Origin of the sequence: Brevibacillus choshinensis, from assembly GCF_016811915.1 — a bacterium.
Classification (GTDB): domain Bacteria; phylum Bacillota; class Bacilli; order Brevibacillales; family Brevibacillaceae; genus Brevibacillus; species Brevibacillus choshinensis_A.
Window position 1 is genome coordinate 30,001 of sequence record NZ_CP069127.1, and the last position, 56,066, is coordinate 86,066.

The 56,066-nt window shown below is 47.3% G+C and carries 60 protein-coding genes, 2 tRNA genes, 1 pseudogene and 1 other annotated feature (2 of these 64 only partly in view); of the genes and pseudogenes, 40 read left to right on the top strand and 23 right to left on the bottom strand.

The window, feature by feature from the left end; translation table 11 throughout:
* Positions 1-889, bottom strand: the 5' portion of a protein-coding gene (locus tag JNE38_RS00220) for a YaaC family protein (RefSeq protein ID WP_203354754.1). Its footprint begins 161 nt before the window's first position; 889 of the gene's 1,050 nt are visible here — the first part of the coding sequence; it begins with the start codon at positions 887-889; its stop codon lies off the left edge, out of view.
* Positions 890-1,056: 167 nt separating this feature from the next.
* Between JNE38_RS00220 and guaB the strand changes: the two genes are divergently transcribed.
* The 10 genes from guaB (at position 1,057) to JNE38_RS00270 (ending at position 12,496) form a co-directional block, all read left to right on the top strand.
* On the top strand, positions 1,057-2,517 hold the full coding sequence (gene guaB, locus JNE38_RS00225) for an IMP dehydrogenase (protein ID WP_203354755.1): 1,461 nt from the start codon (positions 1,057-1,059) through the stop codon (positions 2,515-2,517).
* Positions 2,518-2,707: 190 nt separating this feature from the next.
* The gene (locus JNE38_RS00230) at positions 2,708-4,015 is read left to right on the top strand and encodes a D-alanyl-D-alanine carboxypeptidase family protein (RefSeq protein ID WP_203354756.1); all 1,308 of its coding nucleotides are present in this window, start codon (positions 2,708-2,710) and stop codon (positions 4,013-4,015) included.
* A 171-nt stretch (positions 4,016-4,186) separates the two neighbouring features.
* Positions 4,187-5,071, top strand: a complete 885-nt coding sequence (pdxS, locus tag JNE38_RS00235; protein WP_203354757.1) for a pyridoxal 5'-phosphate synthase lyase subunit PdxS — start codon at positions 4,187-4,189, stop codon at positions 5,069-5,071.
* A 10-nt stretch (positions 5,072-5,081) separates the two neighbouring features.
* Positions 5,082-5,657, top strand: coding sequence for a pyridoxal 5'-phosphate synthase glutaminase subunit PdxT (gene pdxT, locus JNE38_RS00240; protein ID WP_203354758.1), 576 nt, complete (start codon positions 5,082-5,084; stop codon positions 5,655-5,657).
* 154 nt (positions 5,658-5,811) lie between these two features.
* Positions 5,812-6,032 (top strand) — a binding site (T-box leader).
* Positions 6,033-6,083: 51 nt separating this feature from the next.
* Positions 6,084-7,364 carry a serine--tRNA ligase gene (gene serS, locus JNE38_RS00245; RefSeq protein ID WP_203354759.1) on the top strand — a complete coding sequence of 427 codons (1,281 nt, stop codon included), beginning with the start codon at positions 6,084-6,086 and terminating at the stop codon, positions 7,362-7,364.
* A gap of 420 nt (positions 7,365-7,784) precedes the next feature.
* Positions 7,785-9,395: a malate synthase A gene (gene aceB / locus JNE38_RS00250; RefSeq protein WP_203354760.1), complete on the top strand. Its 1,611-nt coding sequence runs from the start codon at positions 7,785-7,787 to the stop codon at positions 9,393-9,395.
* A 54-nt stretch (positions 9,396-9,449) separates the two neighbouring features.
* The gene (aceA, locus tag JNE38_RS00255) at positions 9,450-10,742 is read left to right on the top strand and encodes an isocitrate lyase (RefSeq protein WP_203354761.1); all 1,293 of its coding nucleotides are present in this window, start codon (positions 9,450-9,452) and stop codon (positions 10,740-10,742) included.
* A gap of 163 nt (positions 10,743-10,905) precedes the next feature.
* Positions 10,906-10,982: transfer RNA gene (locus JNE38_RS00260), tRNA-Arg, on the top strand.
* Positions 10,983-11,113: 131 nt separating this feature from the next.
* Complete coding sequence (locus JNE38_RS00265) at positions 11,114-11,392, top strand: hypothetical protein (protein ID WP_203354762.1); 279 nt, start codon at positions 11,114-11,116, stop codon at positions 11,390-11,392.
* 81 nt (positions 11,393-11,473) lie between these two features.
* Entirely contained in the window at positions 11,474-12,496 is a 1,023-nt protein-coding gene (locus JNE38_RS00270; RefSeq protein ID WP_203354763.1) for a DNA cytosine methyltransferase, read from the top strand.
* On the opposite strand, the gene JNE38_RS00275 is transcribed toward JNE38_RS00270, so the two are convergent.
* The 3 genes from JNE38_RS00275 to JNE38_RS00285 all read right to left on the bottom strand — a co-directional run bounded on the left by JNE38_RS00275 (position 12,479) and on the right by JNE38_RS00285 (position 14,474).
* On the bottom strand, positions 12,479-13,225 hold the full coding sequence (locus tag JNE38_RS00275; RefSeq protein ID WP_203354764.1) for an HNH endonuclease: 747 nt from the start codon (positions 13,223-13,225) through the stop codon (positions 12,479-12,481). The two genes, JNE38_RS00270 and JNE38_RS00275, sit on opposite strands and share 18 nt — an antisense overlap.
* A gap of 207 nt (positions 13,226-13,432) precedes the next feature.
* Positions 13,433-13,753 (bottom strand): tyrosine-type recombinase/integrase, encoded by a 321-nt coding sequence (locus tag JNE38_RS31115; RefSeq protein ID WP_203354765.1) that lies wholly within the window; start codon positions 13,751-13,753, stop codon positions 13,433-13,435.
* Complete coding sequence (locus tag JNE38_RS00285; protein ID WP_203354766.1) at positions 13,722-14,474, bottom strand: tyrosine-type recombinase/integrase; 753 nt, start codon at positions 14,472-14,474, stop codon at positions 13,722-13,724. Before JNE38_RS00285 ends, JNE38_RS31115 begins: the two co-directional genes overlap by 32 nt.
* 2,017 nt (positions 14,475-16,491) lie before the next feature.
* On the opposite strand from JNE38_RS00285, the gene JNE38_RS31120 reads away from it, so the two are divergent.
* From JNE38_RS31120 to JNE38_RS00300, 4 genes are all read left to right on the top strand, one after another.
* Entirely contained in the window at positions 16,492-16,677 is a 186-nt protein-coding gene (locus tag JNE38_RS31120; RefSeq protein WP_428993685.1) for a helix-turn-helix transcriptional regulator, read from the top strand.
* 315 nt (positions 16,678-16,992) lie between these two features.
* Positions 16,993-19,065 carry a DUF927 domain-containing protein gene (locus JNE38_RS00290; RefSeq protein WP_203354767.1) on the top strand — a complete coding sequence of 691 codons (2,073 nt, stop codon included), beginning with the start codon at positions 16,993-16,995 and terminating at the stop codon, positions 19,063-19,065.
* 109 nt (positions 19,066-19,174) lie between these two features.
* Positions 19,175-19,561: a hypothetical protein gene (locus JNE38_RS00295; RefSeq protein WP_203354768.1), complete on the top strand. Its 387-nt coding sequence runs from the start codon at positions 19,175-19,177 to the stop codon at positions 19,559-19,561.
* Positions 19,562-19,689: 128 nt separating this feature from the next.
* Positions 19,690-20,127, top strand: coding sequence for a hypothetical protein (locus tag JNE38_RS00300; RefSeq protein ID WP_203354769.1), 438 nt, complete (start codon positions 19,690-19,692; stop codon positions 20,125-20,127).
* A gap of 336 nt (positions 20,128-20,463) precedes the next feature.
* Here JNE38_RS00300 and JNE38_RS00305 read toward each other — a convergent pair whose 3' ends face one another.
* From JNE38_RS00305 to JNE38_RS00315, 3 genes are all read right to left on the bottom strand, one after another.
* Complete coding sequence (locus JNE38_RS00305; RefSeq protein WP_203354770.1) at positions 20,464-20,763, bottom strand: hypothetical protein; 300 nt, start codon at positions 20,761-20,763, stop codon at positions 20,464-20,466.
* Positions 20,763-21,035 carry a hypothetical protein gene (locus JNE38_RS00310; protein ID WP_203354771.1) on the bottom strand — a complete coding sequence of 91 codons (273 nt, stop codon included), beginning with the start codon at positions 21,033-21,035 and terminating at the stop codon, positions 20,763-20,765. The genes JNE38_RS00305 and JNE38_RS00310 overlap by 1 nt, the downstream gene beginning before the upstream one ends.
* 378 nt (positions 21,036-21,413) lie before the next feature.
* On the bottom strand, positions 21,414-22,154 hold the full coding sequence (locus tag JNE38_RS00315) for a Crp/Fnr family transcriptional regulator (protein WP_203354772.1): 741 nt from the start codon (positions 22,152-22,154) through the stop codon (positions 21,414-21,416).
* A 161-nt stretch (positions 22,155-22,315) separates the two neighbouring features.
* Here JNE38_RS00315 and JNE38_RS00320 point away from each other — a divergent pair, with 161 nt between their 5' ends.
* Positions 22,316-23,002 (top strand): NPCBM/NEW2 domain-containing protein, encoded by a 687-nt coding sequence (locus JNE38_RS00320; RefSeq protein WP_203354773.1) that lies wholly within the window; start codon positions 22,316-22,318, stop codon positions 23,000-23,002.
* Between the two features lie 101 nt (positions 23,003-23,103).
* A complete protein-coding gene (locus tag JNE38_RS00325) occupies positions 23,104-24,444 on the top strand; it encodes an S-layer homology domain-containing protein (RefSeq protein WP_203354774.1) in 1,341 nt (446 codons plus the stop codon).
* Positions 24,445-25,396: 952 nt separating this feature from the next.
* Here JNE38_RS00325 and JNE38_RS00330 read toward each other — a convergent pair.
* Positions 25,397-25,867: a CPBP family glutamic-type intramembrane protease gene (locus JNE38_RS00330; RefSeq protein WP_203354775.1), complete on the bottom strand. Its 471-nt coding sequence runs from the start codon at positions 25,865-25,867 to the stop codon at positions 25,397-25,399.
* 286 nt (positions 25,868-26,153) lie between these two features.
* On the opposite strand from JNE38_RS00330, the gene JNE38_RS00335 reads away from it, so the two are divergent.
* From JNE38_RS00335 to JNE38_RS00365, 7 genes and pseudogenes are all read left to right on the top strand, one after another.
* Positions 26,154-26,357, top strand: coding sequence for a hypothetical protein (locus JNE38_RS00335; RefSeq protein ID WP_203354776.1), 204 nt, complete (start codon positions 26,154-26,156; stop codon positions 26,355-26,357).
* A gap of 640 nt (positions 26,358-26,997) precedes the next feature.
* Positions 26,998-28,731 carry a stage II sporulation protein P gene (gene spoIIP, locus JNE38_RS00340; RefSeq protein ID WP_428993686.1) on the top strand — a complete coding sequence of 578 codons (1,734 nt, stop codon included), beginning with the start codon at positions 26,998-27,000 and terminating at the stop codon, positions 28,729-28,731.
* Between the two features lie 78 nt (positions 28,732-28,809).
* Positions 28,810-29,665 (top strand): annotated as a pseudogene (locus JNE38_RS00345) (pentapeptide repeat-containing protein).
* Between the two features lie 88 nt (positions 29,666-29,753).
* The gene (locus tag JNE38_RS00350) at positions 29,754-30,080 is read left to right on the top strand and encodes a helix-turn-helix domain-containing protein (protein WP_203354637.1); all 327 of its coding nucleotides are present in this window, start codon (positions 29,754-29,756) and stop codon (positions 30,078-30,080) included.
* Positions 30,020-30,904: an IS3 family transposase gene (locus JNE38_RS00355; RefSeq protein ID WP_203354636.1), complete on the top strand. Its 885-nt coding sequence runs from the start codon at positions 30,020-30,022 to the stop codon at positions 30,902-30,904. Before JNE38_RS00350 ends, JNE38_RS00355 begins: the two co-directional genes overlap by 61 nt.
* Positions 30,905-31,078: 174 nt before the next feature.
* Positions 31,079-31,504, top strand: a complete 426-nt coding sequence (locus JNE38_RS00360) for a MarR family winged helix-turn-helix transcriptional regulator (protein WP_203354778.1) — start codon at positions 31,079-31,081, stop codon at positions 31,502-31,504.
* Between the two features lie 34 nt (positions 31,505-31,538).
* Positions 31,539-32,747, top strand: a complete 1,209-nt coding sequence (locus JNE38_RS00365; protein ID WP_428993687.1) for an MFS transporter — start codon at positions 31,539-31,541, stop codon at positions 32,745-32,747.
* A 97-nt stretch (positions 32,748-32,844) separates the two neighbouring features.
* Here the strand turns inward: JNE38_RS00365 and JNE38_RS00370 are convergent, their stop codons facing one another.
* The gene (locus JNE38_RS00370) at positions 32,845-33,255 is read right to left on the bottom strand and encodes a DoxX family protein (protein WP_203354779.1); all 411 of its coding nucleotides are present in this window, start codon (positions 33,253-33,255) and stop codon (positions 32,845-32,847) included.
* A 181-nt stretch (positions 33,256-33,436) separates the two neighbouring features.
* Between JNE38_RS00370 and JNE38_RS00375 the strand changes: the two genes are divergently transcribed.
* Entirely contained in the window at positions 33,437-33,799 is a 363-nt protein-coding gene (locus JNE38_RS00375) for a winged helix-turn-helix transcriptional regulator (protein ID WP_203354780.1), read from the top strand.
* A gap of 85 nt (positions 33,800-33,884) precedes the next feature.
* Here JNE38_RS00375 and nagE read toward each other — a convergent pair whose 3' ends face one another.
* From nagE to JNE38_RS00405, 6 genes are all read right to left on the bottom strand, one after another.
* Positions 33,885-35,324 (bottom strand): N-acetylglucosamine-specific PTS transporter subunit IIBC, encoded by a 1,440-nt coding sequence (gene nagE / locus JNE38_RS00380; RefSeq protein WP_203354781.1) that lies wholly within the window; start codon positions 35,322-35,324, stop codon positions 33,885-33,887.
* A 162-nt stretch (positions 35,325-35,486) separates the two neighbouring features.
* Entirely contained in the window at positions 35,487-37,199 is a 1,713-nt protein-coding gene (ptsP, locus tag JNE38_RS00385) for a phosphoenolpyruvate--protein phosphotransferase (RefSeq protein ID WP_203354782.1), read from the bottom strand.
* Positions 37,200-37,232: 33 nt separating this feature from the next.
* Positions 37,233-37,496, bottom strand: a complete 264-nt coding sequence (locus JNE38_RS00390; protein ID WP_203354783.1) for an HPr family phosphocarrier protein — start codon at positions 37,494-37,496, stop codon at positions 37,233-37,235.
* A 22-nt stretch (positions 37,497-37,518) separates the two neighbouring features.
* Complete coding sequence (locus JNE38_RS00395) at positions 37,519-38,013, bottom strand: PTS sugar transporter subunit IIA (RefSeq protein ID WP_203354784.1); 495 nt, start codon at positions 38,011-38,013, stop codon at positions 37,519-37,521.
* A 127-nt stretch (positions 38,014-38,140) separates the two neighbouring features.
* Positions 38,141-38,995: a glucose PTS transporter transcription antiterminator GlcT gene (gene glcT, locus JNE38_RS00400; protein ID WP_203354785.1), complete on the bottom strand. Its 855-nt coding sequence runs from the start codon at positions 38,993-38,995 to the stop codon at positions 38,141-38,143.
* A gap of 330 nt (positions 38,996-39,325) precedes the next feature.
* Entirely contained in the window at positions 39,326-39,823 is a 498-nt protein-coding gene (locus JNE38_RS00405) for a ribonuclease H-like YkuK family protein (protein ID WP_203354786.1), read from the bottom strand.
* 330 nt (positions 39,824-40,153) lie between these two features.
* Here JNE38_RS00405 and JNE38_RS00410 point away from each other — a divergent pair, with 330 nt between their 5' ends.
* Both JNE38_RS00410 and tadA read left to right on the top strand, forming a co-directional pair.
* Entirely contained in the window at positions 40,154-40,753 is a 600-nt protein-coding gene (locus JNE38_RS00410; protein ID WP_203354787.1) for a nitroreductase family protein, read from the top strand.
* Positions 40,753-41,238: a tRNA adenosine(34) deaminase TadA gene (gene tadA, locus JNE38_RS00415; RefSeq protein WP_428993708.1), complete on the top strand. Its 486-nt coding sequence runs from the start codon at positions 40,753-40,755 to the stop codon at positions 41,236-41,238. Before JNE38_RS00410 ends, tadA begins: the two co-directional genes overlap by 1 nt.
* 81 nt (positions 41,239-41,319) lie before the next feature.
* Here tadA and JNE38_RS00420 read toward each other — a convergent pair whose 3' ends face one another.
* A complete protein-coding gene (locus tag JNE38_RS00420) occupies positions 41,320-42,036 on the bottom strand; it encodes a pseudouridine synthase (protein WP_203354789.1) in 717 nt (238 codons plus the stop codon).
* 175 nt (positions 42,037-42,211) lie between these two features.
* On the opposite strand from JNE38_RS00420, the gene JNE38_RS00425 reads away from it, so the two are divergent.
* Positions 42,212-42,300 (top strand) — tRNA-Ser (locus JNE38_RS00425).
* Between the two features lie 311 nt (positions 42,301-42,611).
* Here JNE38_RS00425 and JNE38_RS00430 read toward each other — a convergent pair.
* The 3 genes from JNE38_RS00430 to JNE38_RS00440 are packed head-to-tail and all read right to left on the bottom strand — an operon-like array spanning position 42,612 to position 45,853.
* A complete protein-coding gene (locus JNE38_RS00430; protein ID WP_203354790.1) occupies positions 42,612-43,133 on the bottom strand; it encodes a GNAT family N-acetyltransferase in 522 nt (173 codons plus the stop codon).
* A 12-nt stretch (positions 43,134-43,145) separates the two neighbouring features.
* On the bottom strand, positions 43,146-45,308 hold the full coding sequence (locus JNE38_RS00435) for an ABC transporter transmembrane domain-containing protein (protein ID WP_203354791.1): 2,163 nt from the start codon (positions 45,306-45,308) through the stop codon (positions 43,146-43,148).
* A gap of 17 nt (positions 45,309-45,325) precedes the next feature.
* A complete protein-coding gene (locus tag JNE38_RS00440; protein ID WP_203354792.1) occupies positions 45,326-45,853 on the bottom strand; it encodes a hypothetical protein in 528 nt (175 codons plus the stop codon).
* Between the two features lie 232 nt (positions 45,854-46,085).
* Here JNE38_RS00440 and JNE38_RS00445 point away from each other — a divergent pair, with 232 nt between their 5' ends.
* From JNE38_RS00445 to JNE38_RS00460, 4 genes are read left to right on the top strand one after another with little or no spacing between them, the layout of a single operon-like run.
* Positions 46,086-46,403, top strand: a complete 318-nt coding sequence (locus JNE38_RS00445) for a rhodanese-like domain-containing protein (protein WP_203354793.1) — start codon at positions 46,086-46,088, stop codon at positions 46,401-46,403.
* 16 nt (positions 46,404-46,419) lie between these two features.
* Positions 46,420-47,001 carry a sulfurtransferase TusA family protein gene (locus JNE38_RS00450; protein ID WP_203354794.1) on the top strand — a complete coding sequence of 194 codons (582 nt, stop codon included), beginning with the start codon at positions 46,420-46,422 and terminating at the stop codon, positions 46,999-47,001.
* Between the two features lie 48 nt (positions 47,002-47,049).
* Positions 47,050-48,171: an MBL fold metallo-hydrolase gene (locus JNE38_RS00455; protein ID WP_428993709.1), complete on the top strand. Its 1,122-nt coding sequence runs from the start codon at positions 47,050-47,052 to the stop codon at positions 48,169-48,171.
* Positions 48,172-48,221: 50 nt separating this feature from the next.
* A complete protein-coding gene (locus JNE38_RS00460; RefSeq protein ID WP_203354796.1) occupies positions 48,222-48,446 on the top strand; it encodes a sulfurtransferase TusA family protein in 225 nt (74 codons plus the stop codon).
* Positions 48,447-48,484: 38 nt separating this feature from the next.
* Here JNE38_RS00460 and JNE38_RS00465 read toward each other — a convergent pair whose 3' ends face one another.
* A complete protein-coding gene (locus JNE38_RS00465; RefSeq protein WP_203354797.1) occupies positions 48,485-48,655 on the bottom strand; it encodes a hypothetical protein in 171 nt (56 codons plus the stop codon).
* A 114-nt stretch (positions 48,656-48,769) separates the two neighbouring features.
* On the opposite strand from JNE38_RS00465, the gene JNE38_RS00470 reads away from it, so the two are divergent.
* The 5 genes from JNE38_RS00470 to JNE38_RS00490 all read left to right on the top strand — a co-directional run bounded on the left by JNE38_RS00470 (position 48,770) and on the right by JNE38_RS00490 (position 51,743).
* The gene (locus tag JNE38_RS00470) at positions 48,770-49,561 is read left to right on the top strand and encodes a sulfite exporter TauE/SafE family protein (RefSeq protein WP_203354798.1); all 792 of its coding nucleotides are present in this window, start codon (positions 48,770-48,772) and stop codon (positions 49,559-49,561) included.
* Positions 49,562-49,651: 90 nt separating this feature from the next.
* Positions 49,652-50,134: a DsrE/DsrF/DrsH-like family protein gene (locus JNE38_RS00475; RefSeq protein ID WP_203354799.1), complete on the top strand. Its 483-nt coding sequence runs from the start codon at positions 49,652-49,654 to the stop codon at positions 50,132-50,134.
* A gap of 52 nt (positions 50,135-50,186) precedes the next feature.
* Positions 50,187-50,453 (top strand): metal-sensitive transcriptional regulator, encoded by a 267-nt coding sequence (locus tag JNE38_RS00480; RefSeq protein WP_203354800.1) that lies wholly within the window; start codon positions 50,187-50,189, stop codon positions 50,451-50,453.
* 17 nt (positions 50,454-50,470) lie between these two features.
* A complete protein-coding gene (locus tag JNE38_RS00485; RefSeq protein ID WP_203354801.1) occupies positions 50,471-50,860 on the top strand; it encodes a rhodanese-like domain-containing protein in 390 nt (129 codons plus the stop codon).
* A gap of 247 nt (positions 50,861-51,107) precedes the next feature.
* On the top strand, positions 51,108-51,743 hold the full coding sequence (locus tag JNE38_RS00490; RefSeq protein WP_203354802.1) for an NAD(P)-dependent oxidoreductase: 636 nt from the start codon (positions 51,108-51,110) through the stop codon (positions 51,741-51,743).
* Positions 51,744-51,806: 63 nt separating this feature from the next.
* On the opposite strand, the gene JNE38_RS00495 is transcribed toward JNE38_RS00490, so the two are convergent.
* Complete coding sequence (locus JNE38_RS00495) at positions 51,807-52,115, bottom strand: DUF4870 domain-containing protein (RefSeq protein WP_203354803.1); 309 nt, start codon at positions 52,113-52,115, stop codon at positions 51,807-51,809.
* Between the two features lie 234 nt (positions 52,116-52,349).
* Between JNE38_RS00495 and JNE38_RS00500 the strand changes: the two genes are divergently transcribed.
* Complete coding sequence (locus tag JNE38_RS00500; RefSeq protein ID WP_203357369.1) at positions 52,350-52,937, top strand: class I SAM-dependent methyltransferase; 588 nt, start codon at positions 52,350-52,352, stop codon at positions 52,935-52,937.
* 21 nt (positions 52,938-52,958) lie between these two features.
* A complete protein-coding gene (locus tag JNE38_RS00505) occupies positions 52,959-53,597 on the top strand; it encodes a DedA family protein (protein WP_203354804.1) in 639 nt (212 codons plus the stop codon).
* 31 nt (positions 53,598-53,628) lie between these two features.
* Here JNE38_RS00505 and JNE38_RS00510 read toward each other — a convergent pair whose 3' ends face one another.
* The gene (locus JNE38_RS00510; protein WP_203354805.1) at positions 53,629-54,162 is read right to left on the bottom strand and encodes a hypothetical protein; all 534 of its coding nucleotides are present in this window, start codon (positions 54,160-54,162) and stop codon (positions 53,629-53,631) included.
* Between the two features lie 72 nt (positions 54,163-54,234).
* Positions 54,235-55,137 (bottom strand): EamA family transporter, encoded by a 903-nt coding sequence (locus JNE38_RS00515; RefSeq protein ID WP_203354806.1) that lies wholly within the window; start codon positions 55,135-55,137, stop codon positions 54,235-54,237.
* 272 nt (positions 55,138-55,409) lie between these two features.
* On the opposite strand from JNE38_RS00515, the gene JNE38_RS31035 reads away from it, so the two are divergent.
* Both JNE38_RS31035 and JNE38_RS00525 read left to right on the top strand, forming a co-directional pair.
* Positions 55,410-55,691 carry a hypothetical protein gene (locus JNE38_RS31035; protein ID WP_203354807.1) on the top strand — a complete coding sequence of 94 codons (282 nt, stop codon included), beginning with the start codon at positions 55,410-55,412 and terminating at the stop codon, positions 55,689-55,691.
* On the top strand, positions 55,688-56,066 hold the 5' portion of the coding sequence (locus JNE38_RS00525; RefSeq protein WP_203354808.1) for an HD-GYP domain-containing protein. 761 nt of this gene lie beyond the right edge of the window; 379 of the gene's 1,140 nt are visible here — the first part of the coding sequence; its start codon is at positions 55,688-55,690; its stop codon lies off the right edge, out of view. The genes JNE38_RS31035 and JNE38_RS00525 overlap by 4 nt, the downstream gene beginning before the upstream one ends.

The window sequence follows — 56,066 nt, forward strand, 5'->3', positions numbered from 1 at the left end:
GCATGCTCAGGAGATACAAAAGAAGGTAATGACTAGCCCATTCAGGTAAAGGAAGCGATGTCGAAGGACCATTCCAGAAATAGAGATTCTGACCTTGCAACCGAAATAAAGGGTGTTGTTCCAGAGCTCCGAGGGCAACGTAAGGGAGAAGCAGCTCTTTGCCAGATCCATTTCCACTTTTCCATCGGTAGTGCTCTGCTTGTTCCCGCGACGGGGACAATCGACGTATGTAGTGGGTAAAAGTCTCCGGAGAAAAAGCTAACGAGCCATCCTGCTTATCGGGAAAGAGGACCGAAACCCATGATTCAAGCGAATACGCGGCACTCGATTCAGCCGTTGGATCTGCATGCGTGATGGGGACTGTCGCTCGATTCCAATCCAGGCGCTTCCAGAGAGGCTGGGTATCGCTGAACACGGCATAGGCATCACTGACATCGGGTATGGAAGCGAGCAGCTCGTGTACGACATAACGATCCTGCAGGGGAGATTGACCAAACAAATGAGCGAGATGAGCAAAAAACCCTTCCTTTTGGGGACGGATCTCATCCTCTGTAAAGGAATAGGCACTTCGTTTCAGTTTTCGTGTCGTGACTCCATGCTGGAGCACCCGACTATTTTGCGGATAAGCGGGATCACGGGTCAGGAGCATACCTTTCAATAAATGGGTGCACCCGTAAAACAGCAGTAGTGGTTGAACAGATAGCTCTGCGTCCTCTGCGGTCGTGTAAAAATGCCTCGCCTGTTTCCACAAATAAAGGAAACGATTGCTTTGCTGAAAGGCTAGGCGATCAGGATGATCCTGCCCCAGCTTTTCATAACAGGAGGCCAAAAACTTCCGGGAAGTGGGTTCAGTCTCTAAATAACGAAAGCTTTTCCAAGCATTATCCATTCCCATCCACCTTCAATAATTTTCGTAATACGATTCATTTATATTGGTTATTTTTTTGATTTATCTGGATTATTCGTTGTATAACCGAACATTGAATGCATTTCTTGACAGTAAATTAAGCCATTTGCTAAACTGTCTAAAACTATCACCGAGAGGAGCTTTTTACTGTGCGGGAAGACAAATTCGTAAAAGAGGGTTTAACGTTTGATGACGTCCTGCTCATTCCGGCAAAATCGGAAGTTTTGCCAAGGGATGTAGACTTAAAAACGAAATTGAGCGATTCGGTTACCTTGAACATTCCTCTGATCAGTGCAGGAATGGATACCGTGACAGAGTCTGCACTTGCGATTGCCATGGCTCGCCAAGGTGGGATCGGAATTGTCCATAAAAATATGACCATTGAGCAGCAAGCGAGTGAGGTGGACCGCGTAAAACGCTCGGAAAGCGGCGTTATCACCAATCCATTCTCCTTGTCGCAGGATCATACCGTAGCAGACGCGGATGCGCTCATGGGCAAATACCGAATTTCTGGTGTGCCGATCGTAGACGATGACAAGCATTTGATCGGGATTTTGACCAACCGCGACCTCCGTTTCGTGCACGATTTCACAACCCCGATTCGTGATGTGATGACAAAGGATGGACTTGTGACGGCACCAGTCGGAACCACCTTGCAACAGGCTGAAGAAATCCTGCAAAAGCACAAGATTGAAAAGCTTCCATTGGTGGACGAGCATAACATCCTAAAGGGACTTATCACCATCAAGGATATCGAGAAAGCGATCCAGTACCCGAATGCCGCAAAAGATCCGCAGGGCCGCTTATTGTGCGGCGCGGCTGTAGGAGTTTCTGGCGATACATTCGAGCGTGCAGCGGCTCTGGTGAAGTCTGGTGTGGATGTGCTCGTAGTAGATACGGCCCATGGCCACTCCAAAGGCGTAATTGAAACGGTAAAAGAAATTCGAAAAGCATATCCTACCCTTACCATCGTCGCAGGAAACGTGGCTACTGGCGAGGCGACTCGCGAATTGATTGAAGCAGGTGCTTCCGTAGTTAAAGTAGGGATTGGACCAGGCTCGATTTGCACGACCCGTGTCGTCGCAGGTATCGGGGTGCCGCAGATTACAGCGATCTACGATTGTGCCCGAGTAGCGCGGGAATACAATATTCCAATTATTGCCGACGGGGGCATTAAATACTCCGGTGATTTGCCAAAAGCCATCGGCGCAGGCGCTTCTGCGATCATGATCGGTAGCCTGTTCGCTGGAACGGAAGAAAGCCCAGGGGAATTTGAAATTTACCAAGGCCGTCGCTTCAAGGTTTATCGCGGTATGGGTTCCATCGGTGCGATGAAAGCGGGAAGCAAAGATCGGTATTTCCAGGAAAATGAACAAAAGCTGGTTCCAGAAGGCATCGAAGGCCGTGTTCCTTACAAAGGCCCATTGGCAGACGTCACGTTCCAAATGATCGGCGGTCTGCGTGCCGGAATGGGGTATTGCGGAGCGAAAACCATCAACGATTTGATCGAAAATGCTCAGTTCGTTCGAATCACAGGCGCTGGCTTGCGTGAGAGCCATCCACATGACGTGCAAATCACGAAAGAGGCTCCAAACTACTCAATTTCCTAGGAAACAATATAGTTCAGAGGACCTAAAACCCCCTTTCCTTCTAGTGAAAGGGGGTTTTTTCTAAGGTTTGCCATGAATTACAGTCCGAAACAAGCTTCAAGCCTGCCTATAAACTATGGTAAACTGAAAATGGTGTGTGCGCTTAGCAGGAAGACTAGTATCGACAGAAATGGGAGAGTGAGAGAATCTAATGAAACGAAAGACATGGACAAAGCGTTTGACAGGTCTGTTCCTTTCTGTCGCTGTATTCGCTACAGCAATGGGAGGAGCTGCGACAAAGGCCAATGCAGCACCTGCAGCCGATCTACAACTGGCAGCCAAATCTGCCATTCTCTTAGAAGCATCAACAGGTAAAATCCTGTATAGCGTCAATCCTGACGTTCCACTGCCACCTGCCAGCATGAGTAAAATGATGTCGGAGTACCTGGTGCAAGAGGCGGTTAAGCAAAAGAAAATCAAATGGGACGAGCAAGTACCCGTGAGTGAATACGCGTTTTATGTGGCGAAAATTTCTGACGCATCTGGCGTTTATCTGAACGCTGGGGAATCGTTTACCGTACGTGAACTGTACCAGGCAATGGCTGTTGTTTCAGCAAACGATGCTACGGTTCTGTTGGCAGAAAAAGTAGCCGGCAGCGAGCCAAACTTTGTGCAAATGATGAACAAAAAAGCAAAAGAATTGGGAATGACCAATACGTCTTTTGTAACATCTACGGGTCTGCCCGCAAATGAACTGGGTCCATACTCCGTTCAAACCGATCAAGTGGAAAACCTGATGTCTGCTCGTGACTCCGCGATCTTGGCCCGTGCCTTGATTCGTGATTTCCCGGAAGCGGTAGAGGTATCCAAAATCCCTCGCTTTACGTTCCGTGCAGGGAAACCGGATGAGTTGAAAAAAGCAAACTACAACTGGATGCTGCCTGACCTGAATAACTACTATCCAGGAGCAGACGGTCTGAAAACAGGATATACCCAAGCGGCAGGATACTGCTTCACTGGTACGGCTACACGGGACAACATGCGCCTGATTTCCGTTGTGATGGGTACCGGCAGTGAAACCAAACGCTTTGTAGAAACCAAAAAGCTGTTTGACTATGGCTTTAGCAACTTCAAACTGACAAAGCAAATGGACAAAGGAGCGGCAATCAAAGGCTTCGAGACTGCGCCGGTGAAAAACGGTGTGGAGCTGGAGGTCAGCGCTCAGGCAGGCAGTGAGGTAAACGTGCTGACCAAAATTGGTTCGGAAGCAAAATTCACCCCGACCGTAACCTTCCAAGAGCTGACCGCACCCATCAAGCAAGGCCAAATAATCGGTAAGCTTGTCTTGAAAGAAGAAGGTGCCAAGGACAGCGATTATTTGCAGGCAGAAGATGCAGCAAAATCCGGAATTGACGTCGTGGCTAGCCAGGAAGTCGAAGAAGGCAGCTGGATTCGACTGTTCTTCCGGAGCATCATTCAGTTCTTCAGCAACCTGTTTAGCAGCGCAACAGGCAAGTAAAATAGAACCAGTCCCCATCTCCATGCGAGGTGGGGATTTTTTTGCATTTTTATGGCTGTGAGAAATAAGGGTTGTTTTTTTCAGTATGTTTCGTTTACAATGACCTTATCAACGAACCATAACACCACAGAACAGTTCGACATCTAACTTCATGATATAGGGGGAAACGAAATGGTACAGGTAGGAACATCCCGCGTGAAAAAAGGTATGGCTGAAATGCAAAAAGGCGGCGTCATCATGGACGTGATCAATGCTGAGCAAGCGAAAATTGCCGAGGCTGCTGGTGCGGTGGCAGTCATGGCACTGGAGCGCGTGCCTTCTGACATTCGTGCAGCAGGCGGCGTAGCGCGTATGGCTGATCTGGGCATCGTAGAGGAAGTATTGAACGCTGTATCGATTCCTGTTATGGCAAAAGCGCGTATCGGTCATTTCGTGGAAGCGCGTGTTCTGGAATCCATGGGGGTAGATTACCTCGATGAGAGCGAAGTACTGACTCCTGCGGATGATTTGTACCATATCAATAAAAAAGAGTTCACTGTACCGTTCGTATGTGGTGCGCGTGATCTGGGTGAAGCACTGCGCCGTATCGGCGAAGGCGCATCCATGATCCGCACAAAAGGGGAGCCAGGGACCGGAAACATTGTGGAAGCAGTTCGTCATATGCGCACAATGATGGCTCAAATTCGCAAGGTTCAGGCGATGTCTTACGACGAATTGATGGCGGAAGCAAAAAATCTGGGTGCTCCTTACGAGCTGCTGGAACAAGTACACAAGACAGGCAAGCTGCCAGTCGTTAACTTCGCAGCAGGCGGGGTAGCGACTCCTGCAGATGCGGCTCTGATGATGCAGCTTGGTTCCGACGGCGTGTTCGTAGGGTCCGGTATCTTCAAATCCGAAAATCCGGAGAAATTTGCTCGCGCGATTGTGGAAGCAACCACTCACTATGATGATTACGAGCTGATCGCTCGCGTATCCAAAGGATTGGGCAGCGCCATGACAGGCATTGAAATCTCCAAAATTCGTGAAGCGGACCGTATGCAAGACCGCGGCTGGTAAGGTGAACGCTATGAAAATCGGTGTATTGGCCCTTCAGGGTGCAGTAGCGGAACACGTTCGAATGCTGGAGGAGGCAGGGGCAACAGCTGTTTCCGTGAAGAAAGTGGAAGAGCTGGATGACCTGGACGGCTTGGTCATTCCGGGCGGAGAAAGCACGACGATCAGCAAGCTCATGCACAAATACGGGTTCATGGAAGCGGTACGCGATTTTGGGAAAGCGAAAAAACCGATCTTTGGCACTTGCGCAGGGGCGATCCTGCTGGCGAATCGGATCAACGGCCAAGAGGATGTTCACCTCGGTTTGATGGACATCAAGGTCGAACGAAATGCTTTTGGCCGTCAGAAGGAAAGCTTTGAAGTCGAAATGCCGATTGCGGGTGTCGCTGCTGATTATCCGGCTGTTTTCATCCGAGCTCCTTATATCATGGAGGTAGGGGAAAACGGTCAGGTACTCGCGAAGTACGAGGACAAAATCGTAGTCGCAAGAGATGGCCATTACTTGGCCGCCGCGTTCCATCCTGAATTGACAGAAGACAATCGCTTGCACCGGTACTTCCTCGATATGGTGAAGGAGTATCGCAGCTAATTCATCTGTTAGCGAAAACAGGACCTGCATCGAAATGGTGCGGGTCTTTCTTGTAGAGTCCCCTCTTGGAAAAAACGGGTAACTGCCAGACAGCCGCCCTTTACACAGGTATAGAACCTGTAGTACAGTAAACAATAGAATCATGAGTGAATGAGAGAATGCGATGATGAGAACAAGTACTTCGTAAGTGCCTGGCTTAGAGAGTCGGTGGATGGTGCAAACCGAACCGGTGTACGAAGGAATCCATCTCGGAGTGGCAAAGGATCAACTTTGTCCGGCACCGTCCCGTTATGACGGAAGAGTGGACCGATGCGAGCAGTAAGACGCATTTGTCAACGAGGGTGGCAACGCGGGTATACAACACTCGTCCCTTACCAGGGGACGGGTGTTTTTTATTTTCGAAAATCGATTCGGAGGGGTTCTCACATGTTGGACGTAAAAGTACTGCGCCAGGACCTGGAGGAAGTAAGACGCCGCTTGGAACATCGGAATGAAGATATTTCGGCGCTGGATCAATTTGCAGAAGTAGATGAAAAAAGACGCCAGGTGATTCAAGAAGCCGATGCGTTGAAAAACAAGCGCAACAATGTATCCGAGCAAGTAGCGGTGATGAAGCGCAACAAGGAAAATGCCGATCATCTGATCGCGGAAATGAAAGAAGTAAACGAGCGCATCAAAGTGCTCGATGAGGAATTGCGTCAGCTGGATGAGCAACAGGAAATGATTTTGCTCAGCTTGCCTAACCTCCCGCACGAAAGCACTCCGATCGGGACATCGGAAGACGACAATGTGGTTGCCTGGACATGGGGTGAGCCTCGCAGCTTCGAGTTTGAGGCAAAACCACACTGGGATCTCGCCAGCCAAGCCGGTATCCTCGATTTTGAAACAGCGGCAAAGGTAACAGGAAGCCGATTCGTGTTCTACAAAGGTTTGGGTGCTCGTCTGGAGCGCGCTTTGATGAACTTCATGATGGATCTGCATGCCAACGAGCACGGCTATGAAGAAGTGATCCCGCCATATATCGTCAACCGTACGAGCATGACAGGAACCGGTCAATTGCCGAAGTTTGAAGAAGACGCGTTTAAACTGGAAGGACCTGATTACTTCCTGATTCCGACCGCTGAGGTGCCAGTGACCAACATGCACCGCGACGAAATCATGGACGGAGCAGACCTCCCTCGTTATTATGCGGCATTCAGTGCTTGTTTCCGCTCGGAGGCAGGTTCGGCAGGTCGTGATACACGCGGGTTGATTCGCCAGCACCAATTTAACAAAGTCGAGCTCGTGAAATTCGCCAAGCCGGAAGATTCGTATGATGAGCTGGATAAACTGGTGAAAAATGCAGAGAAAGTCTTGCAGCTCTTGGGCTTGCCGTACCGTGTCCTGAGCATGTGCACTGGCGATCTGGGCTTTACAGCTGCCAAAAAATTTGACCTCGAAGTATGGATTCCGAGCAACAACACGTATCGCGAAATCTCGTCGTGCTCGAACTTCGAAGACTTCCAGGCTCGTCGTGCAAACATTCGCTTCCGCCGCGATACCAAATCGAAGCCTGAATTCGTGCATACTCTGAATGGATCGGGCCTTGCGATTGGCCGTACCGTTGCTGCGATCTTGGAAAATTACCAAGAAGCAGACGGAACGATCATCATTCCAGATGTGCTGCGTCCGTATATGGGCGGAGTGGAAAAAATCTCTCCGAAATAAGAAGTGAATTTGACGTGCAGAACAGCTCTTGATCCATCGGGATTAGGGCTGTTTTTGTGTTGTAATACAGAAGGAAAAATTTAAAAATTGTGTGTTGCACTGTACCAATCCCTGTTATATAATAAAAACAAATCTTAAGAATATTGTTTTAATACAGAATGTGGAGGGAATGGAATATGGACTGCTACCGTTGCGAGGGAAACGGCGAACAAAGTTGCACAAGATGTGGAGGAGTAGGTCACGATGAAAATGGGGCGGCTTGCCACTATTGTCTGGGCGATGGGCATGTCACCTGCAGCCATTGCAGCGGAAGCGGGTATCAGGAGTAACACCATTTTTTTTGCACCTTCTGTACTATAATACAAAGTTAATTATGAATCTGTATCATAATAACGTTTCTCTGATGGAGGAGGAGCTATCTTGACCACGATTCCGACTAATCCTTACCCCCTGGAGCTCGGCATTACAGGAGAATGGCATGACGGCTATCGCGACATTCTCACGCCGGAAGCCATCCAGTTCATCACCCGGCTGGAAAAGACGTTTGGAGACAGAAGACAGCGATTGCTTGCGCAAAGACAGGAGCGGCAACTGAGAATCGATGCGGGAGAGCTGCCAGATTTTCTGCCAGAGACGGCGGAGATTCGAAAAGGAGATTGGACAGTAGCTCCACTGCCAGCCGATTTGATGGATCGGCGTGTAGAAATTACTGGGCCAGCCGGTGACAGGAAAATGGTCATCAATGCCTTGAACTCTGGAGCGCGCCTCTTCATGGCAGATTTCGAAGATGCGAACTCTCCGACTTGGGAAAATACGATTCAAGGCCAAATCAACATGAAGGATGCGGTACGCCGCAATATCTCCTACACTAGTCCGGAGGGAAAACGGTACGCGCTGAATGAAAAGACAGCTGTGCTCATCGTTCGCCCACGCGGCTGGCATTTGGAAGAGAAGCATATCACCCTTGATAACAAGCCGATCTCAGGCAGCCTGCTGGATTTCGGACTCTACTTTTACCACAATGTTCAGGCGCTGATGGCCAACGACACGGCACCCTATTTCTATCTACCCAAGCTGGAAAGCCATTTGGAAGCCCGCCTCTGGAATGATGTGTTCCTGTTCGCTCAGGATGAGCTCCATATCCCGCGTGGCACGATCCGGGCAACTGTACTCATCGAAACCATATTGGCAGCCTTTGAAATGGACGAAATTTTGTACGAGCTGCGTGAGCACAGCGCTGGTCTCAACTGTGGTCGATGGGATTATATCTTTAGCTACATTAAAAAGCTTCGTAATCAGCCTGAAGTAATAACACCTGACCGTGCACAGGTCACGATGACAGTACCGTTTATGAAGGCGTACACTTCGTTGGCTGTGAAAACGTGCCATAAACGTCAAGCGCCATGCATCGGCGGGATGGCTGCACAGATCCCGGTCAAGAACGACCCAGTCAAAAATGAAGAAGCGATCGCCAAAGTACGAGCAGATAAAGAGCGGGAGGCGTACGACGGACACGATGGAACGTGGGTAGCTCACCCTGGCCTGGTTCCCGTTGCCATGGAAGTGTTTAATCGTCTGATGAGAGAGCCCAACCAGATCTGGTACAAACGGGAGGACGTACAAGTGACGGCCAGCGATTTGTTGGCTGTACCAACAGGTGTCATCACAGAGGAAGGCGTCCGCACGAATATCAGTGTCGGTATCCAATACGTCGAGGCATGGCTTCGCGGCTTTGGCGCTGTTCCCATCCATAATCTGATGGAAGACGCAGCGACTGCCGAAATTTCTCGGGCACAGGTCTGGCAGTGGATCCGTCATCCACAGGGAGTGTTGCAGGATGGACGCAAAGTCACAGAGGGATTGGTGAAACAGTGGCTGACGGAGGAGCTGCAAGCGTTGAAAACAGCTATGGGACAGGAGCGTTACGAGGAAAGCAAGTTTCCGTTGGCGGGTCAGCTCTTTCTGCGGCTGGTCACGGAGGATGAATTCGAGGACTTCCTGACGGTTCCCGGCTACAACTATCTTTCCTAGGCTTAGGCATTTCTACTTTTTCATAAAAAATAAAAGTGAGTGGGGGAAATGAAAATGGGCACAAACAACCAAAAGCAAGAAGCGATTCAACAGGTGGAGCAAAGCTGGAAATCCGAGCGTTTCCAAGGAATTACCCGTACTTATACCGCAGAGGATGTAGTTCGTCTGCGGGGATCTGTCCAAATCGAACATACTTTGGCTCGAATGGGTGCAGAACGACTGTGGAATTTACTCCATACCGAGCATCACGTCAAGGCACTGGGTGCTTTGACCGGGAATCAGGCGATTCAACAAGTAAAAGCGGGGCTGAAGGCGATTTATCTGAGCGGCTGGCAGGTAGCCGCTGACGCCAACCTCTCTGGACAAATGTATCCGGACCAAAGCCTCTACCCTGCAAACAGCGTTCCTCATGTAGTGAAGCGCATCAACCAGGCGCTCCAGCGCGCAGATCAGATCGATCAATCCGAAGGGGGTACCGACACGCATTGGTTCGCACCGATCGTAGCGGATGCGGAAGCTGGCTTCGGAGGTCCATTGAATGTATTCGAGCTGATGAAAGGCATGATTGAGGCGGGAGCAGCAGGGGTTCACTTTGAGGATCAGCTCGCGTCTGAGAAAAAATGCGGCCACATGGGCGGAAAGGTGCTCATCCCGACACAGGCGGCTGTTCGCAATCTGATTTCCGCCCGACTCGCAGCCGATGTAATGGGAGTACCGACGATTATCGTGGCTCGCACGGATGCCAACGGTGCTTTCCTCATCACGAGTGACATCGATGAGCAGGATCAGCCATTCTTGACCGGTGAGCGCACTCCAGAAGGTTTCTTCCGACTGCGTGGCGGCCTGGATGCAGCCATTGCCCGCGGCCTCGCGTATGCACCGTATGCAGACCTGATCTGGTGCGAAACGTCTGAGCCGAATCTGGAAGAAGCACGTCGCTTTGCAGAGGCCATCCATGAAAAATTCCCTGGAAAGCTGCTTGCTTACAACTGCTCGCCATCCTTTAACTGGAAGAAAAAGCTGGATGAAGAGTCGATTGCACGCTTCCAGGATGAGCTGGGCGAGATGGGCTACAAGTTCCAGTTCGTGACTTTGGCCGGTTTCCATTCTCTGAACTACGGCATGTTTGAACTGGCGAGAGGCTATCGTGATCGCGGCATGGCTGCTTATTCTGAGCTGCAGCAAGCGGAGTTCGGCAGCGAGATCCATGGCTATACGGCCACTCGCCACCAGCGCGAGGTAGGTACCGGTTACTTTGATGAAATCGCTCAAGTCATCGCAGGGGGAACATCCTCTACGACTGCACTTAGCGGATCTACCGAGGAAGAACAGTTCGCTCATCAGTGATGGGTCAACACGATAGAAGCGACAAAGGACTAGGAGATAGGCTCCTAGTCCTTCTCGTATTTCTGCTCGCGGGGCCTGTTTGTTTGCCAAAAAGAGGGGAACGGCATATAATAAAGGATGTAGCGGGCAGCAGATGTACGGTGCTGGCCCCGATTGTCTCCATGTCCCCGTAGCTCAGCAGGATAGAGCGTCAGTTTCCTAAACTGTAGGTCGGAGGTTCGAATCCTCTCGGGGACGCCATACAGCTTCAAAACCTTTATACGACGCGGCTCTCTGGATATCGGAGAGCCGTGTTTTCATTTATCATGGAAGCAACCAGTTTAGACCATGTAGACCACTACCCCTCCCCAAAATATACAGGAGGGAAACAAATGGACAGACGCAAAGGCAAAACTTTGGTACGTAAGCGGCCCAGTGTAGACTTACATGGTCAAGATTATACGCTAGACCAACTGTTTGAGCGATTCTACAGCTTCAAAACGTCCCAAGGGCTTCGTGATCGTACACTGAGTGAACACCAGAAGCTGTATACCTACTTTCGTGGCTGGCTACAACAAAAAATCCCCAATCCGAAGGTTGGGGACATTTCACGGGATACTGTACAGGCATACATTACCTACATGGCGCAGGAGCGTGTACAATTCGTTTAATAATAGAATAGAACTTTCAATACCAATTTACCAATGCCAATGCTTCTCTAACACGCTATAATAGTTTAAGGAGTTGATACAATGAGAACTATTACTTTTGCAGATCTATGTGCAGGCATAGGTGGATTTCGCTATGGTTTGGAGAAAATCGGATGGAAATGTGTTTATTCTTGTGAAGTTGACGACAACTGTGAAGCAACATATAAATTAAACTATAAAGATGCATTTAATAAAAAGGATATTGCAGACATCAATCCGCTAGAATTATACGGTGTGGATGTCTTTTGCTCTGGTTTTCCATGCCAGCCATTCTCAATAGCAGGAAAACAGCTTGGATTTGAGGATCCAAGGGGCGAAGTATTCAATCATATTCTTAGGCTTGTTGATGGAGCAAGGCCCGCTGTTGTTTTCCTCGAAAATGTAGCAAATTTAGTTAGGCACAATAATGGTGAGACATTCTCTTTGATGGTAAACTCCTTAAAAGATCTAAATTACAACGTATTTTATAAAATACTGGATAGCTCTTATTTCGGAGTTCCTCAAAGGCGTTCTAGAGTATATATCGTAGCTTTTAGAAATGATTGTAATATTAATGATTTTATTTTTACAGAAAAAAGAACAGAGGAAACTCATTTTAGAAGATTTATTAAGCATGGAGACAATTCCATACCTATAACAAGTAAATGGCAAGAATATATCGATTTGTATACTGGGAATATTACAATCAACGAAATGAGTTTTAACGTACCAAAAACTCGCCAGACTCTCGAACGAATTAGTCCTAAGGCAAATTTAAATGATTGTATATTTCAGATACGATCTAGTGGAATTAGGGCTATATCGCTGGACGAACCACTTCCCACTTTTGCTGTAAGCCATAGTGGAGGGGGAGCCATGATTCCTGTTTACAGTGGAGAACGGAGACACATAAATATTACTGAAATGAAAAGAATTATGGGGTTTCCCGATAATTTTAAATTTAATGTGTCTCGAACCCACGTTGTAAAACAATTAGCCAATGCTGTGTGTCCACCAGTAATTGAATCGATAGGCTTAGATATTAGAAACAAACTTATTCAGGAATCTTTATCTTCTGCGATATAATCTATCCGAAATATCTTCATTAGTTGGTGAAATTACAGTGTGTGATTCCGGTTTAACTAGTGCGCAGTTAGGATCACATGTTTCAAGATGACACAGATTACAAATTTGCCATTTATACTTATTACAGGAAAAACATAAAGCTTGATAATTATCTAAATTACTATCTCCACCTTTTTCAACCGGTATTCTATGGTCAAAAACTTGTCTTACTCTATCCTTTGCAAAGGTAGAGATAGTAATACTTTTTTTCTCCAATAATCTAGACCCGCAGAAGTTACAAAGTCCCTCCTGCCTTTTTGAGATTTCTTCCTTTTCTTGCTTTTTTGGTGCCGTTCTAAATGCTTTTTTTACGGCCGTGAATAACTTTTCATGATCATCTACTTTTAATACATACTGTTGATTTCCCTTTAATTTTTCTTCTGCAGGATGAATCCAGCTAAAGCCTTCTTCGTTCCATAATTCGCTAAAGGGTTTATTTGCGTCAGCATACCCATCTAATATCCATTCTTCTGGACATTTGTTTGCCAAGATAGACTTTACTTCCTGTATTCTTATAGAGCCTCTGGCTAAGTCTGCCTCAGATGACGCCCCATATTTTATCAACATAAGTAAAGAAATAATTGTTCTTCTTTTTGTTAACCAAATAATTCTCCCATCATCAAAAACTATTTCAAATCCCCTGTCGTCATCTTTTTCCCTAATTTCTATAATGTCTTCGACTCTTAACATATTAACCTCCAAGTATAGGAAAACATGATTAAATTATCCTATAGTTAGAAGTCCTTTTCTACTAGTAAATTAGAAAGATTTAATAAATAGCTGTTTGTTAGTAATAGTAGGATGCTTATCTGAATATCAAACCACCCATGTTTGTACATTATTACTCTTTTTAAATAGCAAAAGGGTTGCCTTAAAAAGTACTAGGCAACCCCATTTTTATCTATTTAATCTTTTTAGTGGACTAAATTTATTATGCTGTATTTTTACATCCTCGCTGTACATCTGTACGTATTTTCGTACCATATCCATTGTCGAATGACCCAAGATGTTTTGCAGGGAGAATGGGTCACCGCCGTTCAAAATGTAATATTTAGCGAAGGTATGACGAAATGTGTGTGGAGAAACACGTATTCCGGAAATCTTGCCCTTCATTGCATACTGTTTTAGGCGACGGCTAAAGATGTTTGGGGTAAGCGGATCACCAAACGCTGTCAAAAAGATGTATTCAGGCAGACCGGAGTAAAAAAAAGTGTCCATTTTCCTGTTGAAGTTGTTTGAGTAACTTTGCCGTCTCCTGAGAGATCGGTACCTGTCGGAGCTTCCGGTTTTTTGTGACTTTACCCGACAATGTAATCAAACGGGTATTACAATCCACCATTTCATTCGTGATACTGAGTGCCTCACTAATGCGTAGCCCTGTATCCAGTAGAAGCGTCATCAACGTGTGATCACGGAAGCCAGCATATGTTTTTTTGTTGCAAGCTTTTAAGAGCTTTTGCACCTGCTGCTCTGTAAATGCTCCAATTTCATCCTCATCAGTCTTGAATAATCTGATATCGGCAATAGGATTCTCTTCAAAATATCCGTTGTCATAGCCGTATTTGAGGAAACACTTCAGCGCACGTACCCGGATATTGATTGTCATTGGGTTTAGTCCCACTTTGGTCTCGGGGGCGTACTTAGCTGGGTTAAACGTATGTCCTTCGAATTGTACACGCTCCTGCGCCATGTAGGTAATGTATGCCTGTACAGTATCCCGTGAAATGTCCCCAACCTTCGGATTGGGGATTTTTTGTTGTAGCCAGCCACGAAAGTAGGTATACAGCTTCTGGTGTTCACTCAGTGTACGATCACGAAGCCCTTGGGACGTTTTGAAGCTGTAGAATCGCTCAAACAGTTGGTCTAGCGTATAATCTTGACCATGTAAGTCTACACTGGGCCGCTTACGTACCAAAGTTTTGCCTTTGCGTCTGTCCATTTGTTTCCCTCCTGTATATTTTGGGGAGGGGTAGTGGTCTACATGGTCTAAACTGGTTGCTTCCATGATAAATGAAAACACGGCTCTCCGATATCCAGAGAGCCGCGTCGTATAAAGGTTTTGAAGCTGTATGGCGTCCCCGAGAGGATTCGAACCTCCGACCTACAGTTTAGGAAACCACTACCCCTATTCAAAAATGTACAACTTGCTGATGTTACTTGTGGTAAGAGTCTTTTTCTGACGGTATCCCTCCCCACGTTAAACAGTACTTGGACTGCTTGCAGACAAATACAGCGGTCTACTCTGACCTACAGCGGTCTACCCCCAGTAAAACATTTGTTGAATTTTGGGGACAAGTATATGACCATATACAGCGGTCATTTTCCGCTCCCGGACCTCGTGAGTCTCACGTGTTCACTTGGAGGGCAAGTGTGGGGTCCGATTTGCATGGACTATACTCGGAAATCATGTAAATGCCTTGCTTTTGGCCGTGTATCCTACACGCTGTAGGTCTGCTGGTCCGGGTATAAAAATATACAGGGTGTAGGCGGGCAGCCAACGCTTGGGTGTAGTCTCACTCTCCTCACTTCCTCTCATAGGGGGTGAGAATGACCTAAAACCTTATGGGAACGGGAACGAGAATACTTCTTCTCACTTTCTCACTTATTAATTATTTCAAAACGAACATTTTGCCTTATGACTGTACTACCTTATTAAGATTACTGTATGTAAAAAACGATACATGGGAAAACGTGAGTGGTGAGAAGAGGGGCCACGCGGCCCTTACCGGTAAGGGATTCGTGGGCTTCTCACCCTAGTGAGAAGAATGAGAGAACTGGTGTTACAAAGCTCTGGACTACAGGCCACACGCTGTATATTGGCTACACTCAGGAACTCTGTACGTACACGGTCATTAGGTTGCGTTGTGTATGGCACGCAAACTGGGATGGTTTGTCCATCAGTTTACCTAATTAATTTTTGAACAGCATAAACTCTCTACAACAGATGGAGTTAATAGTTGAAAACTGGCTGCAACAAAAGGGGCAGTCTATGACTTTCTTTTCTTTGCCTAGTTTGCCACTTTTAATTAGTGATCGGATTTTATAAATCCACATGTTATAATTATCCAAAAAGGTGGTCAATACTAATGAGTTGCCCATATGTAAGCAGACAGACTATTAAGCCATCGGGACTAATGAGCAGTGAAGAATATGCGATTCTCTGTCGTAGTCAACAAAATCCTGGATTTCGATTGGAAAAGAGCTTTGCCATTGTCAATCATGTACGAAGCAGCCGTACGGTTGAAGGTAGTTTGGAGCATAGTAGAGACTATTGTTACGGTAATAAATATACAGAATGCCCTTTCTACCCAAGGAATACTCAACAAAATATTGCCATATCCCAAGTTGCTGTTGGTCTAAACTGCTGTAGTCAAATGCCTGCACAGTTTAGCTACTGTGGTATTTGCGGGAGAAGGATTCGATAAGATACGTTACATACTTAAATGACTCAACACTGGCCCTCTAAGTCGGAGTTGAGTCATTTTTGATGTTAAGAGTGACATGACCTGTTCACTTAATAAAATTTTTGGGTTGGGAGTGTCATCGATAGCAGCCCCGCCTGTACATTTACACACAACATTCACCGTTGTGCCTGTCTCCTGATCCCCCTAAGGCGCTACACGCAGCTTTTAAAACTCAACATTATCTCTTGGCATATACTCAACGGACTCACTGTATACCTACCATATTTGTCATGTAGATCTGAATATATATTTAGCGCATAGCTGTTAAACCGTGTTTAACAGCGTTTAACTGTTACTGCTAGGTTAAACTCGGTTTAACCAGCTTGTTTAACAATGTTTAACCGAGTTTAACGGATCTGTTAAACTCGGTTAACTGTGTGTTTGAAATCTTTCTCAATAAGGCATTATGCGCAGCCATACGAAGAAGTACGTAGTGGGGAAATTGTGTGCGTCGTTTTGAGGTGTTTTAATAAAAATATGGGGGTGAAACATATGGCCGAGAGATTCGTAAATACCAAAGAATTGTGTGAAACACTTCAGGTTAGCCGTAGAACCGTAGAACAAAGCCGTAAACTACACGGCTTACCTTTCTATAAGACAGGTGGAGGAACACCACGATATCTTTTAACGGAAGTTAAGGAATGGATGCGGAACAACGTGGCACGAAACGAAGAATAGACATGTGTGGGTGATAATAGTTATTTGCAAAGTACTGGGTATCAAAAAAAGCAAAAAATAATGCTTGATTAACATATTGGGCTTTGCTAGAATTCGAAATACCAAAAAGGTGCACGACTAGACATGATGTTACAGGTTTAGTCATGGAAGCAATAGGAAGCCATAAAAAAACGACAGGCTTCCCGGTACAAAAGTGTTGTGACAACTAAATAGACATTCTAGTTCTAACATTTTGTTAGTAGCCTAGGTCTATTTGTGTTGTGCGATTCACTTTTGTTATCGGGAGGCCTATTTTTATTTTCAGAGGAGGAAAATATGAGCTTTAATATCTATGAATCGAGTGAGTACAAGTCTCTTTTAGCACATAGGGAAGGTCGTAGCATCCCAGCACTCTCTCCTGTACAACCGAAAAACAGTCAGACTGGTAGTAAGGCAGTTTATAAACATCACCAACTCCCCGCCTTGTCGTTATCGGATGAACTCGCCGCGATTATTGTAGAAAAAACAACTCAAGTAGAACAGAAGGAAATTGTAGAGATTCAAGAAGATAGTTTACCGAATGCCGTAAAGCGCTTTGTACCAGGCTTTAACGTACATCCAAAAGCTGTTGTACCAGAAGACTATGCTTTGTCAAAACTGCCGGGAGAAGGTATTTGCAAGGTTAGCATTTGCAAAGACGGTACCCCACTCTCAACCCCGATCCTCGACAAGGCAATTGCGATTTCAGCTATTTACAGTGGTAAATTTGGTGGACCTAATGAGCAAGCTGTATTGGAATTTTATGAACCACACGATGGACAGGTGAAACAAATCATTGTTGACCGTGAAATTCTTAGCAAGCCTAGTTCGATCACTTCGTTGAATAATTATGGCTACAGTGTAACTCACACTGGTAGAAACTCAGAGGCTACAAAGTTGATCCAATACTTGAAAGATTACGAACGGGAAAATTATGACCGTATTCCACGTATTGATACCACCCATAAGCTGGGATGGTCGCCAACTATGGATGAGTTTTTACCATGTGTATCAGGAAAAATTCGAATTGTTCCTCGGGGAAAAGAAGAGAAAAACCTTTTAGAGAAAGGGTTTGTTGTACTTGGTACGGAATTGCAAAAGTACATTTCAACAATTCAACCGATATTGTTGGATAGTGTAGTCGCAACTTATATCTACGCTATGGCTTTTGCCTCACCGCTTTTAAAGATCCTTGGTGTACCCGGGTTTTCTGTAGAACTTGCAAGAAACTCAGGTTACGGGAAGTCTGTAGTGCAGAAATTGGCAATGGGTGCTTTCGGAAATCCAGATGTGTTAGTAAAACAGTGGAAAGCGACACCGTACGCTATCGAAACGTTCTTGGACTTTTCGGACAATTTACCAACAGCTTTAGAAGATGCCCAATTAAACAAGGATATCGATTTTATAACTGATGTATTCTACATGGTATTTAATGGAAACGGAAAAATTAGGGGTTCGCTACAGGGTAATCGGATTACACCCACTTTTTCGGGTATCTTGATCTCTTCAGCCGAAACTGAAAGCGAGAAACGTATAAATATTGACGGTATCAACCGTAGGCTAAACACACTAACGAAGAAGCCTTTTAAGGATAAAGCAACTGTAAAAAAATATGCACGTATACTTGAAAAACTTCATAAAGAGATTCATGGATTAGCGGGGAAGTATTGGATAGATTTCCTAATTTCCAATAAGGGGTATTGGGATGAATGGGAACAGTGCTACCAGGACGCCGTTCAAAAGCTTGATGATCTCTTGAAAAATGCTCCTTATAGTGAAGCTGATAAGGATATGATGGAAGAACAAAATCGACTCTTGGCAGTAGGTGTAGTTACTCTACAGCTAATGAATAAATGCTTCTCTTTCGGTATTGATGTAACTAAGACCATGAAGGAAATCATCGAGGCTGTTTACTCCTACATGGATGGAGCTAGTAAACCAATTGTAGCTTTGCGTATGATTGTAAACTATGCAATTACAAATGAAAAGTCACTATTTTCTGCTGAAACCAAGACAGGTCAGCAGTACGGAGTTATCCGGCCAGGCGAATATTTAGCCATTCAAGAGGAAACTGTGAAGTATTTGTTGGAAAAAGGCGGGTACAATCTTTCCGTTCTCGATTCGTGGAAAGAGTGGGGTATTCTTCAATTCGACTCAAACGGGAAAAAACCGCAAATCGAAATTGTTGTTGGCTTCGGAAAAAAGCAGAAAAAACGCTTACTGAAATTCGGTTGGACAAAACTTGAAGATTATATTGAACAAGGCTTTTATGATGTAGATGTTCTCGGAGATCCCCAAGCTAAGGTGGTAGAAGTCCTGAAACCTAATGGTAAGGGTAAAGTGTTTCGCATCGATTCTGAATCTGAATAAAGCAACTTATTTATAGAAATCTGGAAAGACTCTCTCTTTCGTCGTCTCTCGTCTCTAGGATATGAATGCAAGAGAGAGGGCTTTCTGATTTGCTGAGGAGGAAACACCGATGAATTCAACAGTAGCTGGAGTGTTCCACAAAATCCTTTTGGAAATGATAGTTTCTTCCAAGTGCATATGGATCTCTCCAAAGGATGGTTACCACTACGGTGCATATCGTGAAACTGATTGGAAAGCAGAAGTATTTATTTTAAAAACGTCCGAAACTACTTGGGAGATCGTAATCTGCATCTATCTCCCAGATGATGATACACAACAGGAAACATTCGTAGTAGACATCAATACAGTGTTTGAGACTCTTGAATGCTATTATGACCCAACCGGAAAAGGACAGCGCACTGTATACGTCCCGCTTAGTGATGAGTCCACTATTATTCAACGATTCCTAATGTTTGTTGCGGCTAATCGCTCCAGTAGTCCACACCCCATTTACTAAAACCAAGAAGGGTATCTCCCTTGTAGCTTAACCTACTTAGGGCAGCTAGAATAGCCGCCTGGTACCAAAGTGCAAAAGAAATACCTCGCGTTTGCTCGAAACAACATCTTAAATCTGGAGGAAATATTATGAGTCAAGCCCTCAACCCATTGGTAACTCAAGTCATGTCTGATATGGCGACGTCTCCAAAATGCACTTGGAAAACCTTCAAGACTGGTGAAAATACCGGATACTACGGAATTTATATCGAAACAGAATGGGATGCGGAAATCCAGTTGTATAAGCGTTCAAATTGGTGGCAAATGGAAATCTTCTTTCATCACAAGGCTCAAAACTATTATGAACACTACATTGTGAATTTTAAACGGAATGGAAACATGGTAGATGCCTTCTCATTGAATGATTATAACTTTCTTAAGACATTGAAGAATAAAAAGCTGAAGGTATGCAACAACGATGAACTTCTTACCTACTTTGAACAGTTTTTACTTTTAACAAAAATGGGGGCTATTCCTGTACCAAAGCCTCAACCAAAGCCTCAACCGCCTCAGAAGAAAGTTGTATAATACAGATCGAGGCGCCGGTGGTAGTCGGCGCCCCTTATATATAAAAAGGTGGGGTGTTGTCAGAGGAAGCGGTGTAATTGATAAAGAAGTGACTCAAAATGTGTAAAATCTTTAATACTTAGGTGATTGATGAAACCACTGGGACCAATACTAATAACAAAAAATACAGGCTCCCACTCATCGTCTTTGGCGATAAAGCCTTCGATGTACACATGTTGTACACCGCCTATGCTCATGGTTTCACGTCGTGTGATTTGAAGATGAGTCAGGTTCAAAGCCTCCAGTAATTTATTGCAAAAATATTAAAACATCTCTAATTTCTTCCCGTCAATATACCTAGATCACCCCCATTTTGTCCAAGAGTATGAGTGTATTCATTCCCTCCTCAAGCGGTGCTTTATTCACGTTCAAACCGTAATGTTTATTAATCTTGTTCCATTGAAGAAGAGCCTTGATCTCCCAAGCCTCTATTTCAGTAATCTGTATTTCAATCTTTCTCTCCGTCACAGTGACAACAGTTCGAAGCTCCCCCTGGTCGATACAGGCATTAATTGGATAGTCGTCGCATTGCCCCATTTTAACAATTTGGTCTACAGCCAACAGTGACAGCGTTTTTAGTCTCTGGTTATCGAGCATTAGTCCCTCACCTGCTGTATCGTTAACATCGTTTTATCTCTTTCGGGGGTCGTGATGATGTACAGTTTCACGCCAGTGCCATTGTTATAGGCAGAATACAGGGCTTGGCCGCCCTCAAGCAGCGCTTTTTCGTTCAACTCCTTAATCGCTAGGTCAATATCTCCCCAGTCGCATTGGGCGTGCCGATTCAAACAAATCATCTGATCTTCTTCGGCTACGCACTTCTGCACCTGCTCGGCCACTAATATTTCTCCCATTAAAAATTTCGCCATAGGACACCTCCCTCACTCGATGCCCCAAGTTAAACATACTAAAATTGACTCCATCAATAAGTTATGTTCGTACCGGAGAATCTCTTACGAACAAAAGAAAGCACGTGCTAAAATTTTCATATTAACAAAAGCCGTCGTGTAGGAAGTAATCACGCCGGCATATTTGTATTTAAGAGGAGGGGATTTGATGCAAATGATAAGAAGAACAATTTTGATTAGCCTTATAATTAATTTATTAATAATGCCTATAGGAAATATATCTCTTACGATAAAAAACCCATTTACAAATCGAACTTACAACGTAGTGATTTTAAAATGAGGGAACAAACGTTTGTGATATAAAACACATAAATTTAGTCTGTTGGGATACAGATTTTTTTAGTTACTCACAATATCATACTTATAAGTTGAATGCCATTGCCTAAGATGTAGAGGCCCTAGATTTTCACCGGACATTTGTTGTAATACATCTAAGTTCAGAATATAAATCAGCTTTTGGTTAATAGATATTACTTTTTCTTTTTGTAGCTCCTGCAAAACACGTGCGGCAGACTCCCGATTGATACCAATCATATTAGAAAAATGGCTTTGAGTAATCTTCCAGTTGATCAGATATCCTTCATTGGTTTTCACACCAAAATTTGAGTGTAAGTCTAAAAGTAAATTAACTACTCGAATACGGCTGTCAAGAAAGGCAAGGTATTCTAATTTTCGATCAGCTTGTGCTAACCGTTCACTGACTACATAAAACAATTTACGTAAAATATCGGGGTAAATTTTAATAAGTTCTTCTAAAGCCGCCTTCCTTATCATCCATACTTTGGAATTCTCAATAGCTGCCACTGAAGCCAAACGACGATTATCATGGTGTATGACTTCGAGTTCACCAATTGTCTCCCCGGGGAATTGGTGTCCGAAGATAATTTGTTTACTGTCGTCTTCTCGATAAATCTTTAATACCCCGGATTTAATAATATACATCTCATCCCCGGGATCATTTTGGAAAAATATAACCTGATTTTTTTGAAATTTCCGCTCGGTGAATAAAGACGCTACATATGCCGTATCTGATACATTAATACCCTTGAATAGAGCAGAGTCAAAAACGGATTGAATCACAATATACACCCTTATATAACCAGTTTTAGTTGATTATACCACGCTAGGTTTCCCACTGGATACGATACAGATTTTAAAGCTGCAAAAATCCCACTGTCGTTTTTTCAGGGTGCTGTAATTCAAATTTATCATGTCTTGACAAAATAAAGGAGTGTGCAAAAATGTCGAAATTTAAAACCGCAACCTTTGTTTCAGGCTTAATTTTAGGTATTGGAATATCTGTTGGGAGTGTTGCACTTGCAGCATCAACGAACGTCACTTTACTTCCGGTTAAATTTATCGTCAATAAAGTTGATAAGACACCTTTGAACGGTCAGTTCATTGATAATGGCATAAAAGTTCCCGCATCAATTGTATATAACGGTACAGTTTATGCACCTGTAAAAATGGTGACTTCTATGCTTGGATATTCAACGAATTGGGATGCAAAAAACAAATCGCTATTAATCGGGGACACCAGTTCCGGTTTATTGCTTTCGGATCAAAATCCTATTCAAACCGAGGGCGGTGTAAAATCAAACAATATAATGTCTATTGGTAAACAAGAATTTAATAAAGGTTTTTTGTTCGCGGATAATAAAGCAAGTGTAGTGTACAATCTCGATGGTCAGTACTCTACTTTAAAATTCCAATTTGGGATAGATGACAGTAAGACTTACCCACGGCCTGGAACATTAAAGGTAATTGGTGATGGCAAAGAACTTTGGCAAAGTCCGGTATTGATAGGTACACCTGCTCAAGAAACTAAAATAAATATTAGTGGAGTTTTACACCTTGAGATCAGGATGGAGTGTAAAGACAGCCTTGGCACAAGAATAAGTGTAGTAAACCCATTAGTTACAAAGTAAGCCTGAATTTAAATTTACCTTCTTTTGATACTATTTTAATTAATTGAATTTTTCCTTAGCTAAATCGCATAACTATAGTTCATTGATTTTTAAGGGGGAGAATGATGGGAATATTACGACCGATACTTATCTTTGCATTATTGTTTTGTTTTATTAGTCAAGCTGCTTTAGCCCAAGGTGCCATCCCGCAGGATGCGAAATATAATTCTGATGCAGTTTGGGCTTTAAACTTGAAAATAATTAAGCCGTACCCAGATGGAAGGTTCTATCCAGACAAGCCCGTCTCTGAGGCAGAATTTCTAGATATGCTTTTCAATTACTATAAGGTTAAGCTGCCTACTAACGCTAACTCAGCTTCATATGCGCACGCTTCAACACTCAAATGGCCAATTTTCTCCAATACTGAAGCACGCAAGAAACCAATGACACGTGAGCATGCAGCTGAACTATTATCCGCTTCTCTAGGTGTAAATTATCGCGCTGAAGATGCCGTATACTATTTATTTTACAATCGCTTTATTAATTACACAGACAAACCTACTTTGGCGTCATTTAAGGCTAAGTCCATACTAACTCGTGTTGATGCAGTTCATTTTATTAGAATGCTTGAGATTAGAGGAAATTTAACAATCAAGCCCATTCACGATTCCCCATCAATGCCAAAAATCGGCATAAATGATGAAGCCCTATTAAAACCTATTAAAGGTAGCATACTTCTCTCGGCTGATCGTGCTTCACAACCCTCTGTGGACTCTTTTGTAAAGAACCTTAAAATAATGGGGAATACATTAACTGGAACTATTCCAAATATACCCGTTGGCTATTCTTACAGCATAATTTATCGTAGTGGACATAAATGGGGCGTAGGAGATAAAGCGATTAAAGGATTAAATCCTGGTCAAACGTTTTCTGTTGATATCTCAAAGCGTGGTGAAAAAGCTGGAATAGACCTTTTCCTAGATATTGAACGAGAAGGAATGAATGGGGTTTATGTAGATATTCCATCGCTTCAAGCCGATTATGTTGCGGAACGTGCGATTGACCGTCCCTTTGAAATCTCTATTCCGCCTGCGGAGAAACCAAAACTAAAGCTGCCACCATATGAGTTTATCATGTACGCGACTCAGAGATTTGGGTTCAATTCAAAATATGACGGCAAAAACTTTTCTACAAAAGCACCAGAAAAATTTGAGACGCCAGATAACAGTACTTATTCTGTATTAATACAAAATGGAGTAAATGACAAAAAAGGATTAGACTTAGGGTCTTTATTGCCGGGACAATCTCTAATAATTGATATATCGAACTATCAGCAAGATGTATCTGTATTTTTGCTTGTTTATCAAAATGGCTCTCTTGCCAGATATGCTGAACTAAAGCCAAAACTAAAGCAACAACAATTTACGATCTCCTTACCACCCCTGCCTATATTTAATAATTGAACAAATCGAGTAAGCAATTTCCAAGCAACTCTGTAGTCAGCTAGTGTCTACAGGGTTGTTTTTGTTTATCTATTAAATGTTCTATTCTGCGTACCATGCACAACGCAACCTAATGACCGTGTACGTACAGAGTTCCTGAGTGTAGCCAATATACAGCGTGTGGCCTGTAGTCCAGAGCTTTGTAACACCAGTTCTCTCATTCTTCTCACTAGGGTGAGAAGCCCACGAATCCCTTACCGGTAAGGGCCGCGTGGCCCCTCTTCTCACCACTCACGTTTTCCCATGTATCGTTTTTTACATACAGTAATCTTAATAAGGTAGTACAGTCATAAGGCAAAATGTTCGTTTTGAAATAATTAATAAGTGAGAAAGTGAGAAGAAGTATTCTCGTTCCCGTTCCCATAAGGTTTTAGGTCATTCTCACCCCCTATGAGAGGAAGTGAGGAGAGTGAGACTACACCCAAGCGTTGGCTGCCCGCCTACACCCTGTATATTTTTATACCCGGACCAGCAGACCTACAGCGTGTAGGATACACGGCCAAAAGCAAGGCATTTACATGATTTCCGAGTATAGTCCATGCAAATCGGACCCCACACTTGCCCTCCAAGTGAACACGTGAGACTCACGAGGTCCGGGAGCGGAAAATGACCGCTGTATATGGTCATATACTTGTCCCCAAAATTCAACAAATGTTTTACTGGGGTAGACCGCTGTAGGTCAGAGTAGACCGCTGTATTTGTCTGCAAGCAGTCCAAGTACTGTTTAACGTGGGAGGGATACCGTCAGAAAAAGACTCTTACCACAAGTAACATCAGCAAGTTGTACATTTTTGAATAGGGGTAGTGGTTTCCTAAACTGTAGGTCGGAGGTTCGAATCCTCTCGGGACGCCATCGAAAAACCGCGTGATTGCGCGGTTTTTTTTATTTGATCCGTAGAGGAGCGACGATTCCTCAGGAAAAGATCACGTGCAGCATAAGGTCTGCTGTCAAGTGGGCGATCATGGCATATTCCAGCCCCTTTTTCCAATAGAGCCAGCCAAACAGGAGCCCACCCAAAGAGTTCAAGACAATCCCGCGTAGAACAATCATCGGGGACAACTCACCCAAAGCCTGGGCTGTAGCTGGAAGGTGAAGCAAGCCAAATAGCAGACTGGTGAGCAATATGGCAATCATGAACATCCAACTGCTCGTTTTTTTCCCGAGCAGGCGATAAAACAGCCAGACGCAAAAAGTCATCAAACCCAGGCGTACCTGCAACTCTTCTACGATACCCCCATAAAAGATGGTTGTAAGCCCAATCCAGCGAGAAAACTCGGGTGCCTGAAGCTGCGCTAGCTGGGGAATGTTCGGGAAAAAGTAGAGTCGATCTAGTGCGATGATCACCATAGAGACTGCAATGCCCCCACCGATTGCAATGATCACGGCTGTTTTCTGAAACCCTTCATGCGTTTTACGATATACCCAGCCCCTCCAGAGCAATAGCTGTAAACCTACGGCTGATGAAAGATGAATGCCGAGATAGCTCAAAAGAAAGGTAATGATCCCTGTCTGCAAAGCTGAGCTAGCCAAAAGCAGCGCAGGAGGGGAGAAAGCTCGTAATTATTTTTGGCTTTTCCAAAAAGGCACGTAATGATCCCTTCGCCGATGTTTAATATGGCCTCCTTTATCAAACCATACATAAAACCAGGCAACAAAGGAGGCTGGCGATTTGGGTAGCTATGTACAATACTTCCGGGATATCATAGACTCGATCAACGTTCTCCCCGGCAAGCTGATGAACGTCGTTGCTTCGATAAATGAACCGATCCAGAGCTTGACCCACACGTTGATAGTCACAAACATTTTGCTTGGTTTGCTCTTCGTCACGTCCATCGCAAACATTTATATGCTTTGGAGAAACGGCAGAAAATAAGTCAATTGATTGCCGATTTGCCAATTCACTGCCGACATCGTATACTTTTGACTTCATGAAGAGGATTCGGTCGTAATGTTCATGGCTATGAAACGGAAGAGAGGAGGAGTATCCCTATGAAAAAGAGATCCTTGTGCTCGCTAGCAAAAGGAGTAGGATGCCTCCACCGCTGTTTTCTTTGATCAAGCCAATCACGGGAGAAGTGTTTCCAAAATTGGATACCTGTGAAGCAGTAATTCGGATCGGAATGCAGTGGAGAAAACGCCACGGGTCGCATCCTGTGGTTACCCATATATGTGTGAAAGGGCGCTACTGGACTCTTCCTGTGGCGTTTTTTATTTCACAAAAAGGGAGAAGGATCGCATGCAAAGGAACGGGCAAACCATTGATGTCAGGCTGGCTGGGGAAGCGGATGACGAAAGCCTCTTGGCTCTGGAAGTGAGGAGCCGAGGGACCAGGATTGATTGAGAATCTCTCCGTATATGTGATCGCAAGGAAAGGGTGAAGCCTGTCGCTTCATCCTTTTTTGTATCCGAGCAAAAGATGTCGCAGGGTGAAGGATTATGTAGACGAGTCGAGAATTTTGTACGATAGGATGTTATTTCCAAAACAGATAAGGAAGAGGAGGGGAATGAGGGTCTTGCTTTCACGAGTAAAAACCAGCTTTGCTGCTGTTTGTTTCCTATTATTGCTGACGCCCCCGTCATTTGCTGAAGCAGCGACTCACGTAGAAGTAGCGGTTGATCAGTTAAATATTCGCAGCACTCCCGGAACCACCACCCAAATCGTCGGAACCGTCACGAAAGCGACCAGACTGCCCATTCTGCAAGCGCAAAAGGAATGGACACAGGTGAAGCTCTCTAATGGAAAGACGGGTTGGATCAATAATAAGTACGTCAAAATGATTGAGGTACCGCAGATCAAGTATGTCAAAAGCACAGTGGACATGCTGAATGTTCGGGCAGAACCAAACACCACTTCCCAAATCTTGCAGATTATCGATAAAAATGGCGTATTCTTGCAGATGAAAAAACAAGGGGATTGGGCACAGATCAAGCTCTCGGACAAAGCAAACGGCTGGGTGAACGCTCGCTTTTTGGCTGAAACGACTGCACCAAAGCCTGCACCAGCACCTACTCCGGCCGCGACCCCTGCGCCGACACCCAATCCAATTCCCACCCCAGCAGAACCTACCCTCCCAGCTGAAGCAGGAGCAGGAACCGTTGTATTGACGGAAGGGGTCGATGTGTATACGGCCCCGGACTTTTTGGGCACGGTGATCGGTCAGCTAAGCGGGGGGACTATGGTCAATCAATACGGGTATGCAGATGGTTGGTACACAATCAACTTCAACGGGACATATGCCTACATTTATAAACCGATCGTTGCAGAAGGGGCAGGACAGACACTGCCGAGCGAGGTTCCCGTGACGCCTGCACCCGATACGGTCCCGGTACCACTGGAGTCCACCATTCGGGTAAGGAATGCCGACACCAATCTGAGAAGCGGCCCCGGAACCAGCTATCCTGTAGTTGGAAATGTTCAGCCAGGTCAGGTCTTTCCCGTCGTGCAAACCGAAGGAGACTGGTATTTGATTCGGATGCCTGACAGCTCCACTGCATACATCGCCGGCTGGATCGTAGATTTGATTCAGCCAGTCACGGGCTCGCCTTTGCCTTCCAATGGAGTGGATCCAACCGGAGTAGGCTACAACAGCGGGATGATCGGAAACGAAACGGTCTACATCTACTCGACGCATAACCGTGAGTCGTGGCGAAATGTTGCCCGCAATACGCAGGGAAGCTCCGTAGACGACCCGGAAATCAACATCACGCTGGTCGGGAAGCGTCTGGGAGAGCTGCTGCAAACCAAAGGCTTTGCGTCTATGGTAAACCAGGATGACTTTGCCCAAAAGCTGGCGGAGCAAAAGAAAAGCTACTCCATGTCTTATACGGAATCGTACAAGGCGGTGATGGCTGCTGCGACGACGAGCCCGAATCTGAAATACATCTTTGATATTCACCGTGACAGCGACGAGCCCCGCAGCAAAGTGGCACTGACGTTGAACGGGAAGACGTACTCGCGGATTTTGTTTGTCATTGGGACAGCCAATCCGACCTATCTGGAAAACAAGAAGCTGGCGGAAGCTCTCCATGCCAGGCTCGAAGCAGCTTATCCCGGCTTGTCCCGCGGCGTGATTCTGAAAGGCAAGAACGAAGGAAACGGCGTTTACAACCAGTCTGTCTCTGAGGGAAGCCTGCTTCTGGAGTTTGGTGGAACCAACAATACGCTAGAGGAGTGCTATAATACAGCAGAGGCCTTTGCAGACGTGTTTACCAACTATATGCTGGAAGGACAAATTGCGTTTAAGTAAGAACCAGCACGATTCCATTCGCCGATCAAGCGGGGGAATCGTGTTTTTTCCTATCACTTCGGCCACGAGGAGGTCTGCATGTCAACGAATCATCACGATCTAGAACCTGTTCCGAGTGGAAGTCGGCACCATTTGCAAGGTGACTGCGAAAGCTGCTTTGGTTTATGCTGTGTCGCACTTCCCTTCGCGTCATCATCCGATTTCGCCGTCAACAAAGAGGGAGGTCAGCCCTGTCGCAACTTGCTAGCTGACTTTCGATGCGGAGTCCATACGACACTCAGAGATATTGGCTTTCGTGGCTGTACCGTGTATGACTGTTTTGGTGCGGGACAAAAGGTTTCCCAAAGCACGTACGAGGGACGGGATTGGCGCCAGCATCCACAGTCAGCGAAGGAAATGTTTGAAGTGTTCCCCATCATGTGGCAGCTTCATGAGCTGCTCTGGTATTTGACAGAGGCACTGGCACGGAAAGAAGCAGCCTCGATACACGGCGCTCTCAAAGAATTCCTTGAAGAGACGAAAAAGCTCACGGACCAAAGTCCGGAAGCTCTCCTGAAGCTGGATACGGCTGCGCATCGAGCAAAAGTAAATGAACTGCTTTTGAAGACGAGCGAGCTCGTGCGGGCGAAAGCGGAGAATCAGCAAAAAGGAAAAAAGAAGGCGTACGGCAGAGGAGCGGATCTCATCGGTGCCAAGCTCAAGGGGGCAGACCTTCGAGGGGCCAATCTGAGAGGAGCGTACCTGATTGCAGCAGACCTTCGAGATGCGGATCTGAGAATGGCCGATCTGATCGGCGCAGATTGCAGGGATACGGATTTGCGAGGGGCGGATTTGACAGACTGCCTGTTTTTGACGCAAACCCAGCTGAATGCTGCAAAGGGGATGCTCGTACAAAGCTGCCCCATCGTTCATGCGCCCGCCTCACTGGTCCTGAAAAACCCTTATCCTGATGTGCACCCCTTAAAGTAGACATTGGAAAAACCCCTACGGTTTACCGATGAAAACTTTAGGGGTGCATTTTTATGCCAGCAAAGAAAGGCCAAAAGTTTAAACATTATTGTGAAGAGCTAAAGTTGCAGGCGGTTCAGATGAAATTAGATGGTGTTTCCCATCGAGAAATAGCAGAGAAGTTACATATCCATGATGAAGGACGAATTAAGATTTGGATGCGGAAGTATAAGAAACTCGGAGAGTTTGGGCTTCTGGATCAACGTGGCCGCCGTAAGGAATACATCGATTCGAACCGATATCTGGAGAAGTTAGAGAGGGAAAATAAGATGCTAAAAAAGTGTTTGGAAATCTGGATGCAGGAGGTGCAGTCCATAAGTATGCAACGATCAAACAAGTAGCTGGTGAATATACCATAAGTGAACTTTGCAAGTTGTTTAGAGTCTCAAGAAGTGGATACTATGCTTACCTAAAACGACAAGTAACGGATAGGAACAAGCCCGTAAAAGACTTCATCCAGGCAGTGTATAGGAAGTATGACGGAAAATATGGATATAGACAAACTCAACTATTTCTCCTGCAAGATTGCGGGGTGTGGGTCAATCATAAGAAGGTACTTCGACTAATGCAAGAAATGGGACTTCGTTCTCGAATTCGCCGCAAATATCGAAGTCATTATGTTTCGTCTGTAGGGAGACGAGTTGCCGAGAATGCCCTACAACGTGATTTCAAAGCATGTGCACCGAATCAAAAATGGGTAACGGATATCACACAATATCGTGTTGCGGATACTTGGCTCTACCTATCTGCTATTAAGGATTTGTTTAATAACGAGATTGTAGCCTACCACATGGGAGTTCGTAACGACAATGAACTGGTCCTGCGGACCTTTGAGAAAGCTTTTGAAAAAACGAAAGACGTGACTGGACTGATCGTTCACAGCGATCAAGGATTCCAGTACACGTCCTACGCTTACCACGACATGCTGCCGAAGGTTGGCGCCCAAATCAGCATGTCTCGGAGAGGCAATTGTTATGATAACGCCTCGATGGAGAGCTTCTTCTCGCATCTCAAAACGGAAGGGCTCTACCCCTATGATATCCGAAGTGTAGATGAGGCACAAAGGCGAATTGAAGAATATATTCAATTCTACAATCAAAGTCGACCACAACGAAGATTAAAAAAGCTGACGCCTGTTGAATTCAGACGTCAGCTGTCGGCCTAGCGACCGGGGTTTTTCATACTGTCCACTAAATGGGGTCTTGACCAGGTCTTGACCATCCTGCATAAGGGTTTTTTCTTTTTCCCCTATTGAAGGCAATTCATTACCTATGTTATTATTTTGTTTGCTGTAACATATATGTTATGACATGTAATTTTCAAAGAAGGGGGGAGCACTTTGAAACTTGATGATGCGGTAGGGTTTTTGATCAATAATACGGGCCGCAGCATGACTCGTTATTTGACCAGTGCATTCAATCATTTGGACGTCACGACTGAGCAGTGGTCGGTATTAAAATGCCTGGAGGAAGAAGATGGCCTCGCTATCAAGGAGCTGAGCAAAAGGGTAGGAAAAGACCAGGCGAATGTCACCAGAATATCCGATTTGCTGGAACGGAAGGGATACTTGGTGAGAAAGCCAAACCCGGAGGACAAGCGCTCCTCGTTGGTCTGCTTGACGGAAGCGGGGAGAGAGATGACGAATGAGCTGATCCCGATTGACGAGAAAGTCCATGAGGTCGCGCTAAGCGGTATATCGGAGGAGGAAATTTCGTTTCTGAAGCAATTGCTGGCAAAGATTAGAGAGAATGTAAGCGCCGAGTAGAGAGAAGGGCGCGGAGTGGATAGGAGAGATTCATTTGCATAAACAGCCCCTATGGACCAGGGACTTCATCAAGATTTGTTTGAGCAGCTTGTTTTTGTTTATGACGTATTATGCCCTCGTCGCGACGCTGCCGATCTATATCATGGATACGCTGCGCGGCGGTGAACAGGAAGTGGGCCTGACTTTGACTGCCTTTATCATTGCAGCGGTCATCGCTCGACCCATTGCCGGGAAATCGGTGGACGAGCTGGGCAAGAAAAAAGTAGCCGTTCTAGCTTCCGCTTTGTTCATGCTTTCCACGTTTTCATATGTGGGGGTATTCAGCTTCTTTTTTCTGTTGGCCCTACGATTTGTTCACGGACTCAGCTTTGGATTTGCGACTACGGCGATGGCAGCGATTGCCACCGACCTCGTCCCCGAAGAGCGCAAAGGGGAAGGGATCGGCTACTATGCACTGTTTATGAATTTGGCGATGGTCATCGGTCCTTTTGTAGGGCTGCTGATCATGAACAAGTACAGCTTCTCTGTTTTATGTATCCTGATTTCGGCTTTTGCCATCATCTCCTTTGCTTGTGGAGGGTTGACCAAAGTGCAGGAAGCCCAGGCAGCCGTAAAGACGAGAGCAACTCAAAAGCTTCATTGGAGAAGCTTCATCGAGCCAGGTGCCATGCCCATCTCGCTGACAGCTGCTCTCATGTCCTTTGCCTACAGTGGACTTTTATCCTTTATCCCCGTCTACGCCAAGAATATTGGAGCATCTGAGGTATCGAGCTATTTCTTTGTCATTTATGCAATCATGATCGTTCTGTCGCGGCCTTTTACCGGAAAGCTGTTTGACCGGATGGGAGAGCATGTCGTCATTTACCCGAGCATCATTTTGTATGCGATCGGACTGGTATTGCTGAGCCTGGCACAAGGTCCTGTCCTGTTCCTCATTGCCAGCGCCGTCATTGGCCTGGGCTACGGAAGCGTGTTTCCCAGCTTTCAGGCGATCGCCCTCAAGTCTGCGCCGGCAGAACGGAGAGGACTTGCGACGGGCACCTATTACTTGTTGTTTGATCTAGGTATGGGTATCGGATCGTTTGTACTGGGGATTCTGGCGTCCGCCATGAGTTTTAGCTCGATGTACATGATCTCTGCGTGGATCGTTGCGTTTGCAGGAGTGGTGTATTACAGCCTGTATCATCGGGCCACAATCAAAAAGCACCGCAGGGAAAGCGAGCGTCTGCAGCTTTCCGAGTAAGAAGTGGAGGGTCCTACCAATATCAAGGTAGGGCCCATTCTCATGTAAAAAAGCGCCCGCCACCACACGAGTGCGGCTTTGAGCGCTTTTGAGAAGATTACGCGTTTTTCTTTTGGCCAAAGAGTGCACCGTCCAAACTCAATTTGGAGCTGCCGCTGATCGCCAGAGAAAGCGTCATAGCCAGCAGAGCCAAATCCAGCTCGTATCCGGCGCCTGCTTGACCGCTCAAGAATCCAATGGACAGTTTCGCTGTAAAAATAGCACCTACCATGATGATGACCATAACCGCTGAAAACAGCCGTGTACCCAATCCCAAAATCAAGGCAATGCCACCGATGAGTTCAAGGAAAGAGACAAAGTATGCGATAAAGGCAGGAAGCCCCATGGTGCCAAAGAATCCGGCTACATTCCCCAAGCCCATTTGGAACTTGTCAATTCCGTGGATGAGGAATGTAAGACCAGCAATCACACGCAAAACAAGTGCGCTCCATTCAAAACGTGTAGACATGAAAAAATACCTCCGAGATGAAATTTTATTTAGTAACAAGATTACTTTTCGTTAGTTAGTGTATAATAATAAATGAAACGAGTCAATGGTGGATATTGTACACAAACTGTCTACGTTCGATCATTCTTTTTGAAGGAACAGCAAAACAGCGTTATACTAGAAGGAGAATGAGGTGATTCCTATGAAACAGTCCTCTCTCTGTCCGCGGTTTGAAAAAGGCATGCAGCTATTGGGGAAACGCTGGACAGGGCTCATCTTATATCAGTTGCTTGCGGGACCACAGCGTTTTTGTGCACTGGAAGGTGCCCTGCCTGTGAGCGGAAGGCTGCTTTCTGAGCGATTGAAAGATCTGGAGAAGGAAGGCCTTGTGCACCGGCAAGTATTTACGGATTCTGCTCCGGTTCGCGTAGAGTATTCCCTGACGGAAATGGGGCTCGCTCTGGAACCCGTACTGAAGGGCATTGAAAATTGGGCGCAGACATGGATCGAATTGGATGCGGATGAACCGATAGGCTGTTGCGAAGAAAAAAGCTGTGATGAATAAGAAAAAGCGCCGGGGATAACTACCCGACGCGTTACAAAATGAGCCCGGAACGGACGAACCGTTACCGGGCAGTTTTATGTTTTGCTTACAGTTTTGTGATCTCGTCCTTCAGCAGCTCGGATTGCGTACCGAAAACTACTTGCACGCTGCCTTGACCGAGCTTCATGACACCGGCAGCACCGAGATCCTTCAGTCCTTTTTCATTCACGACCTTGTCGTCTTTGAGAACGAGACGCAGGCGAGTGATGCACGCGTCGACATTGACGATGTTTTCTTTGCCCCCGATGAGGGTCAGCACTTTTTGTGCTTTTTCCTGCATGGTGTTGGTACCTCCAGTTGTGCTGACTTCCACGTCATCGTCTTCACGTCCAGGCGTCTTGATGTTCATTTTCACGATCAAGATGCGGAACAGGAAGTAGTAAACGACTGCGAATGCCAAACCGATCGGAATGATCAGCCATGCATTGGTGGAAAGCGGGAAGTTGAGACCGTAGTCGATCAAACCGGCCGAGAAACCAAAGCCGTGTTTGATGCCCATCGCCGTTACAATATAACCGGAAACCCCTGTCAGGATGGCGTGGATCACGTACAGCAGAGGTGCGGCAAACATGAAGGCAAACTCCAGCGGCTCCGTAATCCCTGTAAGGAACGATGCGAGAGCCGTACCGATAAAGACAGAAGCGATCGCTTTGCGTTTTTCCGGCTTCGCTGTGTGGATGATAGCGAAAGCGGCTGCAGGCAGAGCGAACATCATGATCGGGAAGAAGCCTGTCATAAACATACCAGCGGATTTGTCGCCCGCGAAGAAACGATTCAGGTCTCCGTGGACGACTTTTCCCGCTGCATCGGTAAAGTCACCGATCTGGAACCAGGCAATGGCATTGAGCACGTGATGCAAACCAAATGGGATGAGCAAGCGGTTGAAGAAGCCGAACAAACCGGCACCCAGCGCACCCAGACCTACGATCCAGTTACCCATGCTGGTCAGAGCGTCTTGGATCGGACCCCAAACGATACCGAACAGCAACCCGATGATAACCATGCTAAGCGAAGTGATGATTGGAACGAAGCGTTTCCCCCCGAAGAAGCCTAGCCATTCAGGAAGCTTGATGTTGTGATAACGGTTGTAGCAGTAAGCAGCAACCCCACCAGCGAGGATACCTCCGAGCACACCCATGTTCAGTTTTGCTTCATCTGCGATGAACGGCATGGCAGCCGGTACTTTGGAAAGCACGGCAGTCAGCACCATGTAGGCGATCACAGCAGCCAAGGCGGCTACAGCGTCTCCTGCCAGACCGATTGCAACACCGACGGCGAAAATCAACGATAAGTTATCAAAAATAGCAGATCCGCCAGCGAGCAGGAAAGGCGCGATGTACTGATTCAGGAAACCACCAACAGCTGATCCCAGGTGAAACTCGGTTTCGTAGTTGATGGCACCGAAGCGGAGCAAAAGCGCTGCGGCCGGCAACGTGGCGACTGGGAGCATCAAGGCTTTCCCAATCTTTTGCAGAAAGGCGAGCATAAGAAAAACCTCCTTGGAATGAGATGTATATCAGCAAGTCTTTCTCCGGATGAGATGCAACGGATGAGAGCACGAGGAATGGCCCGGAGTGGACTATTCTGATCAAGATTGATGAAAGGGATGAAATCGCTTACAACACAGGAGAGAAGAGCAACAAAACAGTTACTCTGCTTTGTTGTTCAGGAACGAAACGACGTCTTCCACGGTTGCCAAAGTCAGGGCGTGATCTGCCGTGCGCTTTGCTTGTTCCAGCGTGGTTCTGCGTATGCGTTCTTTTACTTTTGGCATGACTGAGGCAGCTCCACTGAATTCATCCAGCCCCATCCCCAGCAAAAGCTCTGTCGCCAGGGGATCTCCAGCCATTTCCCCACACAGCCCGGTCCAAATACCGGCGCGGTGGGATGCCTCGATCACGTGGGAGATGAGATGCAATACGGCGGGATGATAATAGCTGTACAAGTCCGCGATATTTGCATTCATACGGTCGACTGCCAGTGTGTACTGCACGAGATCGTTGGTGCCAATACTGAAGAATTGTACTTCTTTCGCAAATGCATCGGCCCCAAGGCATGCACCCGGGATTTCCATCATCATGCCGATGGCGATCTTTTCATCAAAGGTGATGCCTTCCTCTCGCAGCTCCGTCTTGGCTTGTTCGAGAATGCTTTTGGCATCTCGCAGCTGTTCCAAGTGAGAGATCATCGGGAACATGATCAGCAATCGACCGAACGCACTGGCGCGCAAGAGCGCTCGCAGCTGGACCCGGAACAGCTCCGGACGGGCAAGAGAAATGCGGATCGCTCTAAAACCGAGAAAAGGATTCTCTTCGTGATCGAGAGCGAGAGCAGGCAAGTGCTTGTCGCCGCCTACATCCAAGGTGCGGATGATCACAGGCTTTTCGCCAAAAGCGACAGCTACGCGCTTGTAGGCTTGGAACTGCTCTTCTTCATCAGGCAGCGTGCTTCTGTCCATAAACAAAAACTCGGAACGGAACAGCCCGATGCCCTCTACGCCGGATACTGCTAAAGCCTCTGCTTCTTCCGGGACAGCCATGTTCGCCATCACATGCACGCGATGGCCATCAAGAGTCTCAGCAGGCAAGTCTTTCAAGGCTTCGTAGGCTTGTCGCTGTATCTGCTCTTCGGCCGCCTTTTCTTTGTAGCGGCTGAGTGTATCTTCATCTGGTTCGACGATGAGCTCACCGCTCGTTCCGTCGAGTATCAGAAGATTTCCGGATTCGACTTGGGAAAGGAACTGCTCGCCCACGCCCATAACGGCCGGAATGCCCAAGGACCTCGCCAGAATGGCTGCGTGGGAGGTAGATCCGCCTTTTACCGTAGCGATCCCGCGTACGTGCTGGATCGGCAGCTGCAGGGTCTCCGATGGTGTCACATCCACCGCCGCGAGTATGAAAGGCTCTTCCGGGAAGGAAACAGCTTCTTCGTACCCCGACAGGTTGCGGATGATGCGGCGGCTCACATCGCGAATATCGTCTGCGCGCTCTCTCATGTAGGCGTCGTCCATGCTCTCAAATAGAGAGATAAATTGTTCAGCGACTTGCCCTACAGCTGCGGAGGCACTCAGTAGCTGGGCCTCGATGAGACCGCTCATTTCTCCGGTAAATGCCGGATCGTCCAGAAAAGCGAGGTGTGCAGAGAGGATCGCTGCTTTTTCGGCTCCGAGCGACTCTTCCGTCTGCTGTCTGAGCTGATCCAGCTGCTGACGAGAAAGCTCGATGCTCTGTGAGAGCCGTGCCTGCTCCATTTTGATATCGGTAGAAGCGATTGCTGTCTCGTGGATGACAGGCTGCTCTTGGGACAATCGGACGATGGGCGCAATCGCGATGCCAGCAGATACGGGTATACCTTTTAACATGTGTAACTCACCGTCCTTCCTTTCACGTGCGTATCAGCTCGCGAATTCTTGTCGGAAAAGCTCCTGAATTTCCGCAGCGACACGCTCTTCATCCGAGCCATCGACTTGAATGGTCAAATGGTCGCCTTGTGTAACACCCAGGGTCATAATGCCGAGAATGCTTCGGCCGTCCGCTTTTTTCTCACCCTTGTTCAGCGTGATCTTGGAATTCGACTGGGACGCGCGGCTAACGAAGAGAGCAGCGGGGCGAGCATGCAGCCCGCCCTCGACTGTAACGGTTACTTCAAATTGAATCATCAGGGACCTCCTGCTGGATTGACTATTTTAAGACGACGGTCATGAGCGGCTCCCGGCCAGCCTGCACATTGGCCTTGGCTACCACATTCTTTTCCGCTACGACATCGCCGTTTGTAATCACGATCGGAGTGACAATCGGACAGCCGGCTTCCTGCAGCACTGCAGGATCAAACGAAATGAGCTTGTCGCCCGCTTTCACTTGATCGCCGACTGCAACAAACGGGGTGAAGCCCTGTCCTTTCAATTTGACGGTATCGATCCCGATGTGCATGAGGATCTCCAGCCCCGTTTCGCTAGTCAACCCGATGGCGTGATGGGTCGGAAAGAGGTGCGTCACTTTGGCATCGATCGGAGAGAGCAAGAGGCCCTCGGATGGCAGAATGGCGACGCCATCTCCTACTACTTTTTGAGCAAATACGGGATCCGGCACCTCGGACAGGGATACGACTGTACCAGTCAGAGGGGCAAGGAATGTGACTTCTTGTTGTTTTTTGCGAGAGAACAAACTGCGTAGCATAGGTTCCTCCTTTTGCGTTGAACGAAAATAGGCATGAGCAGGCGCAAACACAAGACATACTTACTATGTCCGTATGTTCTCACCGCTCATGCCTAGTCGAACTAGTAACACGCAGGATGATATCAATTTATTGTTGTAACAAGCGAAAGACATGCATGGCCATATAACCGATTTCATCTTCCGGTACCGTCACTTCCAGACGGGACGAAATGTACTCGGCGAGCTCTGAAGCCAGCTCGTAAGCTTCCGGGATCGTTGTTTTTACCCGATCCAACAGTGGATTTTGAATGGATTTTTGCTGACGGATACGATCTACGGCAAAGCGCAGATGCGTGATCAGGCGTACGTAATCGACCGTGCTTCGCTCGATGGTTTTGCCAGTCCGTTGCTCTACGATCGCCACCAACTCACTGATGATATTGGCAAACTGGACGGCCTTGTTTACCGGTGTATAGCTGATCGCCGAATGAATATGCAAGGCCAAAAAGCCGATCTCGCTTTCAGGTATATCCAGCGCGAACGCTTTTTTGATCATGTCTGCAGCCCGTTTCGCCAGCGCGTACTCCTTCGCGTACAGCGACTGCACTTCAAACAAAAACGGATTGACGATCTCCATGCCATTTCGCAGTCGGTAAATCGCGAACTGGATATGGTCAGGCAGGGCAACGTGCACATGCTCGTTGATTTGCGGGGTGATCTCGCTTGCGATCAGCGCAATGATTTCTTCCGCAATCCCGACGACGGCCGGGTCTACCTGGCTGAGGATGGTCTGGTATTGCTTTTGATGACTTTCACTTTCCAATCGAAAACGCTTCTCCACACGTGGATCATGGGCAGGAATGGTGTTCCCGGGCTTTGCGCCAAATCCAATGCCTTTGCCGAACAGCACAATCTCCTGCTTGGAGTCAGGCTCTTCGACGAGTACGACGTTGTGGTTCAACACGCGTGTGATTGCATACACTTTTTCCTGTTCTCGGGACAACCAATTCCACCACCTTTAGAACCCAAAACGGTTACTACCAAAAGAAAGAGCCGAAAAAACCTTTTTAGCACATAAAAAGATCTTCTCGGCTCATGCCTGCATGACCAGTAACACGCCTGTGTGAAAACGCTTCAATTGATTTTTATGATAGCCTACGTCTTTGCCATTGTCAATCACCCTGTACATAGGGAAAAACCGGCTGCATCCTCATGCAATCCGGCAGTGAAATCGGGCTTTCGAACTGCACGGCTGGGGAGGAGATGGCCAACGATTCGCGAATAACAAAGAACAAACTGGCGGTTTCACCTGGAGCACCGCCAGTTTGTTCCGTCATTTCGTGAATTTGTCTGCGATCGTGGAAGCACAAAAGGAATTTGGCTTGATCTCCGCCCGAAAATGATTGGTCTCTGCTAAGCTTAGCAAAGACTGGATAAACTTACGGGTAGGGCCGTTCGTCCCGATGTCAAAATGCAGGCGAATCGGCGTATCGTGCTGATGGTCTCGGAGGTATTGACGCACCTCCGTAGCGAGACCGACCGCGTACATCGCCTCCTGAAAAATGCGCTGCTGCAGGGAGGAATAACGCCGTTCCTGAAACTTGTGATAAAAGAAGGAGCCTCCGTGGCCAGGGCGAATCACAGAAATGACAAGGGCAAAAAACGTTCCGCGGCTTTTGAGCTGTGAATCGGCTCCCACGATAATTTCGAACGGACCTGTCATTGACGAGATGGTTTGCTCGATGTGGGAGAACACATCCTCCTTGGCAAGCAGCCCTCTAGTCGGACTGTGAAAGCAATCGAACAGGGTATTTGCAGAGGTTAAGCCCACTCACATCCCTCCAGATAGAGGCAATCTATAGTTTCCATGATCCGTACATCATTAATGTATGTAATCTCGCAGAGAGTATGTGAACAGGTAGGGACAAAAACGTAACTAATCAATCAAGTGACCAAGGAGCGAGGCAAGAGGGCATCAATGTACGCTAGGAAGAGTGCTGTCCCAAGAATGCCCGAGTCCGACAAAGATCGTTTGTCCACCTGAAGAAATCATGTGATGGATCAAAAGGCTTCCGATAATAAGAACGATTGTTCTTTATTATACAAATTGCAAAGATCCACATCCTTACAAAATACGCACCGACATAAGGAGGCTACTAACATGATGAATCAATATCTTCCGCAAGTAAAAGAACAACGTGAAGCGGATCATGCGATCGACCCTATTTTCTTGAATCGTTGGTCGCCGCGTTCATACAAGTCCGACGCGGTCCCGGATGAAGTATTGTTCAGTCTGTTTGAGGCAGCACGCTGGGCACCGTCAGCGAGCAATGAACAGCCATGGCGCTTTGTATTTGCCCGTACTCAGGAAGACAAGGAGCGCTTCTATCCATTCATCGCGGATGGGAACCGTGTGTGGTGCGAAAAGGCACCCGTTCTCGTTTTGGTCATCTCCAAAACCATCGGCTCCCGCGGAACACATAACCGTGCACACGCATTCGATGCAGGTACGGCATGGGGTTATTTGGCACTGGAAGCGACTCGCCAAGGGCTCGTAACGCACGCGATGGGCGGCTTTGACCCGGAAAAAGCGCGTGAAGTGCTCGGAATCCCAGAAGGCTACGAGCCGCAAGCCGTGATTGCCGTAGGCTATCAGGGTGAGAAAGAAGCATTGAATGAAGCGCTGCAGGAACGGGAAAAGCCATCGACGCGCCGCGCTCTGTCCGAAACGGTATTTGAAGGTGTGTTTACAGCGAAGTGATCGAACAAGATTTGCAAGCGCACGAGGCGTTCATGAACGCCGCCATGGAAGAAGCAGCGAAAGCAGCGGCAATCGGTGAAGTACCGATTGGCGCTGTGATCGTCCGCAACGGAGAAATCGTAGGACGAGGCTACAATCTGCGGGAAACTCAAAAGGATCCGACGCTGCACGCGGAAATGATCGCAATCCGAGAAGCCAGCGAGCGACTGGGCGGATGGCGATTGATTGGCTGTACGCTGTATGTTACCTTGGAGCCCTGCCCGATGTGTGCCGGAGCGATCGTCCAGAGCCGTATCGAACAGGTGGTGTACGGCGCGCGTGACCCCAAAGCGGGGTGTGCCGGGACTTTAATGAACCTGCTGGAGGAACCTCGGTTTAATCATCAGGTCCCTGTCGTCGAGGGGGTGCTCGCAGAGGAGTGCGGGCAAATGCTAAAGGACTTTTTTCGCATGTTGCGCCAAAAACGACAGCCAAAAGAGAGCTGAATTTTTTCTCCAAACAAACAAACCGCCCGGAAATAGCCAGCTGCTATCGGGCGGTTTTCGTTTCTCAAAAGATAGGTACGCTTACCGATGGTTTTGCAGCATGTCCAGCTCTTCTTCGGTCAGCTCGCGGTACTCGCCTGGCTTCAGATCCGGATCCAGATGCAAAGGGCCCATGCGGATGCGCTGCAAATACGTCACGTGCAGGTCAAAGGCGGCAAACATGCGTTTTACCTGGTGGAACTTGCCTTCCATAATGGTGACACGGATCTCGGATGTCTCCCCTGAAGAGAGAATCTCCAGCTTGGCAGGCATGGTTGTAAAGTCTTCGAGCTCTACGCCTTTAGCAAACTCTTCGACATGGCGCTCTGTTACCCGGCCATCGATGCGGGCGAAGTACTCTTTGTCTACTTTCTTTTTTGGAGACAGGAGGCTGTGAGAGAGCTGCCCGTCATTGGTCAGCAGCAGGAGTCCTTCCGTGTCGATATCGAGTCGGCCCACGGGATGCACTTTGATCGCCCACTCGTAAGGCAACAAGTCGACGACGGTCTCGTGTACGTTGTCTTCTGTCGCTGACACTACTCCAGGCGGCTTGTTCAGCAGGACATAGACCCAACGCTTGAAATTCAGCGGCTCCCCATCGACTACGATATTTTGCTCTTCAGCTATGACATGCATGCCGGGATCCGTAGCCACGACGTCATCGACGACAACCAATCCCTGCTTGACCAGGACTTTCACTTCCTTACGCGTGCCCAGTCCCATATTGGCAAGTACTTTATCCAAACGCTCACGTTTCATGTATGTTCCTCGCTTTTCTTCATCTATCATACCAACTCGCCCAACCTGTTCAGGTATATGGTTATTAGTTTGGCCTAATGCAGCTCGCAAATCAAGAGGAATGCAGAGATTATGTCTTGCAATTTTGCGATGTATTTGCTATAGTTAATAATGTTTCTGATAAAAAAGCATACATGGAGAGATACCCAAGTGGTCATAAGGGGACGCACTCGAAATGCGTTAGGCGTCGTGAGGCGTGCGTGGGTTCGAATCCCACTCTCTCCGCTTACAGCGAAAGCATGATTTTGCCGAATGGCGAGGTCATGCTTTTTTCATTTTCGCTAGGGAGATAAATGAAAACAAGCTGTCATCGCAATCGCTCGATGACAGCTTGTCCATAAAGCCAGCTTATTTTGCTGGAGCTGCTGAAGTTCTCAGTTGTTCGTTTTGCTTCAAGAGGTCAGTCAGGCCAAAACGCCCGAAACCACCGCCTTTTACTTCCTTTTTAGCGAATCCTGGCATTGGAAACATTTTAAAAATCCCCCCTTCTATCAATGGTATATTATGTAAATCATAACATTAGAGTTGAAATAGCGTCAATTCTTCGTATTCGGACGATTCAAATAAAATAGCAAACGGTCAAATTCAGTCGAATAAATATTTTCCGTGCCGTTGTACCCTTCTCTTTTGCCAATCGGCTGCGCAAATTTGCCATACAGACGATTGAGATAGGGATGATCCTCCAAAGCGGTAAACTGAAAGAGTTTGACGGACGGATTCTCTTCTGCGATTTGATTGGCTAAATGGCGAAATCCATGAACGAAGAGTCGGCTGCTTCGGAACTTTTGATCGAGAATGACCGAATTAACCAACACAATCTCGCCTTGAGGATCGTCCTGATAGTCAGCGCTGTAGTACTGGTAATGCCCCCATCCAATCACACGATCCTTTACATCTTCCACCAGGATGATGCGGGCGTGGGGAAGTGTTTGGAAAATATGGGACATTGTGTCGAACAAGGTGAAAAACGGGTGGAACTCTTTGCGATGACGAACAAAGTACAGCGTGAATTTCGCATAGTCTTCATCACTTGTGCACTTCCTGAATTTTCCCAGCATTCGCATGCACTCCTAGCTACGTCTTTGCGCCAACGTTCTTTTCACGTGGGCGTCGATTTCCGGGTAACGGGATAAAATGTAGTAGAGAACCTTGCGCTGAAGGGTTAAAAAGACACAGGGAGTAAGTGCCGTTACTGTTGCAGTCCGAGGTACGTTCTCCAATAGCGCAATTTCACCAAAATGATCGCCGTCCTCCAGTACTGCCAAACGGATTTGCCCGGAATCTGAGTCGGGTGCCGCCTTGGTGATTTCCACTTTCCCACGTGCAATCAGGTAAAACTTCTCGCCAGCGTCTCCTTCTTGGATGATCGCTTGCCCCTTTGCGTACGTTTCTGTCTGAAACAAGTCAGAAATCTCCCCTAATACGGCAGGGTCAACTCCTTGAAAGAATGGGAGGCGAGACAGACGTTCTTGATCGATTGTCGCTTCCTGCCCATTCTGTGAAAGGGACAGGCCGCTTTGCTTTTCCCACAAGCCTTTATAAGATCCGTCCCTATCCAGCATCTCCTGGTGGCTTCCCTGGTCGACCAGCTTCCCTTGATCAAAGACAAAAATTTGGTCATACCCAGTAATGGCTGCCAGTCGATGTGTCACGGAAATAACTGTCCGTCCTTTTGCCAGCTCATCAAAGGTTCGATTGATGGAGGCTTCCGAGATCGGGTCCAACGCGGAGGTTGCCTCGTCTAGCAGCAGTATGGGCGGATCGCGAAGGATGGCTCGGGCGATGGCTATTCGTTGCCGCTGACCACCGGAAAAATTGCTGCCTTCATCGAGCACCATTGTTTCGTATCCATCTGGCAGGCCTATTATGTATTCGTGAATCTCGGCCTTCTTCGCCGCCCATATAACATCCTCGCGCGTAGCCAGCGGCTGACTGATTCGAATATTGTCATAGATCGAGCCGTGAAACAGAAAGTTTTCCTGAAAAACGACCCCGATTCGCTCCCGATAGGCTCCTCGATTCCAATCTGCAAGACTCGTTCCGTTGATTTTTACTTGCCCAAGCTGAGGGTCGTAAAATCCAAGGAGCAGTTGGAGCAGCGTGCTTTTCCCGGAACCGCTGGACCCGACGAATGCCGCTCGGCTCCCGGGGGGGATGCCCAGGCTGACTTCCTTTAGGACAGGCTGCTTCGTTTCATAACCAAAGGTGACATGGTCCACCTGAACGTCTACTTGGCTGTGAGTGTCCGAAGTAAAAGAGATCCGTTGTCCATTCGCTTCCCGAGACTGCGCCAACAAGTCAGAGATTCGCTCCATGCTCACACGCGCTTCCGTGAGAGCCGGGATAACAAAGGTCAGACCAAAGACGGAATTACCCATGGAGGTATACATCGTAAAAAATGCGACGAGCGCGCCGACCGTAATTTTGCCGGTCAAGGCCAGATAGGAGCCGAGTCCGATGATCGTCAGGTTGATGAACAAGAGACTGATCAGCGGGATCCGTTCCAGCTGTTGATTCATGAGATGTCTGCGATAGCCAGTAGCCGATAGCAGTTGAAGGCGCGAGCTGAATTTTTCAATCACTGCCGCCTGCAGATTGTAGCCCTTGATCACTTTTTGCGCTTTCATGTTTTCCTGCAGTTCTGTGGTCATTTGGGTAAATTGCTGTAAATCGTCTTCACTCGCTTTGCGTGCGCGTGGACTGAGCAGATAGGGACCGATAAAGATGGCGAAAGCACCGACGAGTATCAACGCAGCCATGCTCCATTCCAAATAAAACAAGACCACGGTACTGACGATCACGACAAAAAACGATTGGATGCCTGTCGTTAACAGGACATTCATGACTCTTCCTATGGCTGGCAGGTCGATGGAAAAAAAGGCGACTAAATCACCAGACCGAGTCTTCTGAAAATAGCTGATGGGAAGATGTTGGATGTGTTCAAAAATTCGCTTGTGCAGGTCTGCTTGCACGCGAGTATGAAGGCGGGCCAGCGCAAAGTCGCTCAAGATCCCCATGCCCAGACATATGACGCCAGTGAAAACAAGGACTTTCAAAATAAAGAAGAAATAGTCCGGATCGCGAGGTTCAACCGCCTTGTCGATGATGAATTTAAAGCTCAAGGGTGCAAGGGAAATGAAGGCGAGGTCAAACAGTAAAGCCAATAAAAAAAGAGAAGTCAGCAGCTTGTAGGAGCGCATGTAGCTCAGCAGGTTTTTGATGACGGTCAGCATGGTGATACTCCTTGGAATCAGTCGTAGTATACATCATGACGGAACTTGGCCGCGTAGGAGTGCCAGTCCGAAAAGGAGGCACGGTATTCGATGAGGGTACCGTTTTCCGTATCGACAACGGTTGTTTGGTTTGCGAGCTTGGAAAACAACGGACTGAGGTAATCATCTGCAGGTGCCCAAAAGCGCATTTCCCGGATATCGACAGGCAGCTGGGCGAGATGCTGCGTAAAAAACTGCATGGTCCGCAGGAAAAGCAGCGTTCTGCGATAGGGCTCTAAAAAGTAAACCACCTGGATCTGGGCAATATGAGTATCCCGGTAATCGTTCTCCCCTGTTCCCAGAATGCAGCCGATTGTCCCGATCATTTCGTGCTCATCCGTGAAGCAAAGAATGGCGATCTGCTCCATGAAGGCAGGACTCGCAATATAGCTGAGGGTAACGGGAAATGGATAGGGCAGATTAAGCGTAGAGTAATTCTCCAGTAAAAATTCCAGGTAATTCTGCATGTAGAACTCGGTGGCGCAAACGGAAAAATCGTAGCTCATAGTCTTCCACACCTTTACTGGGTCAGGTTACCAATCTCACTTTTCTCACTATAGCAAACAAATAGAGCCGCTGTAACTATCGGCCTTTTCGCGCCAATCGGGTTATTTTATCAGGCAGGCGCTAGGTGTTGACAAAAAGGGAAGAACCATTTATGATCATACCCATAGGGGTATTAGTATACACGCAAATTACCTCTCCATACAAGAAAAAACAAACAGGGAGGCATTCTTCATGAGCAAGGGATGGCAAGACATAACGACAGAGCAAGTGGAAAGCAGACTGTCTAAGGATCCAGGCATACAGCTCATCGATGTTCGAAATCCAGATGAATATGAGGTAGGCCATATACCGGGCGCCAAGCTGATTCCTTTGCCTGAACTGCCTGCTCGCATAAATGAGATTGATCAAAGCCGGGAAGTGATCTTCATCTGCCGGAGCGGGAATCGCAGCGGCAAGGCGTGTGAATACCTGACACAGCTAGGCTTTGCAAACCTGAACAACATGGTCGGCGGAATGCTGGCATGGACAGGGAAACAAGAACGCAACTAAACCAGGAGGGGTATACATGACAGCTCAACCCACGATTTCTGTCGACAAAATATTGGATTGCAAGGGACTTGCATGTCCAATGCCCATCGTAAGAACGAAGAAGGCCATGGATGAACTTCAGCCTGGCCAAGTCATGGAAGTGCAAGCGACTGACAAAGGCTCTCTGGCCGATATGCAAGGCTGGGCCAAAAACACGGGGCATCAATACTTGGGGACCATCCATGATGGAGATGTGCTCAAGCATTTTCTTCGCAAGGCAAATGCCCATGAAGCAAAGGAAGAAACGATGTATCCGCATACCATCTCCAACGATGATTTGTTGAAAAAATGGCAGGCTAAGGAGCCGATCGTCGTGCTGGACGTGCGGGAACCAGCGGAATATGCATTTGAACGGATTCCTATGTCCATTTCAATACCCCTGGGAGTATTGGAAGGCCGATTGAGCGAATTGCAGCCTGATGCTGAGACGTATGTCATTTGCCGCTCGGGAAACCGCAGTGACCTAGCCTGCCAGCTGCTCGCTGAAAAAGGCTTTACACGCGTAAAAAACGTGATTCCCGGCATGTCTGGATGGACAGGACCTACAGAAAACCAATAAGCAAGGGGGAAAAGAATCATGACCACACAAACAGGGGCACCGCAAGTAATGACACCACATGATTTGACACAAATGCTTTTCCAAAAACAGCCCGTGTTTATTCTCGACGTCCGCAATGAAAATGATTTTAACGACTGGAAAATTGAAGGCCATCATGTGCAAATCATCAATATTCCGTACTTCGACCTGATGGACGGAGTAGAAGCTGCACTCGACCAAATTCCAGAAGGCCAGCCGGTATTGGTCGTCTGTGCGAAAGAAGGCTCCTCCATTTTTGTGGCGGAACAGCTCGTGGAAGCAGGTCGAGACGACGTATACTATTTGCAAGGCGGCATGAAAGCTTGGAGCGAGTATCTGGAGCCGGTCAAAGTCGGTGATTTGCGAGATGGAGGAGAGCTGTACCAATTTGTCCGCATTGGGAAGGGCTGCTTGTCTTATATGATCGTATCGAATGGGGAGGCTGCGATTGTCGACACTCTCCGGATGACAGATGCCTACACGGCATTTGCCAGCAAGCATCATGTGAAGATCACCCATACGATTGATACCCACCTCCATGCCGACCACATCTCTGGTGGGAAAAAATTAGCCGATCAACTGGGCGCTGCGTACTGGTTGCCGGAAAAAGATGCGGCAGAGGTTACCTTCTCTTATGAAAAGCTGGAAGAGGGCCGTGAAATTCATGTGGGGAAATCGAAAATCACGATTCAACCCATCTACTCGCCTGGCCACACGATCGGAAGCACCTCGTTCATCGTGGACGATACCTACTTCCTGACGGGTGACATCCTGTTTGTGGAGTCCATTGGCCGCCCTGACTTGGCGGGATTGGCTGAAGATTGGGTGGGAGACCTGCGCCATACTTTGTATAATCGCTACAGAGAGCTTTCGGATGATCTCATTGTCCTGCCAGCGCACTTTGGCAAATACACGGAGCTGGGCGAGGGAGGAGTGGTGTCCGCGCGATTAGGGGACCTATTTGCGAATAACCCGGGCCTGCAAATCAAGGACGAGGGTGAATTCCGTGAAATTGTGACGCAAAACCTGCCGCCACAACCGAATGCGTATCAAGAAATTCGCCAGACCAACATGGGGAAAATAACACCGAGTGAGGAACAGCAGCAGGAAATGGAGATTGGTCCGAATCGTTGCGCTGTTCACGATAAATAAGAAAAAGAATGACAAAAACAAGGATGAACAAATTCGAGGAGGAATGTAAAATGGCAGATATAACGGTAGATACAAAAGGAATGGCATGCCCGATGCCGATCGTAAAGGCAAAGAAAGCGCTGGACGGCTTGGCTTCTGGTCAAACCATGGAAGTGCTCTCCACAGATAAAGGGTCGCTCAATGATTTCCAAGCGTGGGTGAAACAAACCAAAAACGAGTTGATTTCCCATGAAGAGGACAACGGCGTATTCAAATTTCTGGTGAAGAAATCCTAAAAAGAAAATAGCGAGCACGATGAGTAAGTCGTGTTCGCTTATTTCACATCCTCGTAGATGATGCGAATACCGAGTTGTCCGTAGGTTTCTTCTCGGTAATGACCATTCGGGCACATTTTTTCGCAGCGCAAATCATCTATATGAGAAAGCAACGGTTCCTTGCAGGTAGGGCAGCGGTGCTGAAAGATCGATTTCAAATATCGAATCATTTATATCACCTTATTCGCATTAAATTACTTGGATTTATTTTACTCGATCATCCTTCATTTGAAAAGGAGTCAGAACTTCTCAGGGGCGTTACTTTGGGAAGGGAAGGAGGACGTATGGACGCTCTATTGTTTCTACTCATGCTGTCACTGGGCTTATTCGGTTCATTCTTTTCCGGATTACTCGGAATTGGCGGCGCCATCATTAACTATCCATTGCTGCTCTTTGTGCCAGATTGGTTGAATGTTGCCCATTTCACGGCGCAGGAGGTATCGTCGATTTCCATGTTCCAAGTGTTTTTCGCCTCGTTGTCAGGGGTGCTGGCTTTCCGCAAGAAAAACGGGAAGGGCTCGCCTTTGATTCACAAAGGGCTGGTCAAGGATATGGGGATCAGCATCCTCGTCGGGAGCTTGCTGGGTGGCTTCATCTCCAGGTACCTATCGGGAGACAGCATCAATCTCGTCTATGGGATCTTGGCTGTCGTCGCGGTTGTACTCATGCTGATCAAAAACAAAGGGAAGGAAGAGAATCCCGAGGATGTCACGTACAACCGAGGCATTGCGATTCCCTCTGCGTTCGTCGTCGGGATCGTATCTGGCATTGTAGGGGCTGGAGGTGCCTTTGTTCTCATCCCGATCATGCTGACTGTACTGAAAATCCCAACCCGCGTAACCATTGCATCGTCCTTAGCTATCGTATTCATTTCCGCCATCGGTGGTGTATTGGGGAAACTGACAACGGGACACATTCCGTTGTGGCCCGTTCTGTTCACCGTGATCGGCAGTGTGATCGGAGCACCTTTGGGCAGCCGGGTCAGTGCCAAAATGAATGTAAATGTCTTGCGCTATGGATTGCTGATCCTGATCAGTGTGACGGCGATTAAAATATGGAGCGACATTATCCTGTAACGGAGGTTCTACAAATTTCCGTTGCAAATGCGCTCTACTGCATTTAAAATACCTATAGGGGTATAAGTATAACTCAAGGAGGCCTCTTTCATGGAAGCTCAAAAAGAGAAAACAACGATTGTCCTGTTCAGTGGGGATTTAGATAAAGCGATTGCGGCTTTTATTATTGCGAACGGTGCCGCAGCGTATGATCACGATGTCACGATTTTCTTTACGTTCTGGGGATTGAACACCATGCGCAAAGACGAGATCGTCAAGGTGAATAAAGGCTTCCTCGAAAAGGCGTTTGGCTGGATGATGCCTCGCGGCGCCAAAAAGCTGGGGTTGTCCAAAATGAATATGATGGGCATGGGGCCAAAGATGATCAAGCACGTCATGAAAAAGCATAATGCATTGACGTTGCCTCAGTTGATCGAACTGGCTCAGGAACAAGGGGTCAAGCTGGTGGCATGCACCATGACGATGGATCTCCTGGGTCTGCAAAAGGAAGAGCTGCTGGACGGAATGGAATATGCAGGGGTAGCGGCTTATCTGGGCGATGCTACACAAGCGAAAGTGAATCTGTTTATTTAGGCCGCTCCTTTTTCGTATAATACCGGTATAGGTAGAAATAGGAGGAAATTTCATGGACTACAACTACGGTGAAGATATTAAAAGACGCTTGCGCAGGATTGAGGGACAAGTTCGCGGTGTTTTGAAAATGATGGAGGATCAGAAAAACTGCAAGGAGGTAGTCGCGCAGCTGTCAGCTGTGAGAAATGCATCCGATCGTGCTATCGCGCAAATCGTGGCGGAAAATCTTCAGCGCTGCTTGTTGGAAGAGCAGGAGGCTGGAGGAGACACCAGCAAAATGGTGAAGGAAGCTGTTGAGCTCTTGGTGAAAAGCCGCTAAAACGAAAGGGTGTCTATATGGATTTCTCGACTATACTTCTGATTCTCGCTTACGCTGTCACTACGTGGTATTTGATCACACGATTCAGGTCGGTAAAGGGTCTGCAAAATTTATCCGCAGAGGAATTCAAAGATCGGGTGAATCAAAAAAGCAGGGTGATGTTGATCGACGTGAGGGAGCCCCATGAATACAAGAAGGGGTATATTCCTTCGGCGGTCAATATCCCACTGTCCCAGCTGAACAGCCGGGTCAAGGAAATATCCAGCAAAAACGACGTGCTGCTCTATTGCCGCAGCGGGATGCGCAGCAAACAGGCAGCAAAGGTATTGAGCAAGCACGGCTTTACCAACATGGCTCATCTCAAAGGCGGCCTGATTACCTGGAGCGGCGCAATCAAAAAGAAATGAAGGAGAAACCCACAGTGTGCTGGATGGACACTGTGGGTTTTTGGCGATGAATAGGCGGACCAGACGGCAGAAAGAATAATACACCATTGACATCTTGCTCTGTTGTAACTAAAATGATTACAACAGGGGGCAAATGAACACCTTGTTCTTTTTTTACACAAGATGTAACTGCTTTTGTTACAGCTGATCGATCAGGTAATACCATGCCTATATTTGAAGAATCATACCATTATGGAGGGAAATGATCATGAAAATCGCCATTGTCGGTGCAAGCGGGAAAGCAGGTAAATGGATTGCGAAGGAAGCGTTGGACCGTGGACACGAAGTGACGGCTATCGTCCGTGATGCATCAAAAATAGCGGAAGCAAACGTAGCCGTTGTGGAAAAAGACGTCTTTGCCCTGAAAGCAGATGATTTGAAAGGCTATGATGTGGTAGTCAACGCATTTGGTGCCCCATTGGGTCAGGAGCACTTGCATGTCGAAGCAGGGAATGTATTGATTGAAGCCATGAAGGGTGCGCCAGACACTCGCATGATCGTGGTAGGCGGAGCGGGCAGTCTGTTCGTCGATGAAGCGAAAACCACTCGTGTATGGGAAACGCCGGATTTCCCTGAAATGTTCTTGGCTACGGCACAAAATCAGGGAGAAAATCTGCGCATTCTACAAGGCACAGATTCCATTCAATGGACATTTCTGAGTCCGTCCGCTTTCTTTGATGCAGAAGGCGCTCGCACGGGTACCTATGTAGCAGGAAAAGATCATTTGCTGGTAAACGCCAGCGGTCAGAGCTACATCAGCTACGCTGACTACGCCATCGCTGTCCTGGATGAAATCGAAAATCCAAAGCATCGCAACGAACGCTTCACCGTAGGCTCCAAATAAAGCGCGGATCAAAAGCAAAGACCAGCTCAATGACGAGCTGGTCTTTTTCGTACGGTCCGCAGTTTATCGCACCAATGAGCCGATCACTGGATAATGAAACGGTCTGCCTTTGAGCGAGTAGATGATCCCTTTGATCGGATAGTAGATTCCCATCAATCCGAAGACGATCAGGAAAGGGATGCCGACCACGATGAACGAGAGCGCCCAGGAAATGCTGATGAGTACTCCCAAGATCACGTGAAACAAAAGAGCCTGTAGTGCCATATTTTTAGCATCGCGATCCTGCATGAGCAGCCATACAATCAATGGCACCAGGAAGGGCGCGAAAAACGCACTCGCATGTGTGATAGCTTTTACACCGTTATAATTCATCGAATAGTCCTCCTCGTCGTTCATGCCGACTTCTATGATCCTATTGTACATGAGGGATGGAACGGACCAAAACCATCAAAAGCGTGATTTCCCGCTCCGACCACAGACGGAGGAAAATTCCATTCAAATCGGTTACTGTGAATCTTAAGAAAATCTTTTGTTTTTTCACAAGTAATTCTAAAAGAAATCTGGGTAACATGACTAGTAAGCGACAAAAAAGGAGCGAACCAAATGATGATGATTGATTGCCATCAACCGGTCGGCTTAAAAGAACGGCTGATGTTTTTCTATAATTTCTTGCAGGCACCAGGTCAAGTAGGGAGCATTACGCCTAGCTCGCACGCGCTGGCGAAGCAGATGATGAAGCCGGTTGACTGGAAAAAAGCACATACGATCGTGGAGCTAGGGGCGGGAACCGGTATTTTCACCAAATGGATCGATGAGCTGAAACAGCCGGATGCGACCCTCGTGTCATTTGAAAAAGAAACGAACATGCGGAATCGTCTGGAGCTGCTCTTTCCGGGCGCTCTTTTCCACGAGGACGCTGTCGAGCTGGTGAGTGTGCTGGCGGATGCGGGATTGGGCAAAGCCGATGCGATCATTTCCGGCTTGCCGTTCGCAAACTTCCCCCAAGCCTTGCGCGATCAGATCATGGAGCAGGTGTACGCTGCACTGAAGCCAGGCGGAGTCTTTGTCGCCTTTCAGTATTCTCTGCAAATGAAAAAGCAGCTGCAAGCGGTCTTTTCGGAAGTCTCCGTCAAGTTGGTTCCGTTTAATCTGCCTCCTGCTTTTGTGTATGTTTGCCGGAAAGAAATCGGGTAGAGAGGGAGGGAGAAACGCAGAATGGTAGTAGATATGCTGACGGATTCGGTGAGCCAATTCGGCTATTTTGCACTCTTCTTTCTATTATGGCTGGGTATTGTCGGAATGCCGATTCCGGATGAAGTCATTGTACTGTCCGCAGGTGTGTTGACCGCCACAGGTGTGCTGAAGGTCGTACCTGCTTTTATTGCTACGTATCTGGGAGTCGTTTCCGGACTGTCTCTCGGGTACGTGTTAGGGCGGACGGTAGGGGCTCCGGCTCTGAACTGGATCGGGCGAAAAAAGGGGATGAACAAGTACGTCGCGCATGCGCAGTCACTTCTGGAACGGTACGGGAGTTATGCGCTTTGCATCAGCTATTTTTTGCCGGTCGTTCGTCACGTCGTTCCCTATCTGGTGGGGATCGGGAAGATGACTTTTCGCCGATATGCATGGTTCTCCTATACGACCGGGCTTGTCTGGACGCTGATTTTGTTTGGGATCGGGCACTTCACAGGGAATAACGTCGCCTATCTCAATGCTCACTTGAGCACGCTGACGCAAGGGATGGCAATGGGAGTGATCGGTCTGGTTCTCGTCGCAGCAGTCGGACTGTACGGCTACAAGGTGTGGAAAAGAAAGAAGGAACGTATCGTCCCTTCAAAAGAATACAGCAAATAGACCTCCTGCTCTTGCGGAGGTTTTTTCGCTATTATGCAGGAAAATCTGGCTTCATGGCGCTCACCGCTGCGAAAAAATCAGGGTATGTTCCCCGATAGATCGTGGAGTCGTGGTCGGAAGCACAATGACGCTTCAATCCGATTTTGCTTAAAAAACGTTCCCCGGCCGCGGTCACAGCATCGCCTACGATCCCTTCCATCCTGACACCCTTCCTTCGAAACGTCTCGTAGTATTCCAGGTAGCTGCCCAATAACATCGTTAACGCAGGGGACCTCCGATATTCGTCGTCAATGACGATGCAGGAGAGAAACAAACTCATAGAAGGGACAGGCCCCTCTTCTACGGGGATGATTTCACGATAGGTAAGATACTTGTCGTTATAAGTGCCGTTTGAGATTTGTTCGTAAATCTCAGGCTTAACGGGGAACAAATTCATAAATCCAATGATGCGATGGTCTTCCTCCAACGCGAGTATCGAGTGAGGACGTTGTACATACCACTCGTACGATTCCGCATAAGGAGTGATATGCTCCTCAGCATAGTATCTTTTTTCCAATTGCTCCATTTGAATAAAATCTTGTATCGTTAGACAGCTTTTGATATTCACGCGAAGTCACCCGCTTTCTCGACGTTCTTGTCAATGTCTATCGGAGGTTTCTTGCGTATTCCCGCGTTTACCGCGTCTGCGGAACCATTCTGGCAGGACGATCCCGATCAGGATGACGACCACTCCCAACGTTTGGAGCAGGCTTACAGATTCATTCAGGACCACGTACGAAGAGATGACAGCCATAGGCAATTCGGCAGCCCCCAAAATGGCAGCCATGCCAGCACCAATGTGCGGAATGCCAAAGTTGAACAAGACGGTCGGCAAAAAAATTCCGAAAAAAGCGAGCAGGAATACATACGGAAATAGACCATCCAACAAAGCGCCATTGAAGAGGAAGACAGGTGGGTAAATCAAGCTGGCCAAAAGCAGTGAGCCTGTTGCCATGGCCGAGCTGCGCACCCACGGTTGGACGGTGATCGCTGCTTTTCCGCTGAAAATGAGAAACAGTGTGTAGGATACGGCCGAGAGCAATCCAAGCATGACTCCCATAAAATTGAACTGTCCCCATCCGCCGCCTTCAAACAGGCCACCGGCAAGCAGCGTTCCTATGAGCAACAATACGAGTGAGCCGATCGTTTGTCTGTCAGGACGCCGACGAGTCAGAAAGGCTTCCGCCAGTACGCCCATCCACGTAAATTGAAATAACAGGACGATCGCAATCGAAGCGGGTATGAATTGAAGGGCATTGTAATAGAAAATGCCAGTCGATCCAACAGTCAGTCCAACAGCAACCAGCAAAAGTAATTGCCTCCATTGGGGTTTTGTCCGCAAGAAAAACAAAGCAGGCAGCCAGGTTAAGACAAAGCCGAAAAACATTTGCCCACCGATCACTTCTGCGGGGGAGTATCCCTGTCCATAAGCCAGCTTGACGATGGTGGAGAGAATCCCGTAACTACACGCCCCTATAAAGACCAGCAGTATATAACGCATGAGTAGTCTCCTTGTCCCAAGTGCTTTTTATCCTTAGCTAGGATAATACTCGACAGATCGTTTGTCTATGTAGGCAAATTGTTTTTGTCAATTCAAGGTTTCCCTCTGGCTCGGCGCGGGAAATAAGGTGACTAGCAGACAGCTTAGTAGGCAGGGGGAGGCAGATGTACTTTTCGAAAGTAAGAGATCGATTATTTGCAACATTTCTGTTGTTGAGTCTCTTTCCCATTTTGTTTATCTGCTTCCTTTTCTATGGGGAGGCTCAAGAAGCGGTGTTTGAGCAGTACCAAACCGATATGGAAGGCCATCTCAAGCTTGCGGACATGCGATTGTCCTCTTTTCTACAAACGATGCAAGCAGAGGTAGATAATCTGGCAGCAAACAAGCTACTCTATCAGGAAAAAACGGATGACGCCTCGATTCATGCATTGTTTTCCCAGTTTGTGCGCTTGAGTGATATGATCGGAAATGTTCACTTTGTGGCGGTCAACACACCTGCGGACAGTACAATGACTTCATCCGGAATCGGCATTCCGACAATACCCAGGATATGATGGTCGTTTTAGATTCGGGGAAAATTTTTATACATACGGAAAGTGAATGGATCGGGAAGGAAGTGCAAGCGCTTCCCGGTTATGACGAGATCCGCCGAGCGTTGCAAAATCAAACGAATCATGGCATGCTCAGGCTTCAAAAAGAGGGGGAGACGATTTACTCGTTTTTCTTCGTATCGCCCGTCAGCGGCAACGTCTATATCGAATGGATCGGTGGGAAAGGAATCTCGCAGCGCCTTGACCGGCTCAAGCTGATTCTGCTAATCACCATTTGCCTCGTCGTAGGTTTTTCTGCTTACGTGGCCCACCGCCTCTCGCTGTGGATCGGCAAGCCGATCTATACCCTGGTATCGGCTACGGACGCGTTGCTGGAGG

What these genes read in the sequence shown, in the direction of transcription:
- JNE38_RS00480 (WP_203354800.1), top strand. Translation starts at nt 50,187, where the DNA reads ATGGACTACAACTACGGTGAAGATATTAAAAGACGCTTGCGCAGGATT.
- JNE38_RS00290 (WP_203354767.1), top strand. Translation starts at nt 16,993, where the DNA reads ATGAGCTTTAATATCTATGAATCGAGTGAGTACAAGTCTCTTTTAGCA.
- JNE38_RS00285 (WP_203354766.1), bottom strand. Translation starts at nt 14,474, where the DNA reads ATGGACAGACGCAAAGGCAAAACTTTGGTACGTAAGCGGCCCAGTGTA.
- JNE38_RS00300 (WP_203354769.1), top strand. Translation starts at nt 19,690, where the DNA reads ATGAGTCAAGCCCTCAACCCATTGGTAACTCAAGTCATGTCTGATATG.
- JNE38_RS00390 (WP_203354783.1), bottom strand. Translation starts at nt 37,496, where the DNA reads ATGATTCAATTTGAAGTAACCGTTACAGTCGAGGGCGGGCTGCATGCT.
- JNE38_RS00450 (WP_203354794.1), top strand. Translation starts at nt 46,420, where the DNA reads ATGACAGCTCAACCCACGATTTCTGTCGACAAAATATTGGATTGCAAG.
- nagE (WP_203354781.1), bottom strand. Translation starts at nt 35,324, where the DNA reads ATGCTCGCCTTTCTGCAAAAGATTGGGAAAGCCTTGATGCTCCCAGTC.
- JNE38_RS00430 (WP_203354790.1), bottom strand. Translation starts at nt 43,133, where the DNA reads ATGCTGGGAAAATTCAGGAAGTGCACAAGTGATGAAGACTATGCGAAA.
- JNE38_RS00460 (WP_203354796.1), top strand. Translation starts at nt 48,222, where the DNA reads ATGGCAGATATAACGGTAGATACAAAAGGAATGGCATGCCCGATGCCG.
- JNE38_RS00270 (WP_203354763.1), top strand. Translation starts at nt 11,474, where the DNA reads ATGAGAACTATTACTTTTGCAGATCTATGTGCAGGCATAGGTGGATTT.
- JNE38_RS00470 (WP_203354798.1), top strand. Translation starts at nt 48,770, where the DNA reads ATGGACGCTCTATTGTTTCTACTCATGCTGTCACTGGGCTTATTCGGT.
- JNE38_RS00420 (WP_203354789.1), bottom strand. Translation starts at nt 42,036, where the DNA reads ATGAAACGTGAGCGTTTGGATAAAGTACTTGCCAATATGGGACTGGGC.
- JNE38_RS00310 (WP_203354771.1), bottom strand. Translation starts at nt 21,035, where the DNA reads ATGGCGAAATTTTTAATGGGAGAAATATTAGTGGCCGAGCAGGTGCAG.
- JNE38_RS31120 (WP_428993685.1), top strand. Translation starts at nt 16,492, where the DNA reads ATGGCCGAGAGATTCGTAAATACCAAAGAATTGTGTGAAACACTTCAG.
- JNE38_RS00465 (WP_203354797.1), bottom strand. Translation starts at nt 48,655, where the DNA reads ATGATTCGATATTTGAAATCGATCTTTCAGCACCGCTGCCCTACCTGC.
- JNE38_RS00375 (WP_203354780.1), top strand. Translation starts at nt 33,437, where the DNA reads ATGAAACAGTCCTCTCTCTGTCCGCGGTTTGAAAAAGGCATGCAGCTA.
- JNE38_RS00445 (WP_203354793.1), top strand. Translation starts at nt 46,086, where the DNA reads ATGAGCAAGGGATGGCAAGACATAACGACAGAGCAAGTGGAAAGCAGA.
- JNE38_RS00440 (WP_203354792.1), bottom strand. Translation starts at nt 45,853, where the DNA reads ATGAGCTACGATTTTTCCGTTTGCGCCACCGAGTTCTACATGCAGAAT.
- JNE38_RS00370 (WP_203354779.1), bottom strand. Translation starts at nt 33,255, where the DNA reads ATGTCTACACGTTTTGAATGGAGCGCACTTGTTTTGCGTGTGATTGCT.
- JNE38_RS00485 (WP_203354801.1), top strand. Translation starts at nt 50,471, where the DNA reads ATGGATTTCTCGACTATACTTCTGATTCTCGCTTACGCTGTCACTACG.
- pdxS (WP_203354757.1), top strand. Translation starts at nt 4,187, where the DNA reads ATGGTACAGGTAGGAACATCCCGCGTGAAAAAAGGTATGGCTGAAATG.
- JNE38_RS00305 (WP_203354770.1), bottom strand. Translation starts at nt 20,763, where the DNA reads ATGCTCGATAACCAGAGACTAAAAACGCTGTCACTGTTGGCTGTAGAC.
- JNE38_RS00510 (WP_203354805.1), bottom strand. Translation starts at nt 54,162, where the DNA reads ATGGAGCAATTGGAAAAAAGATACTATGCTGAGGAGCATATCACTCCT.
- JNE38_RS00435 (WP_203354791.1), bottom strand. Translation starts at nt 45,308, where the DNA reads ATGCTGACCGTCATCAAAAACCTGCTGAGCTACATGCGCTCCTACAAG.
- JNE38_RS00265 (WP_203354762.1), top strand. Translation starts at nt 11,114, where the DNA reads ATGGACAGACGCAAAGGCAAAACTTTGGTACGTAAGCGGCCCAGTGTA.
- JNE38_RS00275 (WP_203354764.1), bottom strand. Translation starts at nt 13,225, where the DNA reads ATGTTAAGAGTCGAAGACATTATAGAAATTAGGGAAAAAGATGACGAC.
- JNE38_RS00455 (WP_428993709.1), top strand. Translation starts at nt 47,050, where the DNA reads ATGACACCACATGATTTGACACAAATGCTTTTCCAAAAACAGCCCGTG.
- JNE38_RS00320 (WP_203354773.1), top strand. Translation starts at nt 22,316, where the DNA reads ATGTCGAAATTTAAAACCGCAACCTTTGTTTCAGGCTTAATTTTAGGT.
- JNE38_RS00410 (WP_203354787.1), top strand. Translation starts at nt 40,154, where the DNA reads ATGATGAATCAATATCTTCCGCAAGTAAAAGAACAACGTGAAGCGGAT.
- JNE38_RS00505 (WP_203354804.1), top strand. Translation starts at nt 52,959, where the DNA reads ATGGTAGTAGATATGCTGACGGATTCGGTGAGCCAATTCGGCTATTTT.
- JNE38_RS00515 (WP_203354806.1), bottom strand. Translation starts at nt 55,137, where the DNA reads ATGCGTTATATACTGCTGGTCTTTATAGGGGCGTGTAGTTACGGGATT.
- JNE38_RS00495 (WP_203354803.1), bottom strand. Translation starts at nt 52,115, where the DNA reads ATGAATTATAACGGTGTAAAAGCTATCACACATGCGAGTGCGTTTTTC.
- pdxT (WP_203354758.1), top strand. Translation starts at nt 5,082, where the DNA reads ATGAAAATCGGTGTATTGGCCCTTCAGGGTGCAGTAGCGGAACACGTT.
- JNE38_RS00325 (WP_203354774.1), top strand. Translation starts at nt 23,104, where the DNA reads ATGATGGGAATATTACGACCGATACTTATCTTTGCATTATTGTTTTGT.
- serS (WP_203354759.1), top strand. Translation starts at nt 6,084, where the DNA reads ATGTTGGACGTAAAAGTACTGCGCCAGGACCTGGAGGAAGTAAGACGC.
- JNE38_RS00350 (WP_203354637.1), top strand. Translation starts at nt 29,754, where the DNA reads ATGCCAGCAAAGAAAGGCCAAAAGTTTAAACATTATTGTGAAGAGCTA.
- JNE38_RS00230 (WP_203354756.1), top strand. Translation starts at nt 2,708, where the DNA reads ATGAAACGAAAGACATGGACAAAGCGTTTGACAGGTCTGTTCCTTTCT.
- JNE38_RS31115 (WP_203354765.1), bottom strand. Translation starts at nt 13,753, where the DNA reads ATGGACACTTTTTTTTACTCCGGTCTGCCTGAATACATCTTTTTGACA.
- JNE38_RS00395 (WP_203354784.1), bottom strand. Translation starts at nt 38,013, where the DNA reads ATGCTACGCAGTTTGTTCTCTCGCAAAAAACAACAAGAAGTCACATTC.
- JNE38_RS00490 (WP_203354802.1), top strand. Translation starts at nt 51,108, where the DNA reads ATGAAAATCGCCATTGTCGGTGCAAGCGGGAAAGCAGGTAAATGGATT.
- JNE38_RS00500 (WP_203357369.1), top strand. Translation starts at nt 52,350, where the DNA reads ATGATGATTGATTGCCATCAACCGGTCGGCTTAAAAGAACGGCTGATG.
- JNE38_RS00475 (WP_203354799.1), top strand. Translation starts at nt 49,652, where the DNA reads ATGGAAGCTCAAAAAGAGAAAACAACGATTGTCCTGTTCAGTGGGGAT.
- JNE38_RS00295 (WP_203354768.1), top strand. Translation starts at nt 19,175, where the DNA reads ATGAATTCAACAGTAGCTGGAGTGTTCCACAAAATCCTTTTGGAAATG.
- aceA (WP_203354761.1), top strand. Translation starts at nt 9,450, where the DNA reads ATGGGCACAAACAACCAAAAGCAAGAAGCGATTCAACAGGTGGAGCAA.
- ptsP (WP_203354782.1), bottom strand. Translation starts at nt 37,199, where the DNA reads ATGTTAAAAGGTATACCCGTATCTGCTGGCATCGCGATTGCGCCCATC.